Source organism: Methanobacterium alkalithermotolerans (assembly GCF_018141185.1).
GTDB classification, from domain to species: Archaea; Methanobacteriota; Methanobacteria; order Methanobacteriales; family Methanobacteriaceae; genus Methanobacterium_F; species Methanobacterium_F alkalithermotolerans.
The window spans coordinates 1,655,001-1,712,671 of record NZ_CP058560.1; the positions used below are offsets into that span (position 1 = coordinate 1,655,001).

52 protein-coding genes (2 of these 52 cut by a window edge) are annotated in these 57,671 nt (G+C 34.7%); 22 read left to right on the top strand and 30 right to left on the bottom strand.

Features of this window, described 5'->3' with window-relative positions:
* Positions 1-348, bottom strand: the 5' portion of a protein-coding gene (locus tag HYG87_RS08160; protein WP_211532686.1) for a prenyltransferase/squalene oxidase repeat-containing protein. Its footprint begins 621 nt before the window's first position; the window shows 348 of its 969 coding nt (coding positions 1-348); it begins with the start codon at positions 346-348; the stop codon falls past the left edge of the window.
* Positions 349-621: 273 nt separating this feature from the next.
* Here HYG87_RS08160 and HYG87_RS08165 point away from each other — a divergent pair, with 273 nt between their 5' ends.
* Both HYG87_RS08165 and ppk1 read left to right on the top strand, forming a co-directional pair.
* Positions 622-1,518, top strand: a complete 897-nt coding sequence (locus HYG87_RS08165) for a Ppx/GppA phosphatase family protein (protein ID WP_211532687.1) — start codon at positions 622-624, stop codon at positions 1,516-1,518.
* Positions 1,519-1,522: 4 nt separating this feature from the next.
* A complete protein-coding gene (ppk1, locus tag HYG87_RS08170) occupies positions 1,523-3,640 on the top strand; it encodes a polyphosphate kinase 1 (RefSeq protein ID WP_211532688.1) in 2,118 nt (705 codons plus the stop codon).
* Positions 3,641-3,839: 199 nt separating this feature from the next.
* On the opposite strand, the gene HYG87_RS08175 is transcribed toward ppk1, so the two are convergent.
* The 4 genes from HYG87_RS08175 to HYG87_RS08190 form a co-directional block, all read right to left on the bottom strand.
* Positions 3,840-5,474, bottom strand: coding sequence for an ABC1 kinase family protein (locus tag HYG87_RS08175; protein ID WP_211532689.1), 1,635 nt, complete (start codon positions 5,472-5,474; stop codon positions 3,840-3,842).
* Between the two features lie 49 nt (positions 5,475-5,523).
* Positions 5,524-7,425 (bottom strand): MutS-related protein, encoded by a 1,902-nt coding sequence (locus tag HYG87_RS08180; RefSeq protein WP_211532690.1) that lies wholly within the window; start codon positions 7,423-7,425, stop codon positions 5,524-5,526.
* Positions 7,426-7,519: 94 nt separating this feature from the next.
* Positions 7,520-10,156: a U32 family peptidase gene (locus HYG87_RS08185; protein ID WP_211532691.1), complete on the bottom strand. Its 2,637-nt coding sequence runs from the start codon at positions 10,154-10,156 to the stop codon at positions 7,520-7,522.
* A gap of 48 nt (positions 10,157-10,204) precedes the next feature.
* Entirely contained in the window at positions 10,205-11,560 is a 1,356-nt protein-coding gene (locus HYG87_RS08190) for a GAF domain-containing protein (protein WP_211532692.1), read from the bottom strand.
* 125 nt (positions 11,561-11,685) lie between these two features.
* Between HYG87_RS08190 and tmk the strand changes: the two genes are divergently transcribed.
* A complete protein-coding gene (gene tmk / locus HYG87_RS08195; RefSeq protein WP_211534270.1) occupies positions 11,686-12,273 on the top strand; it encodes a dTMP kinase in 588 nt (195 codons plus the stop codon).
* Positions 12,274-12,322: 49 nt separating this feature from the next.
* On the opposite strand, the gene HYG87_RS08200 is transcribed toward tmk, so the two are convergent.
* The 5 genes from HYG87_RS08200 to mcm form a co-directional block, all read right to left on the bottom strand.
* Positions 12,323-12,520, bottom strand: coding sequence for a hypothetical protein (locus tag HYG87_RS08200; protein WP_211532693.1), 198 nt, complete (start codon positions 12,518-12,520; stop codon positions 12,323-12,325).
* A 44-nt stretch (positions 12,521-12,564) separates the two neighbouring features.
* Positions 12,565-13,536 (bottom strand): tyrosine--tRNA ligase, encoded by a 972-nt coding sequence (locus tag HYG87_RS08205; RefSeq protein WP_211532694.1) that lies wholly within the window; start codon positions 13,534-13,536, stop codon positions 12,565-12,567.
* Positions 13,537-13,714: 178 nt separating this feature from the next.
* Positions 13,715-14,758: a 60S ribosomal export protein NMD3 gene (locus HYG87_RS08210; protein WP_211532695.1), complete on the bottom strand. Its 1,044-nt coding sequence runs from the start codon at positions 14,756-14,758 to the stop codon at positions 13,715-13,717.
* A 92-nt stretch (positions 14,759-14,850) separates the two neighbouring features.
* Positions 14,851-15,258: a translation initiation factor IF-2 subunit beta gene (locus tag HYG87_RS08215; RefSeq protein WP_211532696.1), complete on the bottom strand. Its 408-nt coding sequence runs from the start codon at positions 15,256-15,258 to the stop codon at positions 14,851-14,853.
* Between the two features lie 164 nt (positions 15,259-15,422).
* Positions 15,423-17,423, bottom strand: coding sequence for a minichromosome maintenance protein MCM (gene mcm / locus HYG87_RS08220; protein ID WP_211532697.1), 2,001 nt, complete (start codon positions 17,421-17,423; stop codon positions 15,423-15,425).
* 192 nt (positions 17,424-17,615) lie between these two features.
* Here mcm and HYG87_RS08225 point away from each other — a divergent pair, with 192 nt between their 5' ends.
* On the top strand, positions 17,616-18,050 hold the full coding sequence (locus tag HYG87_RS08225; protein WP_211532698.1) for a hypothetical protein: 435 nt from the start codon (positions 17,616-17,618) through the stop codon (positions 18,048-18,050).
* A 62-nt stretch (positions 18,051-18,112) separates the two neighbouring features.
* Here HYG87_RS08225 and HYG87_RS08230 read toward each other — a convergent pair whose 3' ends face one another.
* The 5 genes from HYG87_RS08230 to HYG87_RS08250 all read right to left on the bottom strand — a co-directional run bounded on the left by HYG87_RS08230 (position 18,113) and on the right by HYG87_RS08250 (position 21,847).
* Positions 18,113-18,724 (bottom strand): RlmE family RNA methyltransferase, encoded by a 612-nt coding sequence (locus tag HYG87_RS08230; protein ID WP_211532699.1) that lies wholly within the window; start codon positions 18,722-18,724, stop codon positions 18,113-18,115.
* Between the two features lie 19 nt (positions 18,725-18,743).
* Positions 18,744-19,271 carry a metallophosphoesterase gene (locus tag HYG87_RS08235; RefSeq protein WP_211532700.1) on the bottom strand — a complete coding sequence of 176 codons (528 nt, stop codon included), beginning with the start codon at positions 19,269-19,271 and terminating at the stop codon, positions 18,744-18,746.
* A 97-nt stretch (positions 19,272-19,368) separates the two neighbouring features.
* Complete coding sequence (locus HYG87_RS08240) at positions 19,369-19,725, bottom strand: DUF5518 domain-containing protein (protein WP_211532701.1); 357 nt, start codon at positions 19,723-19,725, stop codon at positions 19,369-19,371.
* A 138-nt stretch (positions 19,726-19,863) separates the two neighbouring features.
* Complete coding sequence (locus HYG87_RS08245; protein WP_211532702.1) at positions 19,864-20,967, bottom strand: radical SAM protein; 1,104 nt, start codon at positions 20,965-20,967, stop codon at positions 19,864-19,866.
* Positions 20,968-21,112: 145 nt separating this feature from the next.
* Positions 21,113-21,847 (bottom strand): sulfite exporter TauE/SafE family protein, encoded by a 735-nt coding sequence (locus tag HYG87_RS08250; protein ID WP_211532703.1) that lies wholly within the window; start codon positions 21,845-21,847, stop codon positions 21,113-21,115.
* Between the two features lie 87 nt (positions 21,848-21,934).
* Between HYG87_RS08250 and HYG87_RS08255 the strand changes: the two genes are divergently transcribed.
* Positions 21,935-23,407 (top strand): cryptochrome/photolyase family protein, encoded by a 1,473-nt coding sequence (locus HYG87_RS08255; protein ID WP_211532704.1) that lies wholly within the window; start codon positions 21,935-21,937, stop codon positions 23,405-23,407.
* Between the two features lie 38 nt (positions 23,408-23,445).
* Here the strand turns inward: HYG87_RS08255 and HYG87_RS08260 are convergent, their stop codons facing one another.
* A complete protein-coding gene (locus HYG87_RS08260; protein ID WP_211532705.1) occupies positions 23,446-24,144 on the bottom strand; it encodes a hypothetical protein in 699 nt (232 codons plus the stop codon).
* A gap of 271 nt (positions 24,145-24,415) precedes the next feature.
* Here HYG87_RS08260 and HYG87_RS08265 point away from each other — a divergent pair, with 271 nt between their 5' ends.
* Positions 24,416-24,766, top strand: coding sequence for a Rieske (2Fe-2S) protein (locus tag HYG87_RS08265; protein ID WP_211532706.1), 351 nt, complete (start codon positions 24,416-24,418; stop codon positions 24,764-24,766).
* Positions 24,767-25,007: 241 nt separating this feature from the next.
* On the opposite strand, the gene HYG87_RS08270 is transcribed toward HYG87_RS08265, so the two are convergent.
* Positions 25,008-25,370 (bottom strand): DUF2283 domain-containing protein, encoded by a 363-nt coding sequence (locus tag HYG87_RS08270; protein ID WP_211532707.1) that lies wholly within the window; start codon positions 25,368-25,370, stop codon positions 25,008-25,010.
* Positions 25,371-25,495: 125 nt separating this feature from the next.
* The gene (locus HYG87_RS08275; protein WP_211532708.1) at positions 25,496-25,903 is read right to left on the bottom strand and encodes a PepSY domain-containing protein; all 408 of its coding nucleotides are present in this window, start codon (positions 25,901-25,903) and stop codon (positions 25,496-25,498) included.
* Between the two features lie 322 nt (positions 25,904-26,225).
* On the opposite strand from HYG87_RS08275, the gene HYG87_RS08280 reads away from it, so the two are divergent.
* The 5 genes from HYG87_RS08280 to HYG87_RS08300 all read left to right on the top strand — a co-directional run bounded on the left by HYG87_RS08280 (position 26,226) and on the right by HYG87_RS08300 (position 29,035).
* Complete coding sequence (locus HYG87_RS08280; RefSeq protein ID WP_211532709.1) at positions 26,226-27,035, top strand: hypothetical protein; 810 nt, start codon at positions 26,226-26,228, stop codon at positions 27,033-27,035.
* A gap of 44 nt (positions 27,036-27,079) precedes the next feature.
* Entirely contained in the window at positions 27,080-27,577 is a 498-nt protein-coding gene (locus HYG87_RS08285) for a MarR family winged helix-turn-helix transcriptional regulator (protein ID WP_211532710.1), read from the top strand.
* 55 nt (positions 27,578-27,632) lie between these two features.
* Positions 27,633-28,166 (top strand): flavodoxin domain-containing protein, encoded by a 534-nt coding sequence (locus HYG87_RS08290; RefSeq protein WP_211532711.1) that lies wholly within the window; start codon positions 27,633-27,635, stop codon positions 28,164-28,166.
* Positions 28,167-28,255: 89 nt separating this feature from the next.
* Complete coding sequence (locus HYG87_RS08295; protein WP_211532712.1) at positions 28,256-28,663, top strand: hypothetical protein; 408 nt, start codon at positions 28,256-28,258, stop codon at positions 28,661-28,663.
* Positions 28,664-28,690: 27 nt separating this feature from the next.
* Positions 28,691-29,035: a hypothetical protein gene (locus tag HYG87_RS08300; protein ID WP_211532713.1), complete on the top strand. Its 345-nt coding sequence runs from the start codon at positions 28,691-28,693 to the stop codon at positions 29,033-29,035.
* 27 nt (positions 29,036-29,062) lie between these two features.
* Here the strand turns inward: HYG87_RS08300 and HYG87_RS08305 are convergent, their stop codons facing one another.
* The 7 genes from HYG87_RS08305 to HYG87_RS08335 form a co-directional block, all read right to left on the bottom strand.
* Complete coding sequence (locus HYG87_RS08305; protein WP_211532714.1) at positions 29,063-30,466, bottom strand: undecaprenyl-phosphate glucose phosphotransferase; 1,404 nt, start codon at positions 30,464-30,466, stop codon at positions 29,063-29,065.
* A gap of 37 nt (positions 30,467-30,503) precedes the next feature.
* Entirely contained in the window at positions 30,504-31,385 is an 882-nt protein-coding gene (locus HYG87_RS08310; RefSeq protein WP_211532715.1) for a glycosyltransferase family 2 protein, read from the bottom strand.
* 95 nt (positions 31,386-31,480) lie between these two features.
* A complete protein-coding gene (locus HYG87_RS08315; RefSeq protein WP_211532716.1) occupies positions 31,481-32,434 on the bottom strand; it encodes a glycosyltransferase family 2 protein in 954 nt (317 codons plus the stop codon).
* 16 nt (positions 32,435-32,450) lie between these two features.
* A complete protein-coding gene (locus HYG87_RS08320) occupies positions 32,451-33,194 on the bottom strand; it encodes an ABC transporter ATP-binding protein (RefSeq protein WP_394357444.1) in 744 nt (247 codons plus the stop codon).
* 11 nt (positions 33,195-33,205) lie between these two features.
* Complete coding sequence (locus HYG87_RS08325; protein ID WP_211532717.1) at positions 33,206-34,000, bottom strand: ABC transporter permease; 795 nt, start codon at positions 33,998-34,000, stop codon at positions 33,206-33,208.
* Between the two features lie 119 nt (positions 34,001-34,119).
* Entirely contained in the window at positions 34,120-35,451 is a 1,332-nt protein-coding gene (locus HYG87_RS08330; RefSeq protein WP_211532718.1) for a UDP-glucose dehydrogenase family protein, read from the bottom strand.
* A 1,480-nt stretch (positions 35,452-36,931) separates the two neighbouring features.
* On the bottom strand, positions 36,932-38,566 hold the full coding sequence (locus tag HYG87_RS08335; RefSeq protein ID WP_211532719.1) for an FkbM family methyltransferase: 1,635 nt from the start codon (positions 38,564-38,566) through the stop codon (positions 36,932-36,934).
* Between the two features lie 1,047 nt (positions 38,567-39,613).
* Here HYG87_RS08335 and HYG87_RS08340 point away from each other — a divergent pair.
* From HYG87_RS08340 to HYG87_RS08355, 4 genes are all read left to right on the top strand, one after another.
* Positions 39,614-39,952: a hypothetical protein gene (locus tag HYG87_RS08340; RefSeq protein WP_211532720.1), complete on the top strand. Its 339-nt coding sequence runs from the start codon at positions 39,614-39,616 to the stop codon at positions 39,950-39,952.
* A gap of 247 nt (positions 39,953-40,199) precedes the next feature.
* The gene (locus HYG87_RS08345; RefSeq protein ID WP_211532721.1) at positions 40,200-42,056 is read left to right on the top strand and encodes a hypothetical protein; all 1,857 of its coding nucleotides are present in this window, start codon (positions 40,200-40,202) and stop codon (positions 42,054-42,056) included.
* A gap of 107 nt (positions 42,057-42,163) precedes the next feature.
* Positions 42,164-44,494: a glycosyltransferase gene (locus HYG87_RS08350; RefSeq protein WP_211532722.1), complete on the top strand. Its 2,331-nt coding sequence runs from the start codon at positions 42,164-42,166 to the stop codon at positions 44,492-44,494.
* A gap of 540 nt (positions 44,495-45,034) precedes the next feature.
* Positions 45,035-46,048 (top strand): FkbM family methyltransferase, encoded by a 1,014-nt coding sequence (locus tag HYG87_RS08355; protein WP_211532723.1) that lies wholly within the window; start codon positions 45,035-45,037, stop codon positions 46,046-46,048.
* On the opposite strand, the gene HYG87_RS08360 is transcribed toward HYG87_RS08355, so the two are convergent.
* The 4 genes from HYG87_RS08360 to HYG87_RS08375 form a co-directional block, all read right to left on the bottom strand.
* Entirely contained in the window at positions 46,045-48,864 is a 2,820-nt protein-coding gene (locus HYG87_RS08360; RefSeq protein ID WP_211532724.1) for a glycosyltransferase family protein, read from the bottom strand. The two genes, HYG87_RS08355 and HYG87_RS08360, sit on opposite strands and share 4 nt — an antisense overlap.
* A 315-nt stretch (positions 48,865-49,179) precedes the next feature.
* Positions 49,180-49,509 (bottom strand): hypothetical protein, encoded by a 330-nt coding sequence (locus HYG87_RS08365; RefSeq protein WP_211532725.1) that lies wholly within the window; start codon positions 49,507-49,509, stop codon positions 49,180-49,182.
* A 213-nt stretch (positions 49,510-49,722) separates the two neighbouring features.
* Entirely contained in the window at positions 49,723-50,430 is a 708-nt protein-coding gene (locus HYG87_RS08370; RefSeq protein ID WP_211532726.1) for a DUF4012 domain-containing protein, read from the bottom strand.
* Positions 50,431-50,630: 200 nt separating this feature from the next.
* A complete protein-coding gene (locus tag HYG87_RS08375) occupies positions 50,631-51,569 on the bottom strand; it encodes a DUF1616 domain-containing protein (protein WP_211532727.1) in 939 nt (312 codons plus the stop codon).
* Positions 51,570-51,824: 255 nt separating this feature from the next.
* Here HYG87_RS08375 and HYG87_RS08380 point away from each other — a divergent pair, with 255 nt between their 5' ends.
* The 4 genes from HYG87_RS08380 (at position 51,825) to HYG87_RS08395 (ending at position 55,459) form a co-directional block, all read left to right on the top strand.
* Positions 51,825-52,079: a hypothetical protein gene (locus HYG87_RS08380; RefSeq protein ID WP_211532728.1), complete on the top strand. Its 255-nt coding sequence runs from the start codon at positions 51,825-51,827 to the stop codon at positions 52,077-52,079.
* 241 nt (positions 52,080-52,320) lie between these two features.
* A complete protein-coding gene (locus tag HYG87_RS08385; RefSeq protein ID WP_211532729.1) occupies positions 52,321-52,671 on the top strand; it encodes a hypothetical protein in 351 nt (116 codons plus the stop codon).
* A gap of 63 nt (positions 52,672-52,734) precedes the next feature.
* Positions 52,735-53,235, top strand: a complete 501-nt coding sequence (locus HYG87_RS08390) for a pyridoxamine 5'-phosphate oxidase family protein (protein ID WP_211532730.1) — start codon at positions 52,735-52,737, stop codon at positions 53,233-53,235.
* 10 nt (positions 53,236-53,245) lie between these two features.
* Positions 53,246-55,459, top strand: coding sequence for a PEP/pyruvate-binding domain-containing protein (locus HYG87_RS08395; protein WP_211532731.1), 2,214 nt, complete (start codon positions 53,246-53,248; stop codon positions 55,457-55,459).
* A 10-nt stretch (positions 55,460-55,469) separates the two neighbouring features.
* Here HYG87_RS08395 and HYG87_RS08400 read toward each other — a convergent pair whose 3' ends face one another.
* The gene (locus HYG87_RS08400) at positions 55,470-55,763 is read right to left on the bottom strand and encodes a 4a-hydroxytetrahydrobiopterin dehydratase (protein WP_211534273.1); all 294 of its coding nucleotides are present in this window, start codon (positions 55,761-55,763) and stop codon (positions 55,470-55,472) included.
* 299 nt (positions 55,764-56,062) lie between these two features.
* Between HYG87_RS08400 and HYG87_RS08405 the strand changes: the two genes are divergently transcribed.
* From HYG87_RS08405 to HYG87_RS08415, 3 genes are all read left to right on the top strand, one after another.
* Positions 56,063-57,052 (top strand): ATP phosphoribosyltransferase, encoded by a 990-nt coding sequence (locus HYG87_RS08405; RefSeq protein WP_211532732.1) that lies wholly within the window; start codon positions 56,063-56,065, stop codon positions 57,050-57,052.
* A gap of 36 nt (positions 57,053-57,088) precedes the next feature.
* Positions 57,089-57,322: a hypothetical protein gene (locus HYG87_RS08410; protein ID WP_211532733.1), complete on the top strand. Its 234-nt coding sequence runs from the start codon at positions 57,089-57,091 to the stop codon at positions 57,320-57,322.
* A gap of 181 nt (positions 57,323-57,503) precedes the next feature.
* Positions 57,504-57,671, top strand: the start of a protein-coding gene (locus tag HYG87_RS08415) for a PRC-barrel domain-containing protein (protein WP_211532734.1). It continues 336 nt past the right edge of the window; only the first 168 of its 504 coding nucleotides appear in the window; its start codon is at positions 57,504-57,506; its stop codon lies off the right edge, out of view.

Here is a 57,671-nt window from a genome sequence, read left to right on the forward strand (position 1 = left end):
AAAATCACCTTCATCCGTCTGGAACTCGAAAAGATAATCTGCAGCTTTTTTTAGGGATTCATGGTTTTTATTTAACCCATACTTTTCCACCAGCTCACTTAAAATTAGATAAGTCTGGTATTGGGTGTAGTCCACCTGGGATATTTTCCCCTCAGAAGGATATTTCCAGGATCCATTGCTTTTTTGTTTTTTTAAGGATTTTTTTACTGCTGGTAATTCCCATAATATTTCAATAGATTCCACCTTTTTATCTAAAAGATCACGTAATGTAAAATATTTTATAGCCTCATTTTTTTTTAAAAGTACAGGGACCGGATTTAATTTTAATTCCTCTTGCCAGGGCATCATTTAAATCACCTATTATCTAAATAGCCTTATAATAAAATTAATGGACCTATAGGGAAATATTTTTTTTTAAATAGTTATCGTGGGTATTAGTAATTCTTCAAATCATGGTTCAATGATGGGAATCATTTCATATGTTCTTTTATCATGCCCCACTAATACTAACCTTTATGGTGCACCGGGTTCAAATAAATATACAACCACCGGGCGGTGCAGGGTATTTTACAATTAGCATCAATCTAAGGGTTTTTATAGTTTTTATTGGAGGCCAGGTTCATGTTATATGGAATCGTTGATATCGGTTCAAATACCGTCAGATTAAATGTCTATCACTGTAAAAAAAATGATATAAACCTTATTTTTTCCAAAAAAGAAAATTTAGGTTTAGTTTTTTTTATAAAAAAAGGTAAATTAAGTGCTAAAGGCCTGGAAAAACTGTTAACCTTTCTTAAAAAAATCAAAAAAGACCTGCATATTTTAAAAATTCATCATTACCGCTTTTTTTCCACAGCAGTACTTCGAAATATTGAAAACCGTGCTGAGGTCATGGACCTGATTAAAAAGGAAGTGGGCCTGGAAATTGATTTATTATCTGGTGAAGAAGAAGGAGAATTAAGTTTCCTGGGATCTATTTCCTCTCTTAATAATAACCAGGGGATACTCATTGATTTAGGGGGAGGAAGTGTTGAGATTGTACTTTTTAAACATAAAAAAATAATAAAAAACTGCAGCATCCCTATCGGATCTTTAAAAATGTATAAAGAGTATGTTTCTGGCATTTTACCAGATAAAACCGAGTCAAATCTAATTAAAGAAAGAACCATTCTGGAACTAGAAAAAACAGGAATAAATCATCAAAAGGCGCATTTCATGTGTGGAGTGGGAGGCAGTATCCGTACTATTGAAAAAATATTAAGGGATTTACACTTACAGCACAAGAAAGATGATTTAATAGATGTTAAATTATTAAAGAAGCTGCACAAACAATTAAGCCCGGATGATAAGAAAAGCCATGATAAAATTTTAAAGATTAAACCCTCCAGAATTCATACTCTGGTCCCGGCTTTAATAATTCTAGAAACAATAACTTCTTATTTCGGCTGTGAAGTGATACAAACCAGTAAGAATAGTGTAAGAGAAGGATATTTATTTAAAAAAATATTAAATAGGTAGCAAAATGTCTAAAGGAGACTATAGCTATACCCAAAATCGTGAATTATCCTGGTTAAAATTTAATCTTCGGGTTTTAGAAGAAGCTGAGGATGATTCTGTTCCTTTGTTAGAACGCTTAAAATTCATATCTATTTTTACCAGTAATCTTGATGAATTCTACATGGTTCGTTGCGGGAGTTTATATGATTTATCCCTGATAAAAGAGGACTATGTGGATAATAAAACCGGATGGAGTGCACAGGAACAATTAGATGCTATTTTTGATAGAACCATATTCTTATATGAACGTAGAGATGAGGTATTCTCTACTTTAAATAATCTTTTAAAAGTAGAAGGGATACATGACCTTGGCTTTAATGATTTAACTAAAAAAGAAATCAGCTTTACCAAAAAATATTTCTTCAACTGTATTCTTCCCCTTCTATCTCCTCAGATAATTGATATTCATCACCCCTTTCCTCATTTATTAAACAAATCTTTGAATATCATGCTCATCATGAGAAAAAAGGGTAAATTATTATATGGCCTGGTTCCCGTCCCTTCTGCTCTACCTCGAATTATTTTTTCTCCCCGGGATAAACTCCGTTTTATTTTAATGGAAAAAATAATACTGCAATATGTGGATGAAATTTTTTCCAACTATAAAGTGGAATTTAAAACCATAGTCTCGGTTACCCGCAATGCAGATATCAGTTTATCTGATTTGCAAATAGATGAAGATGAAGACTACCGGGGGTACATGAAAAAAATCTTAAAAAAAAGAACCAGGTTAGCACCAATCCGGCTGGAACTCTACCAGCATTCTGATCCCCGTTTAATAGACTTTTTATGTGATCAACTGAATCTGGCCCCTAATCAGGTTCAAATCTCCCACACTCCCCTGGACATGGCCTATGTGTTTGAATTATATGACCATATTGAATCGGTAAATGAATTACTATTCCACCAATTATCTTTTAATCCCTTTTATCCTAAAATACCTGAAAGATTAAAAGAAGGAAAGATCCTTCCCCAGCTAAAAAAAAGAGATATTCTACTTTTCTATCCTTTTGAATCAATAGAGCCTTTTTTAAGATTATTAAAAGAGGCAGCTAATGATGAAAATGTAATATCCATTAAAATTACTATTTATCGGGTGGCCCGGTCTTCTTCTATTATCAAATATTTATTAGAAGCACGGGAAAATGACAAGGAAGTAACGGTTTTAATTGAACTTAGAGCCAGATTCGATGAAGCAAACAATATCCACTACGCGGGCTTATTAGAAGAAGCAGGCTGCACCGTTTTATATGGCTTTGAAGAGTACAAAGTACACTCCAAAGTTTGCTTAATTACCAGAAAAGAAAGAAATAATATCCAGTACATCACCCAGATGGGTACCGGGAATTATAATGAAAGAACCTGCAAATTATACACCGACTTAAGTTTTATCACCACCAGTAAGGTTATCGGGGAAGATGCCATGCTATTTTTTAAGAATATGGCCATCTCTAATTTAAATGATGATTATGAAAAACTATTAGTAGCTCCTTTTGGTTTCAAATCCCAATTAATTGAAAAAATAAACCAGGAAATCGAAAAAGCCCATAAAAATCTCCCGGCCAATATTATCATGAAAATGAATTCTTTCTCAGATAGAGAATTAATTGACATGTTAAATAAAGCATCCACAGCAGGAGTTAAAATTAAATTAATAATAAGGGGTATTTGTTGCATAATTCCGGGATTAAAGGGCAAAACTGAAAATATTGAAATTATCAGCATCGTGGGTCGTTTTTTAGAACACTCCCGGATTTATTGCTTTGGTACTGGAGAGGATACTTCCATATATCTATCCAGTGCAGATTTAATGGTTAGAAATACTGAAAAAAGAGTGGAAGTGGCCTTTCCAATTGAAAATCCCATCTTAAAAAAAATGATAATGCACCTGCTGGAGCTACAGCTCCAGGACAATGTTAAGGCCCGGAAAATTAATGCTAAAGGTGATTATGAAAAAATATATACCTGGGGTGAGCCCGTTGACTCTCAGAAATATTTCATGAATTATGATTTTTCAAAAATAGAAGAAGAATATGCACTAAAAGCATCATTTTACTCCCGATTAAAGCATCTATTCAAATAATATGATATTATTTAACATTTAAATCCCTATTTTTTTATATATCCTCACCTTATCCCATTTATTAATCTTCCAACTACATCGGGCCCAGGATTAGAGTATCAATTTATTTTTAGAATTCAAAAACCAGCCTTTAAATTCATTCATCCTTTATTTTAATGATGGAATCCCTAACTGATTCCTATAAGTTACATTCACTTAACTATTTCATTAAAGAAATAACCATCCAGAATCCTAAAATGGCACTCAGGGTAAATCCAATAACTCCTAAAAAAGGCAAACCCAGAATCAGAATTCCTTTATCACTTAGTATGGTTAAAGAGGAACCAATTAACAGTGCTGATATGATAAGGGCCATGGAGATCTTATTACTTATTCTTTCCAGGTCTTTATGCTCTACTTCCAGGGTGAACTTACCTTCCTCTATTTTATAGAGGGTGCGGTTGATGGAGCGGGGTAATGTTTTTAGAAGATGCTCTACTTCAAATATATTGTCCTTAATAAAATCAACCAGCTTAAATGGACTGAATTTCTTTTTAACGATTTTTATGGTCATTGGTTTTAGTATTTCCACTGCATTGAATTCAGGATCCAGCTGCAAACCCAATTCTTCCAGCATGGCAATACCACGGGCCATTAAAACAAATTCACGAGGTAAAGAAACACCGTATTTTCTCATTAAAGATACCAGATCCTCCATTCCTCCCTGAATACCTTTTAATTCAGTTCCATAGTACCTGTACATTAAATCAGTGAGGTCGTATTTTAAGGATCTACTTCGGGCATCTTGTTCCAGAATATCCATATACATTAACTGGTTAATAATGCCATTAACATTGGTATCCATGAAATAAATGAATAATTCTGCCAGATTCTCCTGGAAATCAGCATCCAGAATTCCCATCATACCAAAGTCTAAAAAACAGATTACATTATCCTCCAAGATATAAATATTGGCAGAGTGGGGATCGGCATGGAAAAATCCATCTATCATTATCTGCTTAAAATAGGATTCAACCCCCCTTCGAGCAATTAACTTAGGATTAAATTCCTGGGGATGGAGTACCACCTCTGATACTTTAGTACCTTTAACCAGCTCCATGGTCATTACTTTAGGAGTACAGTAAGGAGCATGGGTACGGGGAACATAAACATAGTCCACATCTTTAAAATTGTTATTAAAAACATTAATATTCCTTACTTCCTGAATATAATCAATTTCTTTTAAAATAGAGCGTTCAAATTCATTAACTATTCCAGGGAGATTATAATTACGTGCCGGGGGTATGAATTCATCTATCCGTTTGGCTAAAAATTTCATCATACTTAAATCAGTTTTTACCAGTTCTTCTACACCTGGTTTTTGTATTTTAACTGCTACCTCCCGATTATCATTTAATACAGCCCGGTGAACCTGCCCAATAGAAGCTGAAGCCAGGGGTTCTTCATCAAACTCTAAAAATAAATTTTCTAAACGATCTCCCAGTTCACTTTCCACCACTTTGCGAATCAACTTAAAATCAAGGGGGGGATTATCATCCTGCAACTTGGAAAATTCCCGGGCAAAATCATCTCCCACCAGATCAGGCCGGGTACTTAAAGTCTGACCTAATTTTATATAAGTGGTTCCTAATTCCTGCAAAACCTGTCTTAATCTAACTGGAAGAGTTTCATCCAGTTCTTCAATGGATTCATATTCATAGGAATGATCTATTAGGGGTATCTTACTTTTTAATTGAATTTTTATGGCCACAAAACCAAAATCATACTTATTAAGGACAGTAATAATCTCATTAAGTCGCTTCAAATTAGGCTTATTACTTCTCCAAAGTTTCATATATAATAGTTATATCTGGATTTAAATAAATTTTAGCCTTAAAATCAAATTAAAACTTCTCCAACATTTTACGGTATACTTCCTTTAAATCTCCCTGTGAACGATTATAAATCATCCTTAAAATTAATTCGGGAGTACTACGGGCCATGTAATTAATACGGGGTGTACGATCCACAATTAAATTATAATCCTCATCCAGCCCACTGGCTTCAATTCCATCCACCCTCACGGTGGAATGTTTCATCAGTTCCCGGGCCATGTGGGTGACTATAACGGCAAAGGAATTAGAATTTTGTATAAATTCGATGAAACTGGATATGATTTTTACTGCTGCTTCTAATTCAGTTATAGCCTCTAATTCATCCAGAAGAATCAATTTTTCACTATCTTTAATTACAATGGGCATGAAAGTATGGAGGAATGATTCAAATGCACCGGCATCCAGGGATCTTTTTTTAGAAAAAAAGTAAATCTCATCTAAAATTTTCACCCGGGCATTTTTAGCACAAACCGGAAGCCCCATCTGGGTCATAATCGATATCTGGGCCAGAGTTTCCAGTAAAGTGGTCTTTCCTCCACTATTAGCTCCAGTAAGTAAGGCCACATTTTCGGGATAAGAAAGATGATAATCTATTCTCTGCACATCCTCTTCCTGGGCCAGGTTTAAATGTAAGGCACCCTCCAGGGAGAATTCATCACTAATCTCCGGCACCTCCAACTGGTAGTAATGGGCAAAACATCCCAGTGCAAATTCATAATCAAATTCCAGGGCTTCTGATATTTCTTTTTCGACTTTTTCTTTTAATAAAGAAAGCTGGCCTGCTGCTTTAACCTTTTTATCAAAAGCTTCTATCTGGTAACGGGATATCTCCCTTTTTTTAATTCTTTCTACTTCCTGCTGGTCTATCTCCAGGGGGTAGGTGGGAAAGAAAGGATCAAACTCCACACCAGTTTCAATTTTTATTTGATCCCTTGCTTTCCTGATAACCTGATCAAATATTTTTTCTATCTTGGGGGGCAAACCCTGATTTAAAAGGTGCAGAACTTCATCTCCTTTAAGATCCACTTTTTTAATGGATTCTTTTAATATACCATCTGCCTCTACCCTGGCCTTTTTAACCACCTTATCAAAATCTATTTCCCGGGATTCCAGTCCCTGTAAGGTGGATAGTATTTCCATTACTTCCCCCAGCACACTTTCTTTTTTTAGAATTCCTCTAAGTTCCAGCACCTGGCGGAAAATATCCTCATTATCTTTAAAATAATTCAATTCCACATCCGGTATAATTTCAGCCATATCTGCTTGCAGGGATATCATAATCACATTACCAGCATCATCTAATTCTATCTCCCCACTGGAGTAAAGATAGAACACCGTTTCATACTGCTGTATCTCCCTAGATTCCACATTACTAATCACCGGGTAATATTGATTAATCCCTATCTCCATCAAATAATCCATATCTTCCTGATTTTCTACTAGAATGGCCTTTGAAGGATCATATAATGGTTTAGAATTTTTAGGAAGGTGTAAATTTTTAAGAAGGCCAGTTACTTTCTCTAAAGGTAAAGTAGACACCATTTTTCGGGATTTATTTACTAAATCCAGTCGCTTCTGTATTAATTCCCGGTGGGTTGTAGGGGCCAGCAGCAAAATTTTATTGCGGGCATGGCTGGTGTGAGCATACTCCATTATTTTTTCTATAATCTCTTCATATAACTGCCTGGATCGATCTGTTTTTAAAAATTTTTGAGCAGGATTACCTAAAAGTCCATTTACTATTTCAATGGCTTTTCTTTGACTAATTCCTTCAATAGAGGCTAATCTATCTACTTCATAATTTTCAATAACCTTCACCAGCTCTTCTTCTCCACCCAGTTTCAAAATAATCTTCTGGGCCATCCGTTCCCCCACCCCTTTAATAGTGGTGAGATCCAATTTTTCTGCCATGCTTTTTTCCTTTAATAGTTGCTTAATATAAAATTATAACCGCCTTAATTCCACAAATAGTTTTTTCCTAAATTTTAAATTTTATCTTTTTAATTTATTTTTCCAATCCTCGCCTGAAATTACCGGAAGTTAGGCCGCCCTGGGAGATATTTTTTATGCGCCTTTTAATCTGCTTTAAATCATGTTTAAAATCGGGGGAGCTTAAACTGGATAATGCTTCCTGATACAAAGTCAACATCTTCTTCAGGTAGGCACCGCTTTTTCCCCGGGCATCTAAGGCGAAATTATTAATCCCAATTTTAATTAAAAAAGGCAAATAATCCACCAGACAGGTCTCCACAGAATTTAAAATAACAGTATTGCAATCTGCACCTATTTTAACTGGAAAAACATGATTTTTCTTGTCTTTCAGGGCCCAGTATGCGGAGGAAAGGTTGGTCTTAGTGGTGAGACTTTTAAGTAAATCCACTGTAATTAGACCTTCTTTACTTAGCAGGGATTCAATATTGCCCTGAACCACCAGTTCCATATCTTTTGAATCCTCTTGTAGGGAAGAACATAGCTCTGCCAGGTCCTTTTTAGAAAGTTCACCAGAAAGGGTAAGGGTAGAAAATAAGGGCACTAACTTTTTTAAACTAAAACTGTTCCAAATATTAAGGGCTGCTGAACCATATATTGCCCTATCTGGATATTTTTTTTGAATATAATCCGCGGTACCGGGATGGGATACCATTATCCCTAATTCCGGGGGGCTTTTTTCTAAAACATCTTTAAAGAATTTTAAAAGCCCTGGATGGGTGATGGAGGGCCACTTCCAGACTAATTGAACAGAAGATGATTGGCTTAAATACAGGGCCTCTTTTAACATATTTAACATATTATCCCGACTATACAGCAGAGGACGCTTATTTTTCATTATACACTTTTTTACTAACTGGGGTGGTGATAGTAGTGGGGCTTCAAAGTAAATCCGTTTGACTCCTGATTCTAGAGCGGATTTTAAGGTGTCCATCTCATCCACATAGGCTGATAATTTAACTTCCGGTAAAATATCACCCTTCAGTCTGGAAGGGGAAGATTTAAAAGAGGGTTTAGAACTATTTTTCAGGGAATTCTTAAATATTTCCAGGGATTTTCTGGACTTTTTTATTTTTTCGGGACCCGGCCGATAACTTTCTATGATTTTAGTTTCCAAATCCACTATAACTTCTCTTCTAAGTTTATTCAATTCACTTAAAGGAGTAAAAAGTCCTCCCGGATAATCCATATTTTTTATTTCCACCACAAAAGGTTTATCGCCGGTTTTAAGCAGCTGTTTTTTAATTTGATTTTCATGCAGTGGTTTTTTTATGGCCTTCTCCATGGCCTTTTTTCCAGTAACCTGGGAAGAAATTCCAGGAGTTTCTTCACCTTTTACTTCCCCTTTTAATACCGGGAAATTATTTTCATCTAAATGGAAGGAAAAATTTAAAGTTTGAGCTGATCTTTTAAAGTTTGAGGTATCTGGAGTGGATATTAAATCCATTAAATCCTTTTTTCTACTTAAATATACTTTAGAACCTTTTTTAACTGGAAAATTAGCCCTTAAATACATTTTTTTCCCTTTAAAAACCGGAGCTTCATTTAAATCCATACCCTTAATGGGGGAGTTATCCTCTGGCTTGAAATAGATACCATCACCCTTTTCGGGATGGATTTGAGACTCTAAATCTATTTGGAGCTCTTTTTTTTTCAGGGAATAATTTAAAACAGTCCCTACCAGTAATCCTCGATGGCCGGGTTTTTCCATCCCCATGAATTGGGCACCGGATTTATTAAACATCTTACCCGGGGTAAAACCCCGATTAAATACCAGTTTAAGTGCTTCTAAATCTTCAGTGTCAGGCTTCCATTTTCCCTGACTAATCTGGTCTAATGCTTTACGATAGATACCCACCACCACAAAAACATAATCCGGGGACCTCATACGCCCTTCTATTTTTAGACATCTGATTCCAGATTCAACTAAATGCTTGAGATTCGTATAAAGGGAAAGATCCCGGGTGGAGAGCAGGTATTCATCATCCAGTTTTATTCTTTCAAGATTTATTAGCCGTCCGTACTGGTCTTTTTCACCTTTAAGGAGCTGATAAGGTTTTCGACAGGGCTGGGCACAAATACCCCGGTTACCACTTCTACCTCCAATTACAGAAGATAAGAGGCACTGGCCAGAGTAACCATAACAAAGCGCACCATGCATGAATACTTCCAGATCCAAACTAGTTTTATCTCCCAGCAGGGTAATTTCATTATGAGAAAGTTCTCGAGAGAGCACCACTCTTTTAAAACCATTTTTTTTAGCCCACTTAAGTCCATCCTCATTATGAATGGTCATCTGGGTGGATGCATGTAAATCTAATTCACCAACAATTTCCCGGGCAATTTTTAACACCCCCAGGTCCTGAATTAAAATCGCATCCACTCCCATATGATATAAGCTTTGGAGATACTCAGCCATATCCACTACTTCAGACTCTTTAATTAAGGTATTAACCGTTACATAGACTTTGGTGTTACGTAAATGAGCATAATTCACCGCTTCTAATAATTGGGAGTGGTTGAAATTATCGGCATATCGCCGGGCTCCAAATTTTTCACCTGAAAGATAAACAGAATCTGCACCAGCTTTAATAGCAGCTTTTAAAGATTCAAAAGATCCAGCAGGAGCTAATAATTCAGGAACTCTCTTCAATAATATAATCCTCCCAAAATAAGAAATAAAAAAGAATTAATAATTTAACTATTTGATTTCTGTTAGCACTTCCGAGACTATCTTCAAAAATTTCTCTACAATACGTCTGTTTTTTTCTTCGCTGGCTTTTATCTGGTTTTCAGAAAGTTTACGATGCACAGCCAGAGCATAAAGATTAGCCAGCCTGCTTACTAGTTCTAAATCATGATCTTGATAGGGTTCTTCTGCATTAGCAAGAGCAATCTGCCCCACCAGCTCCCCATCCATAATAGCCGGTACAGAAAGGAATCTATTTATTTTCACATGACCTTCTGGTGTTCCTATAGAGCGTGGGTCATTATTAGGATCATTGGTCATTAAGGGTTCTTTGTTATCCAGTACCCATCCCCATAGTCCTCCTACTTCATTAAAATTGAATTCAGTGGAAAATATGTCACTAACATGACATTTTTCATATACCTGGGGTGTCACACTGAAGCTTTTTAGATTTTTTGTTCCCGGCTCCACATAGCCTACAAAACAAAATTGGCTTCCAGTTAAACTCACTGCATAATTTAAAACATTTTTTGATATTTTTTCCAGTGAAATAGGATTTAAAAGTTTTTGGGATAATTCAGCCAGGGAATTATTAACATTCAGCTCCCATGAAAGAGCTTTTTTAGCTTCTTTTAAATCACTAACATCTCTAAAAAGCCCAACAATACCAATTATTTCATCTTTTTCATTTTTAAGAGGTGAAATTGAAGTCTGGAAGTATAATTTCTCTCCGGTAAATTGGGTGGACCATTCATAAACCACACTTTCTCCCTGTAAGACCTTAAGATTATGCTCATGATGGATTTTGCCTTCCTCACCAAATATTTCTAAAGGGGTTTTACCTATAAAATTGTCTTTATTAAGGCCATATCGTTTTAATTGTGGCTCGGAAATCATGGTGCATTTTTCATCCATATCCAAGGTGAAAAGAATATCATTCATGGAATTAACTATTATACGGTATAATTCCTCGCTTTTTTTAAGCTTGATATCCATTTCATATTTATATAAGGCCACCTCAATTACACTGTGTAATTCCCTATCTTCAAAAGGTTTGATTATATATCCAAAGGGACCGGTAATCTTGGCCCTTTTCAGGGTTTTTTCATCAGAATAAGCAGTCAGGTATACGATGGGTATATTAAAACGTTCAGTAATTACAGAAGCTGCTTCAATCCCATCCATTTTGCCTTTAAGTACAATATCCATTAGTATTATATCTGGTGAAGTTTCTTGAGCCTTTTCAATAGCTTTTTCTCCAGAGGATACAGTTGCCGTTACTTCATAGCCCAGGCTTTCCAGCCGCTGGCCAATATCAATAGCCACTATACTCTCATCTTCCACCACCATGACTTTTGTCTTAGACATGCTCCACCTCATAAAACATTTTAAGCCTTATCTTGAATAATATTTGAACTAATTAGCTTTTATAAGTATTCTTTATAATTTAGCATATGATAACCTATTTTTATCATGTTATCTAAATGAAGTTTATGTATATTTGTCTGGAGGGAATAGATGGTTCCGGGAAATCTACTCAGATAGAACTCCTGGAAAAATGGTTAAAAGAAATGGGCCATACGGTGGAAAAGGTGGTGGAACCCACTTCCTCCCCGGTGGGTATTTTAATAAGGGAAATGCTGCAGGAACCACAGGCCACTGATTCCCATTTTCAAAAAGTCCTGGCTTTACTTTTTGCAGCGGATCGTATGCTTTTAATGGATAAAATTCAACAGGAAGAAAGCCAAAATAAAATAATTATTTCGGATCGTTGTTTTTATTCCAGTATGGTTTACCAGAGCCCTTCTTCGTGGATAAATGAAATAAATAAGTATATTAGAAAACCAGACCTGGTTTTACTCCTGGATATCGATGTGGATACTGCTGTTTCCCGCTGCCAGGGCCAGGACCAATTTGAAAAAAAATCTTTTTTAAAAGAAGTAAGGTCTAAATACCTGGAAATAGCTAAAAAACATGATTTTTTTGTTATAAATGCCAATACAGGTATAAATATGGTTCATAAAAATATAAAAAAAGTAGTGGCCCCTCATCTGGGTATCTGTGATACTGGTATCTTATAAACGAGAACTTTTTTTAAAAAATTAGCAATTCTAGAAAATAATTATTTAATTATTTTTTATTTTCTAATTCATTTATCCTCTCATTAAGGGCTTTAACTAAAAAATCTCTAACTTTTTCCAGTTCCTTTACCTCTCCTTGCAACATAGGGCCGTAATCAGTATGGACCATCTCTACTTTGTAGTTTTCCATAACTTCTGCCATGATTAAACCGGTAACTCCAGGGGGGATTCTCATTTCATGTAACATTATTATCACCTGACTATTTTCCAATAAATAATAAAATTTTATAACTAATCTGAATAATTTTTTTCCATATACTCTCGGACCGGTGCTAAAATATCAATTAAATACTCACCCACAGAATTTTTAAGATCCAGAGGATGTAAATCGCCTTTTTCATACATTTCAACCAGTTCCAGATAGGATAGCTGCAGGTCCCCTCCGAATTTTTCCGGACGCTTGATTATTATGTGCTCATTTTCTCTAAAGATGAAATGCCGGGCCATTTCCATCACCGGGTTTTTATCCACTTCCTGGGCAGGACAGTAACTTTTTTTAAGTTTTTTCTTAATTTCAGCTGGTGAATCGTCAATGGCAATAAAATTACCCTTACTGGAGGACATCTTATCACTCCCATCGGTACCATGCAAAAGAGGAGTGTGTATGCAAACTGGTGCTTCCTGATTCAGGCGAGGTAGATTTTCCCGGGCCAGCATATGAATTTTCCTTTGCTCCATACCACCTAAAGCTAAGTCTGCTTCTAGGGATACCATATCCACCACCTGCATCAGGGGATAAATCACTTCTGCCACCTTATGGTCTTCTGAATCTCTAGAAATTTGGGCCATACTTCTTTTAGCCCGAACCAGAGTGGTTAAAATGGCCAGTTGATATACCTGATCAGTATATTCTTTTTTAGTCTGGAAACTGGATCCTAAAATGAATTCTGTTTCACTTGAAAGTCCCAAAGCTAAAAAACAATGTTTATTATACTGGGCCACATCTTTAATTTCTTCCAAACTGCCTTTGCCATTTAAATAAGCATGATAATCGGCTAAAAGTATCTTGATTTTAAAACCTGCCTTCTGGAGGTCTATCATTTTCATCACAGTAATGGCATGCCCGAGATGGATTTTCCCCGAAGGTTCATACCCAATATAGGCCACTGGATTTTTTTTATTTAATTTTTTTTCCAGCTCTTCTGGACTTATAACTTCCAGGGTTCCTTCACTTATCAGTTCCATCTTTTTTTCCAGGTCCATGTAATCACCATTAGTTTAAATTCCATATAAAAGTTATTAAATTCCATTAAAACCAATCAAAATCTTTTTATACCTATTTAACGCAGATAAACTTATTTAAATTATAATTATTGCTGAATATTCATAAAATTGACATGATTTAGTTTATTACCTTTAAAAGAGGATAGATTCTTCTTTTTTATAAGATGATATAGATTTTTCCTTCTATTTCCAGTACATCCACCTCATCACCTATACTTAACTTATCATAATCTGGATTGATTTCCTGGTCTATTGGTTCAAAGGTGGTGGGATGTAATATCTGAATAGAATGGGGGGTTTTGGAAGTAAGGGTTGTTTTTTGAATATCTTCCAGGTGTCCTATTAATTTAATGTTAGCATAATCCTTCCACAGTATGCTGAATTTTTCCTGGTTAATCAAATCTCTAACTATTATCTTTCTAGAATCAAGGGATTTTACCTGGGCTAAACGATCATTATACTGAATAAAATCATCTATACTAAATTGGGGGAGGCGTAAAGATATCCAGGTACGGTAAAGTCCCTTTCCAGTGGACTTATCCTGTCCCATAAGCCGGGGTGATTCCTTTACCAAACCTCCCAGCTGTTCCCTTAATTTATTAATTAATTTTTTAGCTGCCTTTTGAGAACCGATATAGTAATCCATTCCTTCTTTCATAGGGGTTCTCTGGGTGATATAGGCCATTCTATTCTTTTTTTCCAGTTTATTCAAGTTAACGGCTATAATTTCATCCGCCAGGGCTATTTCTTCCGGGTATAGAGGCCTATTATCGGCTCTTAACTGGATAACTGATTCATAATAACCAGAAGCGATTTTACTACAATCTGGGCACACAGTTTTATTCAAACGGACTGTAGTTTTATATTCTTGAGTAATTTCTTCACCAAAAACTACTCCTTTTGCTATAACCCTGCAATCTGCCAGAGATCCTCTCCGGTGAATTATTTCTAATTCTATTTCTACATTTTCCACCATAGGGGAGACGTGGATATTTTCCTCCAGGGCCTGGTAAATGATTTCTTCTTCTGGTAAACCCAATTCTTTCCACTTTCCTTCCTGGATCTGGGAGTGACAGGAAGTGCACAGGGTTACTATTATTTCACTTTCCAACTTCAAAAGATAGAATTCTTTCAAAAAACAAGTTTTACATAGTCCTTCAACTAATTGTGTATCGGAACTACCGCATTGGGGACAAAACATATATAATTACCTTAAAAAATTTATAAAAAAGTTACAGGGGGTTGATTTTTAAAAATCCACCTGCAATTAATAATATTTTATTTTAAATTCAATTATAAGGTCTTTAAAGGAGCTTTAGCACCACAGGCCTCACATTTGAGAATGAAAATCCGGTCTTCCCTTATAATCCGGGTATCAGGCCGGTTACACTCATGGCACATTACAAATTTCTGCACATAATCGTCAACCCTTTCATTAATCAGGTAATGAGTAAATTTACCTTGCATGATGGCTCTTCCACCTTCCAGGTTTCCAGCTGTACCCAGTTCTCTTAAAAGGAATTTTAAAAGGTGTTGGGGGTCCCGGTTCAGAGCATCGGCAATCTCCCTGAAATTTTGAATAAAGGTCCGGTTTCCCTGAATAACAGAATAAGCTTTAGGAACACTAAAACGCTTGGATTCAAATACTTCAGGCGGTAATTGATCAATGGCCCGTTCTAATAAGTTTTCATAATCTGACATAATATACCTCCAAATAATATAGTGGGGGAATAGCACATTCCCGTAATTAAATATTTAAAAGGATTTTTTAAAAAAAATCCTAAATTTTTTAGTATAAATTACCCTTAAAATAAGGTTCTATTATAATAAATTGCCCTTAAATTCTTTAAAAGTTTAAAAAGGAATTAAACTACTTTAAGATATCCTCTTGTAGGCTCGAATATTACTCCTTTATGTTTAAGTACCCTTACCAGTTCCTCTACTTTTTCGGGGCTTACAGTGTATCTATCTCCCATCTCAGATATAAGAATATTGGTAGGTGCCTTACCATTATATTCCTCTTCCAGTTCCTTAATAACTTCCACCAGGATACGGAATTTATCCCGCTCTGATTTAGGGGGCCTACCTTCCACCTTATCAATGTCTATTTTACCTGTTTCAGGGTCATATCCCACTTGTTTTAGACAGGCCTGCTGTAATTTAATGGCTTTTTTAGCATCTTCTGCATCCACCACACTTTTGAGTTTTATTTTGGCACTGGCTTCAGAAAGACGTATTATAGCCTCTAATTGTCGGGCAGTAATGGGAACTGGTGATTCATCATCAGAAGCACTATTACGCATGGATACATAAAATTCTTCCAGAACATCCATAGCCCCTTCGGATAACACCGGGTGGCTGTGACGGCGAGCATAGGCAATATATTTTCTTAATAACTCCGGATCGATTTCATAGGGCATGGAGTCTTCTTTGTGAATATTTAATATGTGACGGGCCAGAGCACGGTCCTTTTCCATATCTGGTTTATCCTCCACCACAAAAATCAAATCAAAACGGGATAAAATGGTAGATGGTAGTTCAATTTGCTCTGCTAGAGATTTGAAACTATCAAAACGACCAAATTTAGGGTTAGCAGCTGCTAAAACAGAACAACGTGAATTAAGGGTGGCCATGATACCTGCCTTGGCTATGGATATGGTCTGCTGCTCTAAAGCTTCGTGAATAGCGGAACGGTCTTCTTCCCTCATCTTGTCCAGTTCATCCACACAAACATTTCCCCGATCCCCTAATACCAGTGCACCGGCTTCCAGAGACCATCCTCCCAATTCATCTCTTACTGCTGCAGCAGTTAAACCCACCCCACTGGTACCTTTACCACTGGTGTAAATACCCCGGGGGGCTAGCTTGGATACATATTTAAGCATCTGGGACTTACCAATACCGGGATCCCCTACTATAAGAATATGTATATCTCCCCTTAAACGGGTTTTATCTTCCAGTTCTTTTCCAGATCCACCAAATAATTGCAGGGCAATAGCTTCTTTAACATCACGGTAACCGTGAATGGAGGGTGCAGTGGATTTAATTATTTTTTCATAGATGTGTTCGTCCCGGGATAGCTCCTTGATGTTTTCTTCATCTTCAGGAGATAACAATAGCTCTTCAAATTCCTGTTCCAGGTGTTCAATGAAATTACCATAGATATAATTTTTAAATCGACGGGTTTTTTCATCCCGCACGGTACGCAGGGTACCGGTTATCCGGACAATATCCCCTGGGGTGAGGGAATCCACCAGATCATCTTCCAGCACCACCAGTATTTGACGGGGCTGCTCCCCTCCTGAAAGGTTTTCCAGAGGTTCCTGGACTTTAACAGTCTGAGTATCCATAAACTCGGATTCTTCCTGCAGCAGTCTAAAAGAACGACCTCCACAATCAGAACACAGGGAGGGTTCGGCAATCATGTTGCTGGATTGGGATACTTCATGCAAACGCATGCATCCCCTGCATTCAAACATGGCAGTTATAATCCGGGGTCGTATTTCATCGGTTTTTCTAACAATACCATCTACTGATAAAAATTTTCCAATAAATTTACTTCTTAAAAACCTTAAGGGAATATTATTGGTTACATTTTCTAATCTAATATTCAAATCAGCATTTTTTCGTAAAGGATCTATATTTTTAATAGCTTTTTGGGAAGCACGAATAACCTCTTCTGGTTTTTCAATAAGAAGATCAGCTAAATCTGGATCAAACATTTCCAGGTCCAGATAATCTATAACCACTGAACGCTGGTCAGGATATTTTTCTAAAGCTTCAAAGACGTTATCTTTGTACTTGGTTGAGAAAAATTCCTCAAATTTAGCCAGTGAAGTTTTGGTTTTATCAGTTGCATGTGTCATTATGCAAATATATAACCCTATTAATTATAAATGATTTACTGGAAAAAAAATTTACAATTATACCTTTATAAACCATGAATATTAGATAATAAAAAATAGCATTCTAATACTTTTAATAAGTATTATACTCAGTTTATATAAAATTTTTATTTAAACAAATATATTCAATCTCCTTTTTTAGCAGGTGTTTTTATGAAAAAATCAAGATTAAACTTATTTAAAGTTACTTCCATGAGTATATCGGTTTTGGGAGTGCTGATGATAGTGGCCACCATTCTCATATTTGCCTATATTGGTGTGGATTTAATATCTTCCAGCATATCATCCAGTGTGGATAGTGGGTCTGCTTATGATCAACTGGCAGTATTAAAAACAGATCTCTCAACTCTGGAGGTTAATTATGATTCTGCAAAAACTGAAGCCTATCGTACTGGAAATAATGATATCCAGAAGCAGTACGTCACTGCTGAATTAGAACTGGTAAAGGCTCGCTCGGCAGTGGGAGATGTGGAAAGTGCACTATCGGCCAATTTACCTGCTGAAGAAGTTCAAAATAGAATTGGAATAGCCAATACTCAACTTAGAGCTGCAGAACAAGCTTTAGCTGATTTAAGGGCTAGATTTTAATTAAAAAATCTCACCTTTTTTTTTAAGGGCTTATTTTGCTATTTTATTTGAGAATAATGGCCCTAATAACCCTTAAATCCCATTCCAATTAAATACATTTCTGCACTTTTCTTTCTAGAAGAAGCAGGTTTGGTGGTTTTCACCACTTTAAATTCGGTTTTTAATTTTTTTATAAGTTCTTCATACCCGGGGCCCTGAAATGATTTCATTAAAAGATTTCCCTGGTCTTTTAAGATATTTACACTGATTTTTAAAACACTCTCCCCTAAATCCATAATCCTAAGCTGGTCAATATCTTTTATACCGGAAAGGGAGGGGGAGGCATCTGAAATTACCACATCTGCTTTTCCACCTATTTTTTCTGTGATGGATTTCTGGATTTCATCCCGGGTAAAATCTCCCTGAATAAAGTGAAAATTATCTTCAGCAAATGGTTTAATCCTTTGTAAATCCACACCCAGAACTACACCTTCTTCTTCCACTCTCTCCAGAGCTACCTGGGACCATCCTCCAGGAGCAGCACCGAGATCCACCACCACATCTCCTTTTTTAATAATCCTGAATTTTTTATTTAATTGTTGCAGTTTGTAGGAAGCTCGGGAACGATAATTTTCTTTTTTAGCACTTTTGTAGTAGTGCTCCTTTTTTTTCTCTACCTGCCATCTTTTTCCCATGATAATTACCTTTTTTAATCTATAATTTGTTCTGTTTTTTGAAATTTACTGATTTACAGGGGTCTCCCACTTTAATTATTTCTGAATCAATATTGCCCTTTTCAATTTCCAGTAACATGATGGTGGGATCTGATAAACGGGGTACAGTGGCACTCCCCGGGTTTAACATTAAAATGCCTTCTACTTCTTTTATAAATGCCCAGTGAGTGTGACCGGTGATTAAAACTTCCACATCCAGTTCCAGGGCAATATATTTTAATTGCTGGGTATCTCCCCGGGGATAAACTTCCCCATGATTTAAACCTATTTTTATTCCTTCAATCTCAATTACTCTGCTTTTAGGAAGTTCCAAACCACTATATCTATCCATGTTCCCCTGTACGCAATAGGTAGGGGCCAGAGATTCCAATTCTTCTTTAACTTTAAGGGAAGTTAGATCTCCACAATGTAAGATCATATCCACACTTTTGAAGATACTTTTAACCATATCTGGTATTTCAGAGGCCCTTTCAGGTATGTGGGTGTCGGATAATACGCCAATTCTCATTTCAATCTCCTGGGATTTCATAGTTTTTTTAGTAAAGTATGGTTTCAGGAGTATTAAAGTTAATTAAAAAAAATAGTTAAAAAAAAATTAAAAAGGTTTAATTGGATATAGCCGCTCCAATAGCTCCTCCAATACCCATGGAAACCATGTACTGTATTAGAGCACCTATAAATAGTACTAAGCCACTTAATGCACCTACTGCAAAACCTGCAAGTCCAGCAGCGACTGTACCTAGAATAGTTATCAATATGGCACTTAATAATCCGCCAAACGCTCCTGCTACTGAAGCATTCCAGAAACCATTAAATGCTCCCCCTTTAACTATTATACCCACTACAAAACCGGCCAATAGTAATCCTATAAATGATCCCCAATCAGGACTAAATTGCGCCATAATTCCAGGAAATACTAAGGATAAAATAAATCCCACAATTACTGCACTCCATTTTACCATTACCCCACCTCCTTTAGATAATATATGGGCCTTGCAACTTTATATAATTTTTTTATAAGCAGGTCTAATTTAAAATGATTAAGTCTTGATGTAGTTCAATTAGAGTCTCCTGAAGATTAAAAGATTAGATAATATATTTCAAGGACCATAGTATCCTTTTTCACTTTGAACTAACACGGTTTCCAGGCCCACATCATTTAGAATATTTTTTATCTCCATCACTTCCTTCCAATCGGGTTTAATGAGATCTTTTCTTTTAAACTCTGGCCGGTAATCCAGAACACATACCTGAATTTTAGAATCACACTTTTTTATCTGCATACCCATCTCTATTATCTCATTTTTTGAAATCAAATCTTTATTATAGGGAATCCCAATTCCCAGAAATAGAGAGGGTTTATTAGTATTTTTAACTCCTTTTATCAGCTGATATTTATCACCTGATTTAATTACATATTCCATATTATAATTTTTAATCAGGTACTCTACTGCCCTCCAGGAATTATCCAGATATTTCCGGGCTAAATAAGGATCTTCCACACCACTAATCAATTGGAAGGTGGGAAGATTAACTCCTTTTAAATCAATTCCCAGACGATTAACCCCGGATTTAATTAACTTATCCATATATTCCGGATTTAAGATGGTTCCATTAGTATCTACATGGATATTAATCTTATTTTTAATTTTTTTAAGGTGATCTATGGTTTTTAAAAGCCAGTCGGGGTTTAGAGTACTTTCTCCTCCAGAAAAGGTTATGGTATTAATTCCCATCCCCTCTTCTAAACCTGAAAGAATTTGGCTGGTTTCCTGAGGTTCCAGGAGATTCCCTCTATCTGTAAAGGCCACCTGGGAATTCTGGCACTGGGGACAACGAAGATTACAGCCATGGGTAAATACTACAATCTCCACCGGTTTTTTCTCCTTTTTTAGAAAATATGGAGTTCCCACCCCACCGGCAGTGTGCGCTCCCAGGCTACTAACCACCCTTAAGGTCTTATCTGGACTTTTAATGGTTTGTATATCCATGTCATCTTCTAAGGGGGTGTTGCAACTTAATGATAATCTGCCATTTATTTTAACTGCACAGGACCAGCACCCTCCACAATCACAGGGCATGAAAACAGATTCTGCTTCATCTTCTTCTAGAAATTTATTTATTTTTATACCGGCAGATACTAGGGCATCTTTAACCAGGCCCTGGGATTCTACTATATTGCCATTTACTTTTACTCTTACCATTTAGTCCATCTCTGGGATTTTGATAATTTATTTAGATACTTTTATAGATTATTTTTATTTAAAATTAGTTTATAGTTTTTTATTAACTTCGGTAAATTGAACTATAACGAATCTGATTAAAATTAGTAATAAATGCCCTTTAAATTTACATAATAAATCCCTGCCCCACAAAATAAACCCCCATCAATAGAAGAGCCCCTAAAACCACTCTACGAAAACCTGCAGCAGATATTCTACTAAGTAGCTTTTTCCCGGTATAAGAACCAGTAATGGCAGCCACAACTAAAAAAGGAATTAAAATAATTAATTCATCTGGTAGAAAGCCCTGGGATAAATAAATGGGTAAACGGGTTAAATCCACCCCCAGGGCTATGGCCGCTGCAGTGGCCAGATATACTTCTTTTTTTAAGCCAAAACCGGTTAGAAAGGCCGCTCTTAGAGCCCCTCCGGTACCTATTAGTCCAGCTAGAAAACCAGAAAGACCTCCCCCCATGGTGGTGCTTAAGGGGGTAGGGGAAATTTTAAAATCACTCTTATAAAGGGACCATATCACATAAAAAATTAAAAATAGTCCTAAAGAGAACTTTAAGATATCCTGATTAACATAATCTACTAAAAAGGCCCCTACCACGGTTAATATCACGCTGGGAACTCCAAAAATTAGGAGCATCCTATAATTCAGGCCTTTTTTAAAAAAACCAAGCCTTCCCAAATTTCCGGAAATATGCAGCACCGCCACCATTACCAGGGCTATTCTAAAATCCACCAAAAAAAGGGCCAGAGGCATAAATAGAGTGCTGGATCCAAAACCAGCCAGAGTACCTGCCACTTCGGATAGGTACGCTGCCAGGAGAAATAATATCAGGGTGTTAATATCCATGCTTTTACATTAGTAGATCTATGATTTATGGTTTTAGCTGGAAAATATTTTTTAAGGATTAAATTCATAACTATAGTCTGGTTAGGTATGAAAAATAGAAAGGAAGCCACCCTGATTTTTCCCCATCAACTCTTCCGGGAACACCCGGGTCTCTCACAGGAGCGAAAGGTATACTTAATTGAGGAACCCCTATTTTTTGGCGATTATCACTACCAGTTAAATTTTCATAAGAAAAAACTGGTATTGCACCGGGCATCTTTGAAATACTACCAGGACTTGCTGGAAGAACAGGACTACCAGGTAGTGTATATTGATTATCCACCCCACCCGGATAGTGAATATCTTTTTTCCCATCTGGAAAAAGAAAAAATAGATACTCTTTATTGGGTTGATGTGGTGGACTGGGCACTGGAAAAACGTTTAAAAAGTTATTGCAAGGATAAAGATATTAACTACATTGAAATGGATAGTCCGGCCTTTTTAACCACCCGGGAAGAGATTCATACTTATTTTGCTTCTAAAAAACATTATTTTTTAACTTCCTTTTATATATGGCAGCGTAAACGGATGAATATTTTAATGGATAAGGGAAAACCAGCAGGTGGGAAATGGACCTATGATAAGGAAAACCGTAAAAAAATCCCCCAGGGGACAAAAATTCCCACTATCATCCAGTTAAAAGAGAATAAATATGTAAAAGAAGCTAAAAGGTATGTGGATAAGAAATTTCCCCATAACCCCGGGACCACCCATGGTTTTAATTATCCCACCACCCACCAGGAAGCCCAAAAATGGTTTAAGGATTTTGTGGACCATAAATTGCCCTTTTTCGGCGACTATGAGGACGCCATTATATCTGATGAATCCTTTTTATTCCACTCGGTTATATCTTCCAGTATAAATAACGGCCTTATAACACCTGATGAAATCTTAAAACACATTTTAAGGGCTAAAAACATTCCCCTTAATTCTTTAGAGGGATTTATTCGTCAGATTATAGGTTGGAGGGAATTTTTAAGGGGGGTGTATATTGAAGACGGAGTAAAAGAGAGAACTACCAACTTCTTTCAAAATAAAAATAAAATGAATGAAAAACTCTACCAGGGGCGTACTGGCCTGGAACCCTATGATAAGGTGGTTCAAAAAGTTATAAAACAGGGTTTCACCCACCATATTGAGAGACTAATGGTTCTGGGTAATCTCATGTTGCTGGTGGAATTAGACCCGGATGAAATATATAAATGGTTCATGGAGATGTTTATTGACTCCTATGACTGGGTGATGGTTCCTAATGTGTATGGCATGAGTCAGTATGCCGATGGGGGTCTTATTACCACTAAACCCTATTTTACTTCTTCTAATTATTTACTCCGGATGAGTGATTTCTCCCGGGGTGACTGGTGCAAAGTATGGGATGGTTTATTCTGGTGTTTTGTCAAAAAACATCAAGATTTAATTTCTAAAAATCCACGGCTGGCTGTTTTAAAAAGAAACCTGAAAAATAGAAAAAAAATGATAGAACATCATAAAAATGCCAGAAATTTCCGGGAAAAACTATAGGGTTCTTATCATGTCCAAACTTTAAGAAAGAATAAATATCAAGAGATGGTATAATCCAGGTCTCCCTGGTTATATAGTTTATTTAAATCCTGGTAGTGGGTCAATTCATAGTTAGCATAGGGGTTGTTCAGGAAGGGATGGATTAATGCCCTGGCAATAAAGTAGTAAGTCGCTATCCGACCGTAATATTTCCAGCTTAGCTCTACAAATAGGGGGAATCCACATCCGGGGTTGATGATGGGGTTTCCTTCACGTACCGTACCATGGAAATACATGGGTATGGGTCCTTCCTGGCCATTGCTTCGGGCAATTCCCATCACGTAGTCCATGGCATCATCCAGATTGTCAAATTCATTACCATCAGCCCGGTAGCGGTATTTATCCTCTGGCACCCCAAAGATGAAACTGGATACTACCTCACTCCAATCAATATCGGTACGATAACTATCAGGATTCACAAAGGCCATTTGAATGATCAGTACATCTCCTTCCATGTAGCGGCGATAAGTGGAGTCTCCTCCATAGTGAACCACCATAACGGTGGGAGAACCTCTTTTTTTAGCATAATCGGCCAGCACTTCTGAAGAGGGATGACCTGGATACATATCCGGGTTGGCCATTTTAACAAAATTTAAACGACCAACTGGTTCCACCGGACTAAAAGTACTTACCACGAAAAGATAAGCCCCAAAAATGAGTATTATGGCTACGAAAATGGCATTCAAAGTTCTGGACATTATAATCCTCTGGCTTGTTCCTGATTATTCTTTAATGGATTTAAAATTATTTTAAAAAAAATATTTTCTAATATAAAAATAGGATTTTCATTATAACATTGCAATATATAATACTTTACTTAATATACTTATGGGATACCTTACATAAGCATGTATTGTTAACCAACTTTTATAAAAAATAAGCCCATAAATTATACCAAAACAAGTAAATTGATTACTTTAAGATTAAGCTTGTTAATATAGCATTATTTTTAGTAGGGGAGGTTCATAAATGGATGACTTTGTAACGGTGGCCGGAGTGGATGATTTAGAATCAGGAGAACTAAAAAAGGTGGTTCATGAGGGTAAGGTGTTACTTCTGGCCCGGGTAGGAGATAACTATTACTGTGCCGATAACCGCTGCCCCCACCTGGGTGGAGACCTATCCCAGGGAGATTTAGAAGGAACCATCATTAAATGCCCTTTACATAAAAGTCAGTTTGATTTAAAAGATGGAAAAGTAATCCGCTGGACCAACTGGTCTGGAATAAAACTGGCCCTTTCCAAAATATTCCGACCACCTCGAGAAATGGAAACCTACCCTCTAAAAATTGAAGAAGGTAAAATAATGGTTCAAATTTAACATTCCCTTCATTTAAAACAGGATTTTTTTAATTGACTTTTAGTTATCTTAAAAAGAAATTAAAATCACTTGAGGAAGATGACTACTCCTAATCAATTATAAAATCAACAAGCTTTTTTTATTTATTTCCATTAATAATTTTTTAAAATAAATAGGGGGACTTTATTTAATTAGAACTAATTTTATTTAGAATAATTCCTTTTAAAATAAATTTCAATCACTATAAAATTAAAAATAAGCTTTAATAAGTCCCTGCTGTTGTGAAAATGTTTTTAATTTCTGGAATGTTCAGTTTGTTATCGGCTGTGGCCTCTAATGTTTTTTCCACATCTTCGTCTTTAATTTTTAAAACGATTTTTCCAGAAAATTCTATGGATTCTGGTTGGGAAATTATTTCCATCCTGATAACTGAAATATGGTTTAATGATTTTTTATTAACTTCAAGTACCTGGGATGCATTTTCTAATTTGATAGATATAGGTACTTTTTCAGAATCAAAATCAACTGTTAAATCTTCTGAAATTTTCAGGGATTCATGGTAGTTATAGTTTCCTATGATACGTATGTAGAGGGTGTCTTCAGGATTCTGATATTGATTTTTCACTAAATAATGATTACTTTTCATATTATTATCGTCCTTACTCCCTTTATGTTTTATATAAGTATAGTATTTTTGTATTTTTTCTGGAGTAAAAAAATAAAATTAACCCCCTTGGGGGTTAATTTAAATTAGTTCATAAGTATTTCTCCAGTTCGGGCATCCACATAGAGAGAACCTTCTCTTATACTGCCAGTAGAATAAGTCATGGACACATTCCATACCCATGTCCTGTTTTTATCTTCCGGGACCCATTCTCGCTGGAATTCTTCAGTCCAGCGGAATAAAGTGGTAGTTCCGGCTACTCCGGGGAATCCAACATCTGCCGAATATCCTTCAGCTATTCTACGAGCCTCTGCTGCTGAAATATTGGTCTGGGGTGTTTCAGTTCCACTTTCATTTACTACAACAGCGGTTTCATTAATGGTTATATTTTCTTCTAAGGGTTCTTCCGGCCCTTCACTTAATAATAATACTCCTAAAGCTCCTATTATAATCAGAAGAATTATTATTACTCCAATTATTATGCGTCTATCCATAATTTCACCTCCTAATAGTTTTCTTTGGCATCTATGCTAATACTATGTAGAATATGGTACTTTTATTCTGTGTTTTTTAGGAATCTCACTGTATTATTAGAAAAATAAGAATATAGGGACTGTTTAATGCAAAGCGAACCATTTATTAAATCTAATCATATATTTTTCCCTCACCAGACATACACTTCAAGTGTAAAAAATATCACATTTTGCAATATTTCTTCTTTTTTAAAACCAGGGAATCCCAAACTTTATATAGTGCCTCTACAAATTAGGTAATATATTACCTAAACAGGTAATATATTACTAATGGAGTAAGAATATGAATAAGAAAATAATATACATGAATTCACTGGCTATATCTTTTTTATCACTTTTTGCCACCTTATCTGGATTATTCTGGAAAGGACTATATGCCCAGGACACCCTATCCTACACATCCCAAATGATGGGCCAGGATTTAATCACATTACTGGTGGCCATTCCCCTTTTTATAATTTCCCTGTACCTATTATCAAAAAATTCACTAAGGGGAAAGTTAATCTGGATGGGAACCCTCTTCTACTTTCTGTACACTTACCTATCCCTCACCTTCCTGGCATCTTTCAATGCCCTCTTCCTGGTATATGTGGCCTTGATGTCCCTATCCCTTTTCACCTTCCTGGGAGAACTCTTAAATATGGATATAAGTCATATTAGGGATAATTTCACTCCAGGATCAATTTACAAGATCACCGCCCTGTTCTTCCTGGTGGTGGCACTCTTTTTAGGGGGGATGTGGCTAAAGATGATTATAGATTCCCTTTTAAGTGGCGTTCCACCACAAGCCCTGGAGGGTTATACCACTCTGGTTATCCAGGCTCTGGATCTGGGACTTCTGGTTCCACTGGCCATATTAAGCGCCTACCTGCTACTTAAAAAAAGTAATTGGGGCTATCTTCTATCTTCCATCTTCCTGATAAAGGCCTCTTTATTAGGAACAGCCATTTTATCCATGATTCTATTCATGGGGCTAAATGGGGTGGAGCTGGATCCGGGACAGGTGATACTATTTGTCTTACTTACCCTGGGTGGAATTTTTATTTCCTGGTCCTTCTATAGTAAAATTACAGGAGACTATAGTATAGCATAATAAGCTACATTTTAAGGGTGAGATTAATTAAAAAGGCAACTACTATGAAAAATTCTGAAGATATCCAATCGGAATATGCCGGTGGAGAGCGACTGGAAATGGAAAAATATATACTGGTGGTTTTATTTCTGGTACAACAGCGCTGGGGTTATGTAATTAACAAAATATTTGCTGAAGATGGGATAACCACCAAACAGTGGCTGATGCTAATCATTATCAGTCAGGCATTTAATAACGATCCTTCCATGCAGGAAGTGGCCAATGCCATGAGCACCACCCATCAAAATGTAAAACAACTTGCATCCCGCCTGGAAAAAAGAGGATTTTTAACCATAAAACGGGATCCAGAAAACCGGCGTATATTAAGACTAAAAATAACACCAGCCTGCCAGGAGTACTGGGAAAAAAGAACCAGAGACCATGCCCAATCAATATCCTCCCTCTTCCAGGGACTGGAAAATGAGGAAATTAAACAATTATTCCAGATAATGGGCAAAATGGATAAGATATCCACTAACTTGTACGAGCAAGCTAAAGAGTAAAATCGTAAAAAAGATAAACTGCCTCAAGTAGGATAAAAAAAGGAAAATGATTATTATGAAAGCATTAATTGTATATGGAAGTAGATATGGATCAGCTGAGAAAATTTCCCAGGAAATAGGAGATGTTTTAAGAAATGAAGGTGTGGAAGTGGATTTATTGGATTCCAGGGGACTTAAAAAATTTGATACCTCCCCTTATGATTTAGTGGTAGTGGGGAGCGGTATCAAGGTGGGTTCCTGGACTAAATCCGCATTAAAATTCATGGAAAACCATCAAAATGATTTAAGAGATAAAAAAGTAGCCCTATTTGTATCTTGCACCGCCAACCGGGACGAAAAACTCTTAAAAGAAGCTCAGGAAAAATATCTAGATGGAGTAGCGGAAAAATATCTAATAAACCCTCCCCTGGCCACCGGACTATTTGGAGGAGTTATTGATCCGGATAGTAAATTTGGCATAATGGATAAAATGATACTTAAAATGGTTAAAAAAGACCTGGAAAGTAAGGGTATTGATACCACCAAACCCTATGATACCCGGGACTGGGACCAGATACATAAATGGGCCCGGGAGTTGATAAAAAATTAATATACTACTAATCCCATATTTAGGGTAAGTACGTCTAATTCCATAATTCAGGGTAAGGTACAAGTTCAGGGGGATTAAAGATATTTGGAATGACCCGCCGGCAGTTTCTAAAAAAAAGCAAAAAGGCCCTTAAGGATACCAGCCACCTCCTGGTAATGGTAATAGAAATCACAGGAAAAGAAGATAGGGGTAAACTAAGCCCGGGGGAAGTGGAAGAAAAATGGGAAATAATCCGCCAGGAAATAGAATCTATTTTCGCGGAGTATGAAAAAATTAAACCCCCTTCTAAATGTATTTCTATTTACCGCCGAATATTGAATATTCTAATTTCTTTTCAGGAAATGGTAAGCTATAAAAAAGACTATATACTTCGGGAAGATTTAAATAAAGAGAAAATAGAAAAAAAGAGACATAAAACATCTAAACAAATGGAAATTTTATGGTCTGATTTTAAAACTTTAAATGAAGAAGTAAATACTCTGTTTAGTAAAAAATAGCCTGTAAATTAGATTAAGGTGGTATTAGTGACCCGGGAAGATGAAATAACCATAACAGAAAAAGATGTTATAAATACCATGGATATTTTTACCAGAGTACCTTCTATCCTTCTGGGTAGGTGGGTATCTAAAAACAAGAACCTGGTTAAGACCTTTGAAGGCCAGGTGAATGGTTATAAAAATCAGGTAAGCCCGGAAGATATGCAAAAACTGGAAATTATAATGCAAATGCCGGTAAGTCAATTACAGAATATACTCCAAAAAGCCTATCTACAGACTGGAAAAAAACAGCTTAAGATTCTTTCTAGTCCTCAGGCCAGGCCATTTATTGAAACCAACCTATTGGAACTTAAAAGGGTGCTGGATTTATAAAATAAGTTATTTTTTTTTCTAAATTTTTTAGTAGGCATTTTTATCCCGAAATCCCCTAAAAAGGGTCATAAAAAAGATTTTAATATCCAGTCTTATGGTCCAGTTTTCCACATAAAAAATATCGTATTCTATTCTTCTTTTTATACAGGTATCCCCTCTCCAGCCATGTACCTGGGCCCATCCAGACATACCCGGACGCACATGGTGTTTGATCATGTACTTGGGGATTTCATCCCGGAACTGTTCTACAAATACCGGCCTCTCCGGCCGGGGACCTATAAAGCTCATCTCCCCTTTTAATACATTAATAATCTGGGGAAGCTCATCAATACTGCACCTGCGAATAAAAGAGCCAACACGTGTCCGGCGGGGATCATGGGGAACAGTCCATTCATCATCTTTATTTTCATCGGCCTGCACATGCATGCTGCGGAATTTATACATGTGGAAAGTCTTCCGATTTAAACCCATTCGTTCCTGCTTGAAAATCACTGGCCCCGGGGAACTTACCTTCACCAGAAAAGCCACTATTATAAATAAGGGTGAAAGTAAAATAAGGGCTCCTATGGCCATCAACACATCAACCATCCTCTTTAAGCCACGGTTAAAGTAGTCATCCAGAGGGACATAACGAATATTTATAACAGGAATATCATCAATCTGTTTCAAAAGAGGCTTGGCTGGAAAATAACGGTAATAGTCCGGTACAATATCTGCTTTAACCCCATTTTTTTCACAGATATCTATTATTCTATCCAGCAGAGTATAATGGCGTGGTGAAATTGCTATAATTATCCTATCCAGAGGGTTATTTAAGATAATTTTTTTCAGATCATACATATTGCCCATAACTGGTAAACCATCTATTTCGGTTCCTTTTTCAAAGTTATCATCTACAAAACCAATAATATGGTATCCCAGGTACTCGTTTTCATGAATCTTGCGGGCTACTTTTTTTCCTAACTCCCCGGCACCAACAATCAGCATATATTTTATATTGAATCCTCTAGCCCGCACGGATCGCAATAATTTCCGGAATAATAATCTTTCAGTGATGGAAAAAAAGGTGCTGAATATTCCAAAAAGGGCCAGCAAGAGACGGGAGTAATCAGTGTATTCTAATATAAATAGTAGGCTTATAATTGTTAATAACCCTAAAAAATTAACTTTAAATATATTCAAGGCTTCAAAACTAAGACTTTTTGTTCTATGGGGCTGATATAATCCAAATAAATTGTAAAGGAAAATATAAAGAGGTAAAACAACTAAAAGGAGCAGCATATACTGTTGGAAATTCCATACGCTTTCTCCTAAACCAAATAAGCCAGTTGTAAACCTTACCTCCCAGGCTAAAAATAGGGAGAAGCTTATTATAAGTAGGTCTATCAGGACCAGACCCACATTGAAAAATCGCTGGTTTTCTTTAATCATTGCTGCACCGAATCATATCGTGGTTTGGTTTAATAATTCATCTTTTAAACAGATTAATTGTAAGTTTCATCAGGCATTGCCCCCCAATGGCCATATATACCATAGCATTTACTACTGCCTGGTATTTGTTTTTATAATGTTTTTCATAGAATATATACATTGCTCTATAAAATTCATATATGAGTTTACTCTTTTGCTTTCGGCTGCCGCTACCTCCCTTATGGTGCAGTATTTCAGATTTTCCGTAGTAAACTACTTTCCAGCCCTTAGCCTTTATACGGTAACACCAGTCAATATCCTCCCCATACATGAAGAATTGTTCATCCAGAAAACCCACTTCTCTTATGGTTTCGGATCTAAGCATCATAAAGGCACCGCTCAGTGAATCAACTTCATAAGTACCCTTTTCATCCAGGTAACCCAGGTTGTACTGGTTAAATCGTTTACTATTGGGAAATAATAATGATAAATTGGTTATTCGGTAAAAAGAAACCAGCGGTGTGGGAAAACTTCTACGACAGGCCTTATCCAGGGAACCATCATCCCGTAACACCCTACATCCTAAAGCACCCACCTTGGGGTGGTTTTCCAGGTAGTGAAGGCATTGTGCCAGGCAACTGCCTTGTATTTCTGTATCCGAGTTAAGTAAGAGCACGTACCTGGACTGGACTTCTTTTAAGGCTAAGTTATTGGCATAGGCAAAGCCCTTATTTTCCGGGCTGGGAATGATTTTTATCAGTCCCTTATTTATTTCTTCAGAAAAATCTGCTTCTAATTTTTCTAAACTGCCATCACCGGAGGCATTATCCACCAGGTAGATTTTAAAGGTGAAGGGATGGTCTTTTTGTAGTACAGATTCCAGGGCCTTTCTGGTGAAGTGGTAGGTGCGGTAATTTACCATGATGATGGATAGGTCCATGCTATCGCCTTTGTGAGCAGTTTTTTATAAGTGGAATTTTATCTTATCTTAATCAATTTAAGTATTATTAGGTAAGGGATGTTAAATATAATTAATTAATAAAAAATGAATTTCAAAGTATTTTTTATAAGCAAATACTCAATTTTAAAGTAATTTATTAAATTCTCACTTTCATATTCAGTTTTTTTTATTTTGCTTAAATTAAATAGTCCTTCTTTTATACCACGGTGATAGGGTTTACCATGTCCTTTAATTATAAAGAAAATATATTTTATGAAAAACCCCAGGAGTAAGAAGGGTAAATTCAGGAGTAACTGTAGCCCGGGCATATTTTTATAAAGTAGAAAAATATTATTCCGGGCAGCTAATTTTATTTTAAAGGCATTGTAACGGCTCCCGGTGGTGGCACTTCCCACATGATAGGCCACAGCATGGGGGGTGTAAAAACATTTATAACCATTTATACGGGCCCGGTAACTGATATCCACATCTTCTAAGTAAGCAAAAAAGTTCTCATCCAGGTAACCTATTTTTTCTAATATACTGCGCCGGTAGATAGCAGCAGCAGCACAGGCACTGAATATCTCCCTTTTAGAGTTATATTTATCAGGGGACTTACCATAACCCACCCTTTTGGTCCAGCCCAGTAGAGTGTATTCATCTCCTGCATCATCCATCTTCTCCGGGTTAAGGTACTGGATTATCCTGGCTGAGACCCCGAAGATATTTTTATCAGTCTGGATGCAGTTTAGAAGATGCTGTATACTGTCTTTTTCTAGATAAACATCATTATTTAAAAGCAATATGTATTCGGATTTAGATGATCGGATGCCCTGGTTTACTGCTGCAGCATAACCTTTATTTAACTTATTTCCTATTAATCTGATATCTGGATGATTTTTTTTAATATAATCTACACTGCCATCTGTAGAGGCATTATCTATGACCATGATTTCTGCGGGGGTGAAATCCTGTCTTTTAAGGGAGCTTATACATTTTGCAAGGGATTTTTTTCCATTAAAATGGGGGATGATGATGGTTATTGACATAATTACAGGTTTAATATTAATTAGAAGTTACAGCTTTTTCATAGGCATCACAAACTTCATCCACCGGTCCTTGCTTGATTAATTTTCCATTATCCAACCATATGGCTTTATTACAAACCTGTTTTACCTGTCCAATAGAGTGGGATACAAATAAAACTGTGGTCTGGCCTCCTAAAAGGGAATTCATTCTTTCGGTGCTTTTTTTCTTAAACCTGGCATCACCCACCGATAAGACTTCATCCAGGATGAGTATGTCAGGTGTAACGGTGGTGGCGATGGCAAAACCCAGCCGGGCTTTCATTCCGGAGGAGTAATTTTTAACTGGCACATCTATGAAGTCTCCTATTTCAGAGAATTCTATTATTTCTTTGGTTTTATCGGCGAGTAATTTTTTAGGATAACCCAGGAGGGCTCCATTTAAGAAAATATTTTCCCGGCCAGTGTAATCCGGGGCAAATCCAGCTCCAAGAGCTAATAATGGAACTATACCTCCATTAAGTTTTATTTTACCTTCAGTGGGCTTCATTACTCCTGATATTATTTTTAAAAGGGTACTCTTACCAGCACCATTTAATCCTATTATACCTACCTTATCTCCTTTTTCCACTTGAAATGAAATGTTTTTAAGGGCCCAGAATTGTTGAAATTTAAGCTGTCTTTTAAGAAATTTGATAACGTATTCTTTCAGGTTGTCGGTTTTTTCCTGGGCTAAATTGAATTTCATGCCGACATTTTCCACGATTATAGCAGGTTTTGACAAGTTATTCACCTTTAGATATGTAATATGAATTTATTTTGATATTTGTAAAATACTATGAGTCCAATTACAAGGGCAACAATCCCGGAAACCATTGCAAATAACATTTGCATGGGATCATACAATCTTCCCTCTAAAAATACTACTCTACAAGTATTAATCACGGCAAAAATGGGGTTGTATGTTTGTATGAATCGGAAACTTTCCGGTACTATCTCCGGAGGATAGAATATGGGAGTAGCATACATCAATAATGTAAGAAAAACTCCATATAAGTACTCCAGATCCCTGAAAAATACATTTATGGTGGCTAATATAAGTCCCACTCCAATGGTGAAAAACAGCAATGCTATTATGGGCAAAACTGTGAAAACCATGTATATGGTAAAATCCACATTGGTTGCCAACATCACTAAAAATAGCACCACTAAGGATAATATGAAAGTTATAAAGTTAGATGCAATACCTGACAAAGGATATATATATTTAGGGATGTAGATGGTTTTTAGGATACCTGCATTACTCATAATCGAACGCATAGCAGCATTGGAACCTCCAGCAAAAAAGGTAAAAATCAATCGACCAGTAAGTAAATAGACTGGATAATTATCTATACCAAATCCTCTAAAGAGGGTGGAAAAAATTATGGTCAACACAATCATGGTAAGTAATGGCTCTAAAAAACTCCAAAATATTCCCAGTACTGATCTACGGTATTTGAGTTGCAAATCTCTTTTAATGAGCTGGTTTAGTAAAAATTTGTACTTTCTGAAGTTAGCAATAAATCGGTGCTCTGTTACTCCTTCCATGATATTTCCCCTTAAATGTGATTTAAAACTATTGATAATGCTTAGATTTAATACTTTATCTAAAAATAAGATTGACGGGTAAATAATATATGTTTTCTCTTTTTATTTATAAAAAAATTTTAGGTAGAACCATTGCCAATAGGATAATATTCAAAGCCTTTACTTTTTAAGTATTCTTTATGGTATTGATTTCTACCATCAAAAATTATTTTATTTTTAATTACTGCCCCAATATCATCAAAATCAGGGCTTCTGAATTCTTTCCATTCTGTAACCAGTATTATGGCGGATGCACCTTCAACAGTTTGATATTTATTATCACAAAACTCAACATGAGGATTATTTTTAAAATAATATTTTTTTGCCACATCCATAGCTTGCGGGTCATAGGCCTTTATTTTAGCCCCTAATTTAATTAATTTATTTATAATAACTACTGATGGTGCTTCCCTCATATCATCAGTGCCTGGTTTAAAGGATAAACCCCACATGGCAAAACTATGACCATAAAGGTCTTCTCCAAATCTTTCTTTTATTTTCTTTACCAGGTATAATTTTTGCTCATTATTTACTTTTTCAACTTGCTTTAGTATGTGGGAGTCATAATCATGGTCTTGAGCAGTTTTAATTAATGCTTTAACATCTTTAGGAAAGCAGCTTCCCCCATACCCACAACCAGGATAAAGAAACCGGTAACCAATTCGACTATCGCTGCCTATACCCTCTCTGACTCTATTAATATCGGCACCTACCCTTTCACATATATTCGCCATTTCATTCATAAAGGATATCCTGGTGGCCAACATGGCATTAGAGGCATATTTGGTCATTTCTGCACTGTAAACATCCATGATGATGAATCTTTCATGGTTTATGGTGAAGGGGAAGTATAATTCCTTAAGGGTATTGATTACTTCCGGGTTATCTGAACCAATTATCACTCTGTCTGGACGCATAAAGTCTCCCACAGCTGAACCTTCTTTTAAAAATTCAGGATTGGATACCACATCTACCTTGTACTCCGCACCCCTTTTTTTTAGTTCTTGCTTTATAGTTTTTTTGACTTTATCAGCGGTTCCTACCGGTACCGTGGATTTATTTACCACTATAAGATCATGGGACATTACCTGACCGATTTCGGTGGCCACATCCAGGACATGTTTTAGATCTGCGCTACCGTCTTCATCCATAGGGGTGCCCACGGCTATAAAACATATATTGGAATTTTTTATGCCTTCTTTTAATTTATTGGTAAATTTTAGATCGCTTTTTTTATAATTTCTTTTGACTAGATCTTCTAAACCAGGTTCATATAATGGGATTAATCCTTTTTTCAACTTTTCAAGTTTTCCATTATCTATATCCACACAAAATACTTTGTTTCCCATTTCGGAAAAACATGCGCCTGTGACTAATCCCACATATCCTGTTCCAATAACTGTAATATTCATATTATCACCATAAGAATTATCCTTTTACTTTAATTTGAATGTATAATACTATAATGCTTCTATCATGAAAAATTTTAAGTTCACTTTTAAATTAGTTTTATTGTATTATCATAAATAAAATTTTAACATTGATCGTTAGAAAACTATTTTCTGGATGATCTGTTTAATGTAAAATATGAATAAAATTTAAATTTCTATAAATTTTTAAGAAATCAAATATAATTAATTACTTATTCTTTTTATAAATTTCGCAGTAAGAGTGCCAGGCCTTTTTTCTGCATTAACTGATATAGAAATATTCTTTAAGCTTTGAACTCCCTCTTCATTTTTCGAAATGATTCTCATCTATAACATAGGAGATTAATTTTTTATAACATATGAAAAACTATAGTTTCTTTATAATAGATATGTAACCTTTGATGGTTACAATGAATTTTAATGTCCTTTTTTTGTATTTAATAAAATTTACAGTGGATAAAATTTCAAAATTAGGGTTTAATGGGATTTTTAATCCTGCGAAATTTGAATTAATTTAGTGCATTTTTAATATTATTCTTTTAGTGATTGGAAGTTTTATCAGCTACAATGAATTTTTCTATAGCTTTAACTATTAAGAACCATTTATTAATCTATTCTTTATATACAATTCAGTAAATCTTCGATTAAAGGAATGAACAACCGCATATCACCAGTCGAGTAGATCAATCATAGGCAACATTTTTATTTTTAGTCATACAATCAGAATAAGCAATATAAGGAGTTTTAGAGGTAATTACACCATTATTAATACTTTGGGCCACCAAAGAGTGAACGAATCTCCTAGACCTGAAGGCCAAACCAGAGGCAATAAAGATAGCGAATGGAGCAAAAAACATTAAACTTTCCTTAAGGCCATAAACTGCACAACATAATTGATATGGATTATGATTTGATACTAGACTTGAAACTACAACTGCTGAGATTCATGACAGCCAAATTTACATCACTGAACCAGGTGAGTAGTTTATCGAGAACGAGGATACTTCGGAGCAGCCTGCAGCGGCTATATCGTCACAATGAAACACGCATTGCATTACTATCCGTTATGAATTCGCGGTAAAATGCGCAAAAGACGAATAGCTCGTAAAATATCAGCCTTTGAAAGGCCTTACGCTGTGATTAAAAACATATTCAAGTACGGCCACCAGTTAGTAACCATATTCTGAACTCCACCAAAAACCTGTTTTCATGCTTCTGTTAAACTTATTACAACTCAAACCCTCCAAAAAAAATTATCAAGCCTAGCGAATGTTAACACAAAAAAACAGGAAAAATAAGAAAAAAAGATAAATATGCTCCCTAAAAAGATAAAATCAAACTAAAAACTTTCAAAAACCTAAATAAACTTATCATAAAAATGAGGGTAAAAATATATTAGAATTTTTGAAAAAGAAAAAGAAATAGTTTATTCATAAATACTCATAATATAGAATCTTGTTAATTAAGGATATTTAGCAATTGGAAGTGCTTTAAAATACTCCTCTTTTACATAACAAAAACCGTGGATACCTGTATTAAACTTTTTACTAATATTTCTAAATCCAACTAGTTTTTCGTCCAAATCTTCACCTAAATGGTTTTCACCCATAATTACATCAAACTTGTTCAATAAATCATTACTTATTAGATTATCAAGAATTTTATGTTCTGAGCCTTCAGTGTCAATTTTTAAGACTATGTTCGAGTTGATGTTATCCTTTTTAATGATATCTGATATAATTCCACTAGCCTCTTTAATCCTTGCTTTTTTAATTTCCATAGGTTCTTTACGTCTTAACCAATCCGATTGAACATTAGTAAACTCTAATTCAGTGGTTGTGATTCCATCGAAACCTGAAAGACAGTAAATGTCGATATCACCATCTTCATCAGAAAGTCCATATTTATATGTTTTGATTTTCTGAGCTAAGTTTGGGTTAAGATCAAGGTTCTCTAAAGCAAAATTGTAAGTTTCTTCATTTATTTCAAAACCGTATACGGCTCTACATGAATCGTAATTAGCGAATTTCAGTGCAGCATATCCTCTATTCATCCCTATATCAAAAACAACAAATTCGTTAAACTGATATAATTGTGGTACTGAATATCCATCCCTACCATAAATTTCACTAATAGTATAAAAACGATTATTTGTCACAAGTTTAATACCATCTTCATTTTCTAGATATATTCTATTTTCCGATGGGGAATGAGATAAAAGTTTGATGTTATTAAAAAAGCACATTTGAAAGAATTGATCGGTGTTCATCATTTCATATGAATTTTCATCACCATTAAAGAAATATCCCTTGCAAATATCATAATTTTGATTGAAGGTTTCAATAGCTCTTTTCAAATTTTCCTTTATGGAAATATAAGAATCAATACAGGCATTTGTTTTTTCTTGGTTTTCTTTGTATATCTCCAAGAATCCGTTTAGGAAAGTTTCTGTTTTTTCTTGGTTGTGATCGTATTTTTCTATGAAGTTCTTTGTTTTTTTTTGGTTTTCTTTGTATATCTCCAAGAATCCGTTTAGGAAAGTTTCTGTTTTTTCTTGGTTGTGATCGTATTTTTCTATGAAGTTGTTTGTTTTTTTTTGGTTTTCTTTGTATATCTCCAAGAATCCGTTTAGGAAAGTTTCTGTTTTTTCTTGGTTGTGATCGTATTTTTCTATGAATTGTTTGTTTTGTGTTTGATTTTTTTGGTAGTTATCTAAGAATTTGTTTGTTTTTTCTTGGTTTTCTTCGTGTTGGTTTAATAATCCGTTTAGTAGTGTTTCTGTTTTTTCTTGGTTTTCTTCGTGTTGGTTTAATAATCCGTTTAGTAGTGTTTCTGTTTTTTCTTGGTTGTGATCGTATTTTTCTATGAATTGTTTGTTTTGTGTTTGATTTTTTTGGTAGTTATCTAAGAATTTGTTTGTTTTTTCTTGGTTTTCTTCGTGTTGGTTTAATAATCCGTTTAGTAGTGTTTCTGTTTTTTCTTGGTTTTCTTCGTAAGAATTTAAAAAAGAATCTATTCTTTTATAATTTCCAAGGTATACATTAAATGTTCTATTTGCTTTTTTAATAAAATTTAAAGGATTCTTAAAAGATACCATGTTTTTTCCCTCATGATATATGTTTTATTAATTAGTATTTGTAGATATTGATGGAGTTACTTATAATTTTAGAAACTGTCAATACTTAGTGGTTTTTTGAAATTTATTTTTTTTAAAAATAATATTTTTTCATTCGGTTTTAACTGATTAATTTGTAAAATAGAAATATAAAACCTTTTCTAACGATTTAAACAAACTATTAGTATTATTAGCCCAAAATACACTTGTTTTAGTTGATAATTTTTGATCGGGGTTTTGAATTTCCTATTTTTGTTAAGGTTATCAAAGTATGGGGAAAATCATTTAAAATCGGTCAAAAGAGGTATCGATGTATTTAAATCATTGGATGCCTAGTATAAAAAATGCTTTTGAATTGGGATGTTTGTTCCTTTTGTCTGGAGTGTTTCAGTAAATCTGCGATAAAAATAGAGTTAAACAACGAGGCTTTATTTTTATCATGAAGGAGTCGTTATCATGGAAATTCAAATGTATAAGTGCAAAAATATGGTCAAAAGTTTAATACAGATATTTTAGATGTTTTAAAATCATAAAAGTAACTTTAAATACGAATTCTAGAGAATACATTGAATTATTGGGTTTATTCTTCGGATAAATCCGTAAATTGCCCATAAATTTTAAAAAGGACACATGAATCAGTATTTCAAGATAAATAATTGAAAACTGGATTCGGTTATGAAATCCTGAAAAAGAAACAAAGAATAGTTTTCTGGATATTAAATCTTTGATGTGGAGTATATTAAACTTAACAGTGTTTGCAATCACTGGTTCACTTTATTCGGAAGTGAACAGAGTATTATCATCAGAATATTACCGTAGCTGATAAAATATACTCTGCTTAAGAGAATTATACGAATAAAAAAGTTTTTAGAGGAACATACAAGGAATAATATCAAAGTAAGTAAAGAGTGATTTAAACGATAAATACAAACTTATCTTTAAAGAATTGGGTAAACATTTGGAGCTTATTTTATTTATTTTTAAAATTAACAATAAAATTTAAATCCATTTGATATAATGAACTATTTGATGATTCTTGGTAAATACGGCGGAAAACTAGAATTATCAAGTTTATTTAGCATAGAATCATTTAAAGCTAAAAATATGATAAATATTAAACTAAATAAAATTATTAAAGGTTTTCAGTTAATTATCATGGATTCATTAATGCCCTTTCAAAACATCAAAACATACTTTTCGTATCTTTTAGATTTAAATAACAAACGAACTTCAAATAAATTTGAAAAGAAATTCCCAAAAATCATTAGATATACTGAAATTAAAAAAACGTGCAATGTCACGAATAAACATCAGAACGAAATTAAACCAGAAATGTTTTTTAACGTTCAACCCAAAGTTTTTACATAGCCAAATTTTTCATAGAAAATGTTTCAGATGAAATATGGTTTGGGGCAATGTTGTTTTAAATAATAAAAAACAAGATTGGCTAATATATACTTACCTATGTTAATTAATATTAAAGAAATGATATCCTACATGAAAAAACATTAGGGTATTCCAATTCAAAGGAGGAAACGATGTTCAAGTGAACATGTTTTTAAAACATTACCATGAATATTGGATATCCTTAAAAATAGAAAAATAGGTGGTTTCAATGCAATTTTTAATAATTAAAAGTGATCAAAAAATAAGTTCAGTGGAAAAGCTCACCATAAAGGATAAATTCAATGCAAATACTTCAATTATATGTGATCATATTGATTATGAGTGGAGTTCTGATGATAATACTATTTATTTTATAGGTAGAAACCCTAATATTGAGATTTATTCTAAATATAATATTTTTAATGTTGATGAGAATAACAACTTGAATTTTATAAATGGATGGATTAAAAAAAATGAAGAAGATAAACTATTAGATAGTAATAATTTAAAAAATAAAATAAATAACGATGATTTTGATGGTTTTTTTAATGTTGGTAAAATAAAATCAGAAGGTGAAAGCGAAATTTTTTCTAGTTTAGTTAGCCCTAGCATATATTATACTTTAGAAAAAGATGGTTTTGGTTTGAGTAATCGAATATCGGTACTGTCTGAAGTATTTGATAAAAAAAAACTAAATAAAAAACATATAGCTTCTCAAATACAATATCAAAACTATTCTTTAACAAATGACACGATTTATTCTGATATTTTTCAAATCCCTTTTGGAACAAAAATTCATTTTAATGAAAAATTAATTTTTTCAAGAATCTTTGATTTATTTCACTGTGAAAAACTTAAGAATTTTTATAACGAAAATAAAAATAAGTATTGGGATGTTTGCTTTAAATTAATGAAATCTCAAGTCAAAGCTTTTAAAAATTTAAATCTTTCGGAGGTAACATTAGGAATTAGTGGGGGTAAGGATTCTAGACTACTTTTCGGACTTTATAATGATCTTTTGAAATCAACATTTACAAGGGGACCAGTTTACTCTCCAGAAGTAATCATCGGCAAGATTGTTAGTAACTTGTTTGAAACAGAACATGAAAACATATATAATCAGACAGAAAATCAAGACAATCTTTTAAAAAAAATGCCTAATCATTTATTTTGTCGGGAATTTGAAATGTCTCCTTGGGATTTTGGTATATTAAAAGACAATACTTCAAATAGGGTTTTTATTGATGGACAGGAATTCATTAAGGGACTACCTTATGAGCATGAAAAATCTAATGAAGATATTTTAAAAGAAGTAAATCAATACTTTTCAAATAATTATTCAATTGATAACTCTTTAAATAAAGATATTTTAAAAGAAAATTTAAATAACTCCAAGGAACTTTTAGATAATTTACATGACACGCGTCTTTTCCCACCAATTAAAAGGATTTTAAGTAGAGGAAGATGGGTTGCAAAAGTAAATGAAACTGTTAATGAAACCTCCTTTCCAGTATATCCTTTTTTAACTAACACAGCTAATAAATTTGGATATAACATTCCTATACAAAATATTTTAAATCAAGAATTTCATCATGAAATCATAAAACGTATAAATCCTGATTTATTAAAGATTCCTTTATTTAATGATCAATTTAAGCAAACTAAGATACCTCCCATTGAAAATAAAATACCTGGAAAACTGAATTATAAAAATACTTATTTAATCTTGTATTTTGATTATTTAAAAGATTTTATTTTAGAAAATTATGATTCAGTTTCAGATTTAGTAAAAAAAGAGTTTATCATTAATCTGAGTAAAGAAAAACTGTTTAATAATGGTAAACTTTCCATAATTGTTTATGATATATTACAAGCAATTATTTTAATAAAAACACCTTTGTTTAAAAATCTTAAGGCAGAACTAAACACAGAATTTGTGTTGGATTTAAAAACAAAACTTGAAAATTATGATGAAAATTGTATTAGAGCATATATTGAATATAATAAGGACATAATAAAACTGAAAGAAGAAAATGAAAAATTAAAAAAAAATTTATCTAAAATAGATAATAAAAAAATTGAATAAATCGAAAGGAAAACATTTAAAAGTATTCATCTGTATGTTGCCGTGAATATTACACAATATAATTTGATAAAAACAGGATATTTAAAAAAGAATTATTTTTGAAGTAGGTGATTAAAATCCAAGGTGTTTCTAGAAAAGCTTCTGATAATGGTTTAATTTATAAAAAAAGGAAAATTGATAAATTGTCTTTTTTATATATTTTAAAGAAAGAAAAACTAAATCTAAAGAATATTTATAGAATTTTTAAAGCTAGGGGAAAAATTAAGACTTTAAATCTTTTTGATGAAAAGTATTATTTAACTAACTATTCACATCTTGTAAACTCCAATATTGAACTATTAAATCACTACCTCTATCATGGATGGAAAGAAGAAAGAAGTCCATCTAGAAAGTTCGATGGAAACTATTACTTAAAAAGATACCCTGATGTGAGGAAATCTAAAATCAATCCACTTGTTCATTATGTTCTTTATGGAAAAGAGGAAGGAAGATTCCCAAATCATCATGCTGAAATTAACTCACCACAAAATATAATAAAAAGTTTAGAAAATTCCATCTTCAAATTAAATAATGAGATCAATCAACTTAAAAAAGAAATAAGAAAATATACCCGAGTATTTACTATTGGTCATATTAACAAAGAAAAAATAGCCTGTGATATAGAGTTGTTTCAAGGTTTAGGAGTTACTAGAGAAAAAAGAAACCCTCAAATAACTGTTTCTCTAACATCTTATCCTGATAGAATTTATGATATTCATTACTGTTTATACTCGCTATTAAATCAAAGTTTTAAACCTGATAAACTTATTTTATGGTTGTCTAAAGAAGAATTTCCAAACTTAGAAAAAAATTTACCTTCAAGAATATTAGAACTGAAAAAGCATGGTTTAGAAATAAAATGGACAGAAAAGAATTTCGGATGTTATGATAAATTAATTCATTCTTTAAAAGAGTATCCAAATGAGATTATTGTTACTGCAGATGATGATCTTTTCTACCCCGAAGATTGGTTAGAAAGGTTATATGAAAATTATGATGGAAAAAACATATTAGCACATAGAGCTCATTTAATCAGTTTTGAATCAGGTTCTGTTAAACCATATAATCAATGGGAGAAATCAATTGAAAATGATGAAATTAGCGTTTTAAACTTTCCTACTACTGGTGGTGGGATTTTATATCCTCCAACTGTTTTTTATAAAGATGTTTTAAAGGATGAAATATTTCTTAAACTTTCACCATGTGGTGATGATATTTGGTTTTGGGGAATGGCTGTTTTAAACAATAGAAAGATTAAAGTTATTAAAGACGGATTCAAACATTTAACTTACATTAATCCAGAAAGAGAACTTAATTTAAACGATGATGGAACTTTATTTGAAGGAAATAAAGACGGAAGAAATGATGAACAGCTTTCCGCACTTTTAGAATTTTACCCGGAAATAAAAGATAAATTATTACGAGAGATAACTCCTAAAGTTTCTGTGATTATTCCCGTCTACAATAGAGAAAAATATCTTAAACAATGTTTAGATAGTGTGATAAATCAAACGCTAAAAAATATTGAAATTATTTGTATCGATGATGGTTCAACGGATAAATCATTAGAAATATTAAATGAGTATAGAAAAAAAGATGGCAGAATAATAATTATAAACCAAAAAAATCAAGGATCGGGATTGGCAAGAAATAGTGGTCTTAAAATTGCAAAGGGAGAATATATAGGATTCGTTGATAGTGATGACTGGATTGATTTAAATTTTTATGAAACATTATTTACAGAAGCCAAAAAACAAGATGCTGACTTAGCAAGAACACTATATGTATATGAATTCCAGAAACATTCAAAGGAAGAAGATTACCTAAACAAAATAATTCATAAAAGAAAATCTGAGGGAGAACTTTTAAATGTAAATGAACATTCTGTAGTTATATGGAATGCTATCTACAAAAAGGAATTCTTACAAAAAAACAACATTTACTTTGACAAACTTCAGGCAGTAGTAGATGTTCCATTTACAGCAAGGGCAACATATTTTTCAAAAAAAACCATTCCTGTTGTTGGTACTTACTATCATTATAGAAAAGATGTTGGAAACAGACTAACAATTTATAACAAAAAAAGAATGGAAGAAATGTTAAAAGCAAACAAAATTACTTTAGACTTTATTAATTCTGTAAAATATGAAAATAAAACAGATTATTTGGTAGCATTCAAAAGAGTCATATGGCGATATGATGACTTATACGGAAGTAGTTTGAAAATTGATAATTTTGATAAAAAAAATCAGGAATCATTTTTCAATGATATTGTTCAAGGATTTCAATCATGTAAATATAAAGAAGATTTACAAAAGAACTATTACGAAACTTACTTTGAATTCCTGAAAAAAGATGGTTTTAATAATTATTTAAAATATCAACTTCAAAAAAATTAAATTTGTTTAATCTTCTCTAATAACAGTATTGATTACATTTTTCAGGTGATCAAAATGAAAATACAGTTATCGGAACATGTTATGTGGGGGTTAGTCACAGGGACTGTTTTTCAGAGATGGGAAAAATAAGATTAATAATATTTCAACATTAAATCATCTTATGAGGCTTAATAATGAATGGATTATTGAACGCTATAATACTTCCAATTATCAAGATTCTTAAACATACAGAATCCATAACGAAATAATTCTGATAATAATCACATTATTGTAAGAACCAATCCACTTATTCTTATGTTCTTCATGGAAAAAGGAAGGAAAGATTCCCAAATCATCATGCTGAATTTAACTCACCCCAGAATATATAAGAAATTTCATGGTAGAATACAAAATCTAGAAAAATCACTTTCTCAATCGAATAATTATCTTCAAAATATAAAAAAGAAGCTATTTCGACGCTTTTTTAGATATGCTTTCAGAAAATCGAAAAGTTGTGGATGGTTTTTTTGAGTATGGTGTTGATAGGGAGAGGTGGAGTCTTTGTTGGGTGTTGTTGGGGATAGTCAGAAGAGTTTGGATGGTTTTATAGATACATACAATACAAATCAGAAAAAAATGAATTCATTCGTAGATACTTATTTAAATATAAAGAGTGACTTGGAAAGATCCATTAAAACTTTTAATAATAACTATCAATCATGCAAATCCTACTTCTTTAATGGTGACGAAGATTCTTTTAGAATGATGGACACAGATGAATTCTTTAAAATGTGTTTTTTCAACAATATTAAACTTGTATCTCATTCCCCTTCAGAAAATAGAATTTATCTAAAAACTGAAGAAGGAATAATGCTGGCTACAAATAATCGCTTTTATACTCTAAAAGAGATTTTTACCCGAGGAGGATATTCCATACCGCAGCTTCATCAGTTTAAAGAATTTGTGGTGTTTGATATTGGAATGAATAGGGGTTATGCTGCATTGAAATTTGCTAGCTATGATAATTGCAGAGCCGTTTATGGATTTGAAATAGATAGTGATACTTTTGATTTTGCAATAGAAAATTTTGAATTAAATGAAGACTTGTATAAAAAAATCAAGCCTCATAAATTTGGTCTTTCTAATAAAAATGAGGAATTGGATATATATTGCCTTCCGGGAGCAGATGGGGTCACAACAACTGAATTAGAATTTACCAAACTTCAATCTGAATGGATTAATGGAAAAGCAAGGATGAAAACTAAGAAGGCTGAAGTTAAAAATGCAGGAGAAATATTATCAAATATTATTGAAAAAGAAAATATTGAAAGTAATATAGTTTTAAAAATTGATACTGAAGGCTCTGAAGCAAAGATTATTGATAGTTTAATCGATAAAGACGTTTTAGATAAAGTGGATGTAATAATGGGGGAAATACATTTTGGCTTAGATGACTTAGATGAAAAACTAAAAGGCTTTAAAAATATTAGTAAAGTATACTTCACAGATACAATATATAGCTTTTGCTATGTTAAAGAAGAATTATTTAATGTTCTCCCTATTAAAGAATTTTAATTAATTAAATTTTTTATAATATGATTAGCCAGGTTTTTAAAATTATGATCTTCCATACTTTTTTTTTGATAAGGAGACTTAATTGAACGATTATTTAAAATTTCATCTATTTTATTTTTTAAATCCTCCTCACCCTCATAAAAAACCACCCTATCCCCAAAAACATCCTCTCCCCCTTTAACCTTATCTGAGATAATAAAAGCACCACAGGCCACCCCATCAAATAATCGATTGGATAAAAACCCTTTCTCTCGCATGTCATCCCAGTGATCGTTCAATAATATCTTACAGGAAGAATAAGCCTTTCTAAGCTCATTATTAGGGATGTGCTCTCCCTTAATATACTCCTTATCTATAAATTCCTCCCAGCCCTTTCCATAAACTGCCAGATCATAACTACTGGGTAATAAATCCTTTAATATTTTCCTGAAGACTTTACGGGAGTTACCCACAAATAATAGGTCGTGGGCATACTTTTCATCATAATCCGGATAAAATAACTCATGGTCCGTACACTGCAGCATTACCTCCACCGGCACATCCACCAATTTACTTATCCTGGAAGCCCAGTAAGAAGAAGCAATAAAAACATGATCATATTCTGAATATTCTTCCACTGATACCTTATCGGGATGGGAGATATTCCACATGATATTGAAGTGCTTTTCCTGGGGATGGTATCTACTAAGGCCTCTTAAAACCAGGACCACATCAAAATTCTTATCCTCTTCCCATTCCGGGAGTACCTGCAAGGTTACCTCACAACCCTTCTTTTCTAGCTCTTTTTTTAATGCCCGGGCCACATGATAATCTCCCCATTCTTCTACTTCCTCCCAGCTGGGGGCGGGGATTTTAATGGCCATCCGGGCGGTATAGAAATAATCTTCCAGGATTTTTTTCAAGGTCCGGGCCCGCACATCATAGGTATGGTGTTTGAGGACAAATTTTTGCAGTTCCCGGGCCTTATCCTGCCGGGCCTTTTCATTATCCAGATAATATTTTATAAGCTCATTTAATTCTTCTTTAGACTGGAATACCGGCACTTTACCCTGGAAGTTTTCCCGGGAACCTACCAGTCCATTACTTATTACCAGCACCCCACAGGCCAGGGCATCATATACCCGGCTATTGGTAGCACCAAACCCTTTAGTAACCCGGTTGGCATCATTAATCACCAGTTTGGTGGAGGCATAGATCTGGGGTACCTGGGAGTAGTTTATAAAACCCTGGTGATAATCCTTAAATTTCTCTACCTTTTCCCAGTTTTTACCATATATCTTAAAGTGGTAAGGGAGCTTATCCGGTTCCAGCATTTCCATTATTTCCCGGGGATCATTCCAGTAACTACCAGTAAAGCAATAATCGCAGGCATATTCTTCTTGGGGTGTAATATTTTCATGGAAGCGTTCAGTATTGGCCGCTATAGGAAATAGCAGGGCATCTTTACCACTTTTTTCTTTAATATAATTGCACGATGTGGGGCTGGGGGATAGTACCATGTGGTAACTGGAAAATCCAGGACTACTAACCCAGCGGTCAAACCAGTTCCGGGGCCAGGCAATTTTAATTAAAGAACCACTGGCCTTAACTTTCCGGGGATCATAACTATCTAAAAGTGATAGGAGAATATCCGCATCCCCTACATCATACCAGTTTCCCGGTCCTCGCCGGGGCAGGAAACTCACCTGCCAACCTATTTTTTTTAAACCCTCCCCTAACTCCAGGGCAGTGAAGTAATCTCCGGCAGAAGCATCTTCCCCACTTTCGGTTACTACCAGGGCTACTTTCAGGGGTTGTTCGGATAAAATCCTCCGGCCCAGTAATTTATCCTTAAATAATTCCTTTTTAAGCCAGGGGTTCCATTTGCGGCGGAATAATTTACGATTACTTAAGCGGCGGCGGCGCACATCCCGGGACTTATTTTTTTCCTGGGTCCCAAATTCATAATGGAATAAAGTGGCCCGGGGAGTGTAAATATTAGTATAACCTTTTTTCAAAAGCTTAAGACAGAAATCAACATCTTCATAACCATATTCATATCCTTCATCCAGGCCCCCTGCTTCCAGGTATTTTTCTTTTTCCACCAAAAGGGCAGCAGCAGTAACAGCAGCCACCACTTTATCCTCTTTTTCCATGGAAAATGGTTCACTACCATTACCTCTATTATATGGTTTAATAAATCCCTTTTCATCCTTAAAAGCAATACCGGCGTGCTGGATTTTAAAAGAATTCTGGGAATTAATAGAGGACTCAACCATAAAAGGGTATATTAACTGGGCCCCCACAGCACCTACCTCCTTATTTTCTAAGGCAGTATGCATCATCTGGTTTAACCAGCCTTTCAGGGGTTCTACATCATTATTTAAAAGTAGTAAGTATTCGCCCTGGGCCTGATCCACCACCTGATTATGGGCCTGGGAGAATGATTTATTTTCTTTATTTTTAATTATTTTAAGGGGCAATGGGGGGGATAAATTTTCTAAAAAAGCAACTGATCCATCACCAGAGTCCTGATCCACCACTATAATTTCATAATTGGGGTAGTGGATATTTTCTTTAAAATTAGAAAATAAGCGGGATAGATGATTCTTACCATTACGGTTCAGGATGATAATGGAAACTAAAGGTGAATCCTCTTTAAAGGGATGTAAATTAATATTAGAATTATTCTGACTGATTATCTTTTCATACTTTTCTTTTAATTCTTTTTTACTCCAGCGTGGTTTTTGGAGGTATTTAGAGAGAGGATTGTCTTTAGTCACTTTATTGTTTAAAGCAGCAATTTTTAATTTTCCAGATTTTATATTATGACTCAATTCAATTTTAAGCCTTCTTAAATGGGTTTTTGTGATGTTTTTCAGGTTTTTATCATCTTTAATGTTGACCTACTCCTAAACAAGACTTATTTTTTTTATCTGGAAAACTATCCATTATCTATTATACTATTTTAATAATTTAAGGACATTTTAATCTTATACCTTTATAAATTTTACTACCTTAATGGGTATCATTCAAACATTTTCTGTTAAAAAAAAAGTATTGATTAATTATTACTTACCGTATGCTGATGGCACCTAAGCTATTTAAACCATTACCCTAAAAAAAAAGAAAATATTAATTTATTTCCCGGTTTACTCTGAATTATCTCCATTAGAGGGAGGTTCTGGTTCGGGAGTGGGATTACTTGGTGTAGTAGGGTTACTAGGTTGAGGATTATATACTGGGGGCCGGTTATTATTAGGGTTGGAGTTATCTGCCGGGTCTGGAATATCTTCCTCTTCTACTTCTAATTCTTCGGTGGAGTTATCCATACCCCTGAATTGAAGGCTCCATATATCTATAAGATCAATACCTTCCTGGTTGGTACTATCTCCCACGGCTCCAGGAATCCCATATAAACCCACACTTAAAACCAGTAAAACGGGTATAAGAGTTCCAATTAATTTATAATCTTTGTTCATGTCGTCACCATCATCCCTATCCAAGGATTATCCTAATAAATATTTATTTTCTTAAGAGCACTATATAATCCTTTTGCCAAAAATTGTATATAGGGCCTTAATCAGTTTTTAGGACACATATCTGGTTTTAATATTATCAACTTCAAATCAAGTTAAAAAATAATCTTAACCTATAAAAAAAGAATCTAAGAAGGTTACAGGGAAATATAACCTTTATTTATTAAAGAAATATCCTAAACCATTGGCCAGGGCAAATTTAAGGACCTGATCCTGGGGCACCACTGCAATATTTCCCTGTAAGTACTGTTCTATTGCCACCCTGGATAAGGCCATGAAGTTTTGTTCATCCTGGGCCTTTTCAAAAATAGGCCGCATTAATGATTCCACCGCATTACCCCGGGACATACCTTCAGTTTGCTCATATCTTAAAAATTCTATGGAATTACCAGATACCATCCCTCTACCTGGAACATTTACCGGTCCCACTGCCTGAATAAGGGCATCTACTGCTGTGGGGTTTACTATAATCACGGTATCGGTCTTAATTCCGGTGTGGTATTCTACTATCTCCTGGGCCAACTTAGCCCCTACTTCCGGGTCGGCATCCCACAAAGAATCATGCATCACTAACTGATTCAATCCCTGGGCCTTGATTTCAGGAGGAGCCTCCTGGGTAGGGTGATAAAGTCCACCAGGATAGATAGGAGTGATTTTTTTAATATTTCTTCCTTCCACTTCCAGGGCAAAGGCCATATCCACTCCTCCCATACCAGGACGCTGTTCACCTGGATCTACAGCTAATAATAGGACAGTCTGATTTTCCAAACCAGAATCAGAGCCACTGTTCATGAACTGGAAAGCAAAAAATAGGGATCCGGCTACTATAAGCAGGACTATAACAAGTAATAATTTTTTTAACATTCAATCTCCTGGAAAATATATTTTGTACTAAAAATTAGATTAAAACCAGTAAAGTGGTTAAACTATTAAAGAATTATTTCTTTTTAATTTTTCAACTATTTAAATCTATATTAAAAATCTTTTTTTTCGGGACTAAAAAAAAATAATATTTAAGCTAAGGAACAAATTTCCAGAGCTTATAATCTCCAGGACTTTTAGCTTCAGGATTTAAAACTGAATCTCTGTGAAGGAGGTACTTTTATAACCCGGATATAGGCTACGGCACTTAATATTATACTTATAATCCCAATAATCATTAAAATCGAACTTAAATTAATCCCCAGGGGAGTGTAAAATAAGATTATTCCAATAACCGAGGTTAAAGCTAAACTAATTATCACTGATAGGCCCCAGCGCTCAATAACTTCTAAACTTTCTTTACCAGGGAATAAAAGGGTCATTAAAAGATATCCAGGTATTATAAATATAAATAAGCCGGCTAAAATTGTTTTAACTATGCTGTTATTTAGCAGGGGAATAGAAACAGTTACCAGACTCAGTACTGATAGGATGATAATCACCAGGATATCCAGGGGTGTATTGGTGGTGAAACTTAATTTTTTAGGCGGGACTGACTTTTTTTCTACCTTTTCTTTTACCGGATCTTTTGGCACGGATTTTAATCTACCCTGATCTATAGTTTCGGTGGTTTTATCCAGACTCTGCCGGTAAGACATTACCTTCTCCTGAGGGGATTTGTCCGCCACGGGAGATACAGGTTGAACCTTCAAGGGTTTTAAGATTTCTTTACGTCTATGGTAGGCTATAAGGGATAGTATCATGGATAGGCTGGAGAGTACCACGATAAGCAAATTAGTCTGCATTAAAAGAGGACTGTATTTAAGGATCACACTCACCGACATGGTTAGAAATGCACTTAACATTAAAAGCAGCACTGGTTTTTTTAAGAGTTCATTAATATATTTATCCGGATATATGACTGCTAATAGGGAGTAACCAGATGCTATGAAGATTAAAAAGAGGAAAATTCCATCCAGGTATTCGTTGTTGGCAAAAGGACTAAAAAAGGTTATAAGTGCGGTGTAACTTAACCCTATTAAAAAAATCAGAATAAGATCTATATTTGACATTTTTTTCATGATATCTTCCCATGTTAAGTAATTTACTTAAAGCTATGATAGTTGTAATAATAATTTATTTTGATAATATTTGAGGGAACTACCTTTTATAGGATATGGTTAATCTTTTATATAGTAAGGATTATGGGGGGAGTTTCAACTCAAGGGTGGATATTTTTAAGGTTATTGCTATTAACCTAGAACTTTCTTAAATGGAATATTTTGAGTCTATAGTTTTAAGAAGTGAAAATAAAGAATAATAGTGGTGTAATTAACATGGTTGACTCTAACTTAGAAAAACTAAAAAAAGCCCTGCATAACCGGGAATGCACGATAAAACAACAATCAAAGGTTATGGAAATAACCTTTAAAAATGAAGAAGATGCAGAGTGGTTTGAAAATATATGCTCCTCCCGGAAGGGTGAATCAGTTCTGTCCTGCATGATGTCCATGAAACCCCCGGGAAAAAATCAATTTAAATTCATATTCAATATAACGGATATAGGGCGATTTATTGAAATCATGGAGTAGATACAGAACTTATTATTAAATAAACTAGATATGGACTGTTATATAGAAATAAATTAGATATAGGTGCTATAATTCATTAAACAGGTTTCAAGTCCCCTTTAGATAATAAATTTAAGTTAAAGTATAATTAAAATCATATTTTTAAAAGCATAATAAAAATCCTATTTTTTTAAAAACATAAATAAATCCTTTAACATAAAACATAATCAATTAAAATCTTAAAAAAAAGCGAGGAATAGTAATGGTACCGGGATCAGCACCAATAACCTTCAGAAGAAAAATTGATGGAGAAATAAAAGATTTAACTGTGAGTGAAGAATTTGTTATGGACTTTCATTTCACCACCCAGGAGCACCTCATGGTAATTTTAAGGGTAATGGGCAGGGACTCCCAAAAAACAAAGGATTTCTTTAAAGATACCATAAATGAGACCTTCCAGTTGAAAACCATGGACACCTGGAAAAAAGAAAAAGTAGAAGATGAATTCACCCTCACCGACATGTACCTGGATGAAGGACCTCCCCTTTCTATTGATATTGGAGTGGATCCCTACATGGTCCGTATTATACTGGACTTTAAAAAAACTAACTAAAATTTATTTTTTAAAAACTTATTAACGATTATAACACCTTTAAATTAAAAAAGAAGGTTTTCTATGCGGAAAAAATTTGATGAACCCCTGTGTCCTCCTGCCGATAGTACCTGTACTCCTGATTTTATAGATGCAAAAAAGGACATATCTAACCTTTTAAACACCGAATCATTTGCCGTATTAGCCACCCAGGGAGAAGGCCAACCATATACTTCGCTTATGAGCTTTAAAGTCACTGAAGACTTAAAAAAGATTGTATTTAGCACCCCGCAAGAAACCCGCAAGTTCGAATTACTTAAAAAATCAGATAAAGTAGCTCTTCTGGTGGATAATCGCTCCCAAACACCGCCCAGTCTAAATAGGATTAGTGCGGTAACTATAACTGGTAAAGCAAACATCATCCCTCCTGAAAAAGCCCAAAAATGGGCTGATTTTCTTATGGAAAAACACCCTTATCAGAAATCATTTATTTTTGCACCATCCACTGCTCTGGTGGTGGTGGATGTATACCGTTATTTCCTGGTAAAACGGTTCCAGGAAGTGGTGGAGTGGAGTCCCAGGTAAGGTTGATTCTATGGTAAAAATTAATAATCCCCGGATTTTACCTCTTATAGAGGCCGATATTGATGTTAAAATGGTAGGGGCTAAAACCAAAAACCTGGCCATATTACTTAACAAAAATATCCCGGTGCCGGAGGGTTTCTGCATCACCACTTCGGGATATAAAGATTTTATAGAACTAAATAACATCTCTCCTACCATAGATATGGAGATTTATAAAAAAGAACCAAAAGACATGCGCTGGGAAGAGATATGGGATGCTTCTTTAAGGATCAGATCTGCTTTTTTAAAATCACAAATACCTCTTGTACTGGAAAAAGAAGTTATAAAACACATAAAATCCTATCCTAACTCCACTAAATTCTCAGTAAGATCCTCTTCCCCTTTAGAAGACTCTAAAAAGAATTCCTATGCCGGTATTCATGAATCCTATGTTAATGTAAAGGGAATAGAAGAAATTCTTAAATCCATTAAGCTGGTCTGGGCTTCCCTGTGGAGTGACCGGGCCATACTTTACCGGGATGAAATGGAACTGGATTCAATTAACAGCTCCATTGCGGTTTTAATCCAGGTAATGGTGGAAGAAGAAATTTCAGGCCTTGCTTTTTCACATGATCCCCGGGGAAAAGACGATAACATGATAATAGAGGCCATAGAGGGCTTTTGCAGTGAACTGGTGGATAATGAAAAGGAACCAGAAAAATGGGTCATAAACCGGGAGAGGGAAATTTTAAGCCATAAAAGGCCAGATACCTACAAAAACACCCTCCTTAAATCAGATGAACTAAAAAATCTATTAGATAAACTTATTAACCTGGAAAAAATTTTTAATTTTCCGGTGGATGTGGAGTGGACCGGAACGGGCGGGGATTTAACCATTCTCCAGAGCAGGCCCATCACCAGTTTTACTGATGATGACCCGGACCGGCAGTGGTACCTTACTTTGACCCCCAGCTTTGTTAATTTAAAAAAACTGGCTGATAAAGTGGAAAACCAGCTCATAGGCCAACTGGAAAATGAGGGAATCCAACTATCCCGGGAAGAACCATACGGGCTATCTAAAAAAGAACTGGCCTTCCAAATCAAAAAACGGGCAGAAATTTATTTTAAATGGAAAAAAATTTACTGGGATGATTTCATACCCTTTGCCCATGGTATTCGCAACTTCGGAACCTATTATAATGACCTGGTAAAACCAGATAACCCTTATGAATTCATGGAGTTATTAAAAGATGAGGACATACTGGCCACCCGCCGCAATAAAAAATTCCAAAAACTGGCCCTCCTTCTAAATGCATCCCCTATTTTAAAAGAAAAGATAGATGAAATTCTAAAAAATGGTCTTCATGGTCCGGAATTTATCCGGGCCTTAAAAGAAATAGGGAACATTAATGAAGACTTTTTTGAGTTTATTAATCAATTTTTAGATTTATTAACTAATCATCTGGATATTTCTTATGAAAATACTTCCCTGCAGGATCATCCGGAGGTTATACTTAAAAACATTCAGGAACTGAGCCTTAGAAAAAAATCTCCACCTTCAGTTAAAGATTCTAAAAAAAAGTACCTGAAAAAGCTTTACCAGGCGGCAGGAGACTCCCGGATAAAGGAAGTAGATGAGGTTTTAAGAATCGGGCGTTTGAGCTGGAAATTACGGGATGATGATAACATATTACTGGGCCGGGTGGAAAACCAGTTTTTAAAATTCCTTAAACATGGGGCAGAAGTCCTGGAAAATGAAAAAAAACTTAAAAACCGGGAAAAATTAAGTATAGATGATTGGGAGGATATATATTCTGCCCTTATAACTGATTCTACTTCTATTATTGTGCTGGAAACTTCAGATGAGAGTATAACTGCAGAAATTGATTTTAAACCTCGCCAGCTGGTGGGCCAGCCCTCTTCTCCGGGAATTGTCACGGGAAAAGCCCGGATTATAAAATCATTTGCTGATTTTTCTACTTTAAAATCAGGGGAAATAATAATCTGTGATGCCATACAACCGCAGATGACTTTTTTAGTTGCACTGGCTGCGGGAATTGTGGAAAGAAGGGGAGGAATGCTGGTGCATAGTTCTATAATTGCCCGGGAAATGGGAATTCCTGCTGTAAATGGGGTTAGTGATGCCACCGAATTAATAAAAAATGGGGATTTAGTTACCGTAAATGGTTATCTGGGGCTGGTGGTTATTGGTAAACCTGAATTTGATAGGGAGCACTCTAATTAATCATTTTAATCTATATCATTAACTGATTTACTTTTTTGGCAAAATCAAAGTCCCAGGAAGTTAAACCATCTCTATCATGAGTATATATGGTTAACTTAACCACTCCGGCACCTATTTCCATCTCGGGATGATGCTGCATTTTTTCAGCTATATTTCCCACCTTAACTGCAAAATTCATACCACTGGCAAAATCCGGAAAAATAAATACTCCTTCCAGATGGTGATCTTCTAAAACTTTCCAGTTATCTAAAGTGCTGGCTCTTTTATGGATTTCATCCAGGGATAATAATTGGGGAATTTTTATAGGAACCTCCTCCCTTAGCTATTAAAAATTATTCTTAAATATGGTGATTTATTCTTTTTATAGTTTAAGCCATAAGCTTAAATATTTTAGTGGGGTTTTATAATTATTTTAATAACGTTATAGAAGTTTTAAGAAATTCAAGGCTTTATGGAAACTAAATACTTAATTCAAGAATTAAATAAGAGGTTATCCTTTAACCACGGAAAAGTATTTTAAGTTTGTTAACGGATTTTTCTTAAAGATAAGAATAATTTAATCTAAGATAACATTTTCAAAGTAAGAATTATCAGGTGAAAAAAATGGATAAAATAGTACTGGGACTGCCTAAGGGAAGTTTAAATAATGTAAACCGTGGGAATACTTATCAATTATTTGTGGATGCTGGTTATGAGGTGCGAGGCTATGAACCAGGAAAAGAAGAAAATGAGATGGAGATAATCAATGACCCGGAGATCAAGACCTATTTAACCCGTCCTCAGAGTGCTCCTGTTGAATTAAACCGGGAAATGCTGGATATTGCTATTATTGGTGAAGACTGGGTCAGAGAAGAATCAGTTAATCTAAAAAAACAGTTAATAACCAAAATAGGTGATTTAAATTACGGCGAAACCAGATTAATTGTGGCAGTACCCACCGAAGCCCCCTATGATTCTTTAAGCGAATTTTTCATTGCCAATAAAGATCGGAAGACTCCTATTTTATGTTTCACCGAATACCCTAACTTAACCCGGGAATTCATCATGAATGACCCTGGCTATAAGGAAGTGCATGGAGAAAGTGTACCTTTACTCCAGATCCGGGGACTGGCTGATGGTGAAAATGAAATGGTGCAGATAATCAATTCTGATGGTGCCACGGAAGTATACATTGCTAAAGGGGCTGATTTGATTGTGGATAATACCCAAACCGGTAACAGCCTCAAAAAAGCAGGATTAAAAATCCTGGAGACCATCATGGAATCCAGTGCAGGTCTTTATGCCAGCCCGGGATGTAATGGACTCAAGGCAGAAAAGGCAAAAATGATATTTGATCAGCTCTTCGGGGCCATTAAAGCCCGGAAATACTTTGATGTTAAATTCAATATTGCCAATCACCGGGTAGATGTGGTAAAAGACTTCTTAAGTGCCCATGAATACTGCTCTGATGAACCCACCGTGGTGGTAGGTAGTACCTTCTCCCAGTTCAATGTACTCATACCTAAAAATAAGTTTCCAGAAATGTTAAAAGGTATTAAGAGTTTTGGGGCATCAGCTATTGTACGGGAAAATGTCAAACAATATGTACAATAATTCTAAACTCCCTACTTTTTTATAAATGGTGTTAATATGGGCGTATTATGGGTAACCATGAAGGATATCACCGGTAAATCTTATAAATACAGCACCGCCGGTCGTAAGAATGCATTATCTATAGTTATAACTGAAGATAAGATAACCATTGGTCTGGAAAGGGGGGAAGATAAAATACCCACCAGTAAAGTATTCCTCAAGTCCAACCTCATTTTTTATGAGTATACCTCGGATCACTTACAACAAAAAAGAATTCAATCCCGTTTCTAGTTTGAAAAACTAAGAATACATTATTCCATCTAATTTTACTTTTATTCCTTTTATTTTATCTATAACTCTCGGATTAAGGGTATAATTTCTATTTTATAAAAATTATATATCCTTTAAATTACAAAATAATACTGCGGATTAAGGTCTTTATTATAAAATACGCAAGGGAGACAGGTAGTAAATGAAAGCCTCAGAATTTATAGGAAAAACCGTGATAGATAAAACCGGTGTGGAAATTGGAAAAGTGGAAGATATCATAGTTAAGCCTAAAAAATGCTTAATGGATAGAATTATCATTGGATCTGGAGGTTTAATAAATAAAAAACATTTCAGTGTTAAGGATAATGAA

What these genes read in the sequence shown, in the direction of transcription:
- HYG87_RS08215 (WP_211532696.1), bottom strand. Translation starts at nt 15,258, where the DNA reads ATGTCAGATTATGAAAACTTATTAGAACGGGCCATTGATCAATTACCG.
- HYG87_RS08200 (WP_211532693.1), bottom strand. Translation starts at nt 12,520, where the DNA reads ATGTTACATGAAATGAGAATCCCCCCTGGAGTTACCGGTTTAATCATG.
- HYG87_RS08190 (WP_211532692.1), bottom strand. Translation starts at nt 11,560, where the DNA reads ATGTCTAAGACAAAAGTCATGGTGGTGGAAGATGAGAGTATAGTGGCT.
- HYG87_RS08275 (WP_211532708.1), bottom strand. Translation starts at nt 25,903, where the DNA reads ATGGATAGACGCATAATAATTGGAGTAATAATAATTCTTCTGATTATA.
- HYG87_RS08235 (WP_211532700.1), bottom strand. Translation starts at nt 19,271, where the DNA reads ATGAGAATTGGCGTATTATCCGACACCCACATACCTGAAAGGGCCTCT.
- HYG87_RS08315 (WP_211532716.1), bottom strand. Translation starts at nt 32,434, where the DNA reads ATGTCAATAACCATCATCATCCCCCATTTTAATGGAAAAAAATCCCTT.
- HYG87_RS08340 (WP_211532720.1), top strand. Translation starts at nt 39,614, where the DNA reads ATGATTCTTGGTAAATACGGCGGAAAACTAGAATTATCAAGTTTATTT.
- HYG87_RS08240 (WP_211532701.1), bottom strand. Translation starts at nt 19,725, where the DNA reads ATGGTAAAATGGAGTGCAGTAATTGTGGGATTTATTTTATCCTTAGTA.
- HYG87_RS08245 (WP_211532702.1), bottom strand. Translation starts at nt 20,967, where the DNA reads ATGGTAAGAGTAAAAGTAAATGGCAATATAGTAGAATCCCAGGGCCTG.
- HYG87_RS08205 (WP_211532694.1), bottom strand. Translation starts at nt 13,536, where the DNA reads ATGGACCTGGAAAAAAAGATGGAACTGATAAGTGAAGGAACCCTGGAA.
- HYG87_RS08325 (WP_211532717.1), bottom strand. Translation starts at nt 34,000, where the DNA reads ATGGAAGGAGTAACAGAGCACCGATTTATTGCTAACTTCAGAAAGTAC.
- HYG87_RS08305 (WP_211532714.1), bottom strand. Translation starts at nt 30,466, where the DNA reads ATGATTAAAGAAAACCAGCGATTTTTCAATGTGGGTCTGGTCCTGATA.
- HYG87_RS08265 (WP_211532706.1), top strand. Translation starts at nt 24,416, where the DNA reads ATGGATGACTTTGTAACGGTGGCCGGAGTGGATGATTTAGAATCAGGA.
- HYG87_RS08365 (WP_211532725.1), bottom strand. Translation starts at nt 49,509, where the DNA reads ATGAACAAAGATTATAAATTAATTGGAACTCTTATACCCGTTTTACTG.
- HYG87_RS08295 (WP_211532712.1), top strand. Translation starts at nt 28,256, where the DNA reads ATGACCCGCCGGCAGTTTCTAAAAAAAAGCAAAAAGGCCCTTAAGGAT.
- HYG87_RS08330 (WP_211532718.1), bottom strand. Translation starts at nt 35,451, where the DNA reads ATGAATATTACAGTTATTGGAACAGGATATGTGGGATTAGTCACAGGC.
- HYG87_RS08390 (WP_211532730.1), top strand. Translation starts at nt 52,735, where the DNA reads ATGCGGAAAAAATTTGATGAACCCCTGTGTCCTCCTGCCGATAGTACC.
- HYG87_RS08310 (WP_211532715.1), bottom strand. Translation starts at nt 31,385, where the DNA reads ATGGACCTATCCATCATCATGGTAAATTACCGCACCTACCACTTCACC.
- HYG87_RS08225 (WP_211532698.1), top strand. Translation starts at nt 17,616, where the DNA reads ATGAAAAAATCAAGATTAAACTTATTTAAAGTTACTTCCATGAGTATA.
- HYG87_RS08280 (WP_211532709.1), top strand. Translation starts at nt 26,226, where the DNA reads ATGAATAAGAAAATAATATACATGAATTCACTGGCTATATCTTTTTTA.
- HYG87_RS08175 (WP_211532689.1), bottom strand. Translation starts at nt 5,474, where the DNA reads ATGAAACTTTGGAGAAGTAATAAGCCTAATTTGAAGCGACTTAATGAG.
- HYG87_RS08230 (WP_211532699.1), bottom strand. Translation starts at nt 18,724, where the DNA reads ATGGGAAAAAGATGGCAGGTAGAGAAAAAAAAGGAGCACTACTACAAA.
- HYG87_RS08345 (WP_211532721.1), top strand. Translation starts at nt 40,200, where the DNA reads ATGCAATTTTTAATAATTAAAAGTGATCAAAAAATAAGTTCAGTGGAA.
- HYG87_RS08405 (WP_211532732.1), top strand. Translation starts at nt 56,063, where the DNA reads ATGGATAAAATAGTACTGGGACTGCCTAAGGGAAGTTTAAATAATGTA.
- HYG87_RS08410 (WP_211532733.1), top strand. Translation starts at nt 57,089, where the DNA reads ATGGGCGTATTATGGGTAACCATGAAGGATATCACCGGTAAATCTTAT.
- HYG87_RS08285 (WP_211532710.1), top strand. Translation starts at nt 27,080, where the DNA reads ATGAAAAATTCTGAAGATATCCAATCGGAATATGCCGGTGGAGAGCGA.
- HYG87_RS08370 (WP_211532726.1), bottom strand. Translation starts at nt 50,430, where the DNA reads ATGTTAAAAAAATTATTACTTGTTATAGTCCTGCTTATAGTAGCCGGA.
- HYG87_RS08165 (WP_211532687.1), top strand. Translation starts at nt 622, where the DNA reads ATGTTATATGGAATCGTTGATATCGGTTCAAATACCGTCAGATTAAAT.
- HYG87_RS08250 (WP_211532703.1), bottom strand. Translation starts at nt 21,847, where the DNA reads ATGGATATTAACACCCTGATATTATTTCTCCTGGCAGCGTACCTATCC.
- HYG87_RS08395 (WP_211532731.1), top strand. Translation starts at nt 53,246, where the DNA reads ATGGTAAAAATTAATAATCCCCGGATTTTACCTCTTATAGAGGCCGAT.
- HYG87_RS08180 (WP_211532690.1), bottom strand. Translation starts at nt 7,425, where the DNA reads ATGGCAGAAAAATTGGATCTCACCACTATTAAAGGGGTGGGGGAACGG.
- tmk (WP_211534270.1), top strand. Translation starts at nt 11,686, where the DNA reads ATGTATATTTGTCTGGAGGGAATAGATGGTTCCGGGAAATCTACTCAG.
- HYG87_RS08375 (WP_211532727.1), bottom strand. Translation starts at nt 51,569, where the DNA reads ATGAAAAAAATGTCAAATATAGATCTTATTCTGATTTTTTTAATAGGG.
- mcm (WP_211532697.1), bottom strand. Translation starts at nt 17,423, where the DNA reads ATGACACATGCAACTGATAAAACCAAAACTTCACTGGCTAAATTTGAG.
- HYG87_RS08380 (WP_211532728.1), top strand. Translation starts at nt 51,825, where the DNA reads ATGGTTGACTCTAACTTAGAAAAACTAAAAAAAGCCCTGCATAACCGG.
- ppk1 (WP_211532688.1), top strand. Translation starts at nt 1,523, where the DNA reads ATGTCTAAAGGAGACTATAGCTATACCCAAAATCGTGAATTATCCTGG.
- HYG87_RS08255 (WP_211532704.1), top strand. Translation starts at nt 21,935, where the DNA reads ATGAAAAATAGAAAGGAAGCCACCCTGATTTTTCCCCATCAACTCTTC.
- HYG87_RS08290 (WP_211532711.1), top strand. Translation starts at nt 27,633, where the DNA reads ATGAAAGCATTAATTGTATATGGAAGTAGATATGGATCAGCTGAGAAA.
- HYG87_RS08210 (WP_211532695.1), bottom strand. Translation starts at nt 14,758, where the DNA reads ATGTTTTGTCCCCAATGCGGTAGTTCCGATACACAATTAGTTGAAGGA.
- HYG87_RS08385 (WP_211532729.1), top strand. Translation starts at nt 52,321, where the DNA reads ATGGTACCGGGATCAGCACCAATAACCTTCAGAAGAAAAATTGATGGA.
- HYG87_RS08335 (WP_211532719.1), bottom strand. Translation starts at nt 38,566, where the DNA reads ATGGTATCTTTTAAGAATCCTTTAAATTTTATTAAAAAAGCAAATAGA.
- HYG87_RS08260 (WP_211532705.1), bottom strand. Translation starts at nt 24,144, where the DNA reads ATGTCCAGAACTTTGAATGCCATTTTCGTAGCCATAATACTCATTTTT.